Annotated in this window: 58 protein-coding genes; 31 read left to right on the top strand and 27 right to left on the bottom strand. The window is 73.4% G+C overall.

Features of this window, described 5'->3' with window-relative positions:
• Positions 1–310: 310 nt before the first annotated feature.
• Complete coding sequence (locus ABT095_RS29605) at positions 311–439, bottom strand: hypothetical protein (protein ID WP_350532618.1); 129 nt, start codon at positions 437–439, stop codon at positions 311–313.
• Positions 440–484: 45 nt separating this feature from the next.
• Between ABT095_RS29605 and ABT095_RS29600 the strand changes: the two genes are divergently transcribed.
• The 3 genes from ABT095_RS29600 (at position 485) to ABT095_RS29590 (ending at position 1,948) form a co-directional block, all read left to right on the top strand.
• Positions 485–751, top strand: a complete 267-nt coding sequence (locus tag ABT095_RS29600) for a hypothetical protein (protein ID WP_350532617.1) — start codon at positions 485–487, stop codon at positions 749–751.
• A 102-nt stretch (positions 752–853) separates the two neighbouring features.
• A complete protein-coding gene (locus ABT095_RS29595) occupies positions 854–1,267 on the top strand; it encodes a hypothetical protein (RefSeq protein ID WP_350532616.1) in 414 nt (137 codons plus the stop codon).
• Positions 1,268–1,303: 36 nt separating this feature from the next.
• The gene (locus ABT095_RS29590) at positions 1,304–1,948 is read left to right on the top strand and encodes a hypothetical protein (protein WP_350532615.1); all 645 of its coding nucleotides are present in this window, start codon (positions 1,304–1,306) and stop codon (positions 1,946–1,948) included.
• Between the two features lie 28 nt (positions 1,949–1,976).
• Here the strand turns inward: ABT095_RS29590 and msrA are convergent, their stop codons facing one another.
• Both msrA and katG read right to left on the bottom strand, forming a co-directional pair.
• Positions 1,977–2,480, bottom strand: coding sequence for a peptide-methionine (S)-S-oxide reductase MsrA (gene msrA / locus ABT095_RS29585; RefSeq protein ID WP_350532614.1), 504 nt, complete (start codon positions 2,478–2,480; stop codon positions 1,977–1,979).
• Between the two features lie 133 nt (positions 2,481–2,613).
• Positions 2,614–4,803: a catalase/peroxidase HPI gene (katG, locus tag ABT095_RS29580; protein WP_350532613.1), complete on the bottom strand. Its 2,190-nt coding sequence runs from the start codon at positions 4,801–4,803 to the stop codon at positions 2,614–2,616.
• 158 nt (positions 4,804–4,961) lie between these two features.
• Between katG and ABT095_RS29575 the strand changes: the two genes are divergently transcribed.
• Complete coding sequence (locus ABT095_RS29575) at positions 4,962–6,326, top strand: efflux RND transporter periplasmic adaptor subunit (protein WP_350532612.1); 1,365 nt, start codon at positions 4,962–4,964, stop codon at positions 6,324–6,326.
• 28 nt (positions 6,327–6,354) lie between these two features.
• Here ABT095_RS29575 and ABT095_RS29570 read toward each other — a convergent pair whose 3' ends face one another.
• The 5 genes from ABT095_RS29570 to ABT095_RS29550 all read right to left on the bottom strand — a co-directional run bounded on the left by ABT095_RS29570 (position 6,355) and on the right by ABT095_RS29550 (position 14,923).
• The gene (locus tag ABT095_RS29570; protein WP_350532611.1) at positions 6,355–6,600 is read right to left on the bottom strand and encodes a hypothetical protein; all 246 of its coding nucleotides are present in this window, start codon (positions 6,598–6,600) and stop codon (positions 6,355–6,357) included.
• Positions 6,601–6,683: 83 nt separating this feature from the next.
• Complete coding sequence (locus ABT095_RS29565; protein ID WP_350532610.1) at positions 6,684–7,058, bottom strand: hypothetical protein; 375 nt, start codon at positions 7,056–7,058, stop codon at positions 6,684–6,686.
• 148 nt (positions 7,059–7,206) lie between these two features.
• Positions 7,207–7,881 (bottom strand): hypothetical protein, encoded by a 675-nt coding sequence (locus ABT095_RS29560; protein ID WP_350532609.1) that lies wholly within the window; start codon positions 7,879–7,881, stop codon positions 7,207–7,209.
• A gap of 64 nt (positions 7,882–7,945) precedes the next feature.
• A complete protein-coding gene (locus ABT095_RS29555) occupies positions 7,946–8,419 on the bottom strand; it encodes a hypothetical protein (protein ID WP_350532608.1) in 474 nt (157 codons plus the stop codon).
• A 93-nt stretch (positions 8,420–8,512) separates the two neighbouring features.
• On the bottom strand, positions 8,513–14,923 hold the full coding sequence (locus ABT095_RS29550; protein ID WP_350532607.1) for an RHS repeat domain-containing protein: 6,411 nt from the start codon (positions 14,921–14,923) through the stop codon (positions 8,513–8,515).
• 460 nt (positions 14,924–15,383) lie between these two features.
• On the opposite strand from ABT095_RS29550, the gene ABT095_RS29545 reads away from it, so the two are divergent.
• Positions 15,384–15,794, top strand: a complete 411-nt coding sequence (locus ABT095_RS29545) for a PPOX class F420-dependent oxidoreductase (protein WP_350532606.1) — start codon at positions 15,384–15,386, stop codon at positions 15,792–15,794.
• A 46-nt stretch (positions 15,795–15,840) separates the two neighbouring features.
• Here ABT095_RS29545 and ABT095_RS29540 read toward each other — a convergent pair whose 3' ends face one another.
• Together ABT095_RS29540 and ABT095_RS29535 are read right to left on the bottom strand one after the other, a co-directional pair.
• Complete coding sequence (locus tag ABT095_RS29540) at positions 15,841–16,503, bottom strand: DUF6629 family protein (RefSeq protein WP_350532605.1); 663 nt, start codon at positions 16,501–16,503, stop codon at positions 15,841–15,843.
• Between the two features lie 91 nt (positions 16,504–16,594).
• Positions 16,595–17,107, bottom strand: coding sequence for a hypothetical protein (locus tag ABT095_RS29535; RefSeq protein WP_350532604.1), 513 nt, complete (start codon positions 17,105–17,107; stop codon positions 16,595–16,597).
• A gap of 224 nt (positions 17,108–17,331) precedes the next feature.
• Here ABT095_RS29535 and ABT095_RS29530 point away from each other — a divergent pair, with 224 nt between their 5' ends.
• Positions 17,332–18,102, top strand: coding sequence for a VOC family protein (locus tag ABT095_RS29530; protein ID WP_350532603.1), 771 nt, complete (start codon positions 17,332–17,334; stop codon positions 18,100–18,102).
• Positions 18,103–18,137: 35 nt separating this feature from the next.
• Here the strand turns inward: ABT095_RS29530 and ABT095_RS29525 are convergent, their stop codons facing one another.
• Positions 18,138–18,422, bottom strand: coding sequence for a hypothetical protein (locus ABT095_RS29525; RefSeq protein ID WP_350532602.1), 285 nt, complete (start codon positions 18,420–18,422; stop codon positions 18,138–18,140).
• A gap of 251 nt (positions 18,423–18,673) precedes the next feature.
• The gene (locus tag ABT095_RS29520; RefSeq protein ID WP_350532601.1) at positions 18,674–19,150 is read right to left on the bottom strand and encodes a flavodoxin family protein; all 477 of its coding nucleotides are present in this window, start codon (positions 19,148–19,150) and stop codon (positions 18,674–18,676) included.
• A gap of 166 nt (positions 19,151–19,316) precedes the next feature.
• Between ABT095_RS29520 and ABT095_RS29515 the strand changes: the two genes are divergently transcribed.
• Positions 19,317–19,919, top strand: coding sequence for a DUF309 domain-containing protein (locus tag ABT095_RS29515; RefSeq protein WP_350532600.1), 603 nt, complete (start codon positions 19,317–19,319; stop codon positions 19,917–19,919).
• A 138-nt stretch (positions 19,920–20,057) separates the two neighbouring features.
• The gene (locus ABT095_RS29510; protein ID WP_350532599.1) at positions 20,058–20,360 is read left to right on the top strand and encodes a hypothetical protein; all 303 of its coding nucleotides are present in this window, start codon (positions 20,058–20,060) and stop codon (positions 20,358–20,360) included.
• Positions 20,361–20,417: 57 nt separating this feature from the next.
• Here ABT095_RS29510 and ABT095_RS29505 read toward each other — a convergent pair whose 3' ends face one another.
• Positions 20,418–21,071, bottom strand: a complete 654-nt coding sequence (locus ABT095_RS29505) for a TetR/AcrR family transcriptional regulator (protein WP_350532598.1) — start codon at positions 21,069–21,071, stop codon at positions 20,418–20,420.
• A 139-nt stretch (positions 21,072–21,210) separates the two neighbouring features.
• Between ABT095_RS29505 and ABT095_RS29500 the strand changes: the two genes are divergently transcribed.
• On the top strand, positions 21,211–22,242 hold the full coding sequence (locus ABT095_RS29500; RefSeq protein WP_350532597.1) for a medium chain dehydrogenase/reductase family protein: 1,032 nt from the start codon (positions 21,211–21,213) through the stop codon (positions 22,240–22,242).
• Between the two features lie 90 nt (positions 22,243–22,332).
• On the top strand, positions 22,333–23,013 hold the full coding sequence (locus ABT095_RS29495; RefSeq protein ID WP_350532596.1) for a histidine phosphatase family protein: 681 nt from the start codon (positions 22,333–22,335) through the stop codon (positions 23,011–23,013).
• Between the two features lie 103 nt (positions 23,014–23,116).
• On the opposite strand, the gene ABT095_RS29490 is transcribed toward ABT095_RS29495, so the two are convergent.
• The 3 genes from ABT095_RS29490 to ABT095_RS29480 form a co-directional block, all read right to left on the bottom strand.
• Positions 23,117–24,919 (bottom strand): vWA domain-containing protein, encoded by a 1,803-nt coding sequence (locus ABT095_RS29490; protein ID WP_350532595.1) that lies wholly within the window; start codon positions 24,917–24,919, stop codon positions 23,117–23,119.
• Complete coding sequence (locus ABT095_RS29485) at positions 24,916–25,980, bottom strand: ATP-binding protein (protein ID WP_350532594.1); 1,065 nt, start codon at positions 25,978–25,980, stop codon at positions 24,916–24,918. Before ABT095_RS29485 ends, ABT095_RS29490 begins: the two co-directional genes overlap by 4 nt.
• Positions 25,981–26,267: 287 nt before the next feature.
• A complete protein-coding gene (locus ABT095_RS29480) occupies positions 26,268–26,942 on the bottom strand; it encodes a DUF1345 domain-containing protein (protein WP_350532593.1) in 675 nt (224 codons plus the stop codon).
• Positions 26,943–27,147: 205 nt separating this feature from the next.
• On the opposite strand from ABT095_RS29480, the gene ABT095_RS29475 reads away from it, so the two are divergent.
• The 3 genes from ABT095_RS29475 (at position 27,148) to ABT095_RS29465 (ending at position 30,060) form a co-directional block, all read left to right on the top strand.
• A complete protein-coding gene (locus ABT095_RS29475) occupies positions 27,148–28,092 on the top strand; it encodes a TIGR01777 family oxidoreductase (protein ID WP_350532592.1) in 945 nt (314 codons plus the stop codon).
• Between the two features lie 129 nt (positions 28,093–28,221).
• Positions 28,222–29,448 (top strand): hypothetical protein, encoded by a 1,227-nt coding sequence (locus ABT095_RS29470; RefSeq protein ID WP_350532591.1) that lies wholly within the window; start codon positions 28,222–28,224, stop codon positions 29,446–29,448.
• 54 nt (positions 29,449–29,502) lie between these two features.
• Complete coding sequence (locus ABT095_RS29465) at positions 29,503–30,060, top strand: GNAT family N-acetyltransferase (protein ID WP_350532590.1); 558 nt, start codon at positions 29,503–29,505, stop codon at positions 30,058–30,060.
• A 280-nt stretch (positions 30,061–30,340) separates the two neighbouring features.
• On the opposite strand, the gene ABT095_RS38905 is transcribed toward ABT095_RS29465, so the two are convergent.
• Positions 30,341–30,418 (bottom strand): hypothetical protein, encoded by a 78-nt coding sequence (locus ABT095_RS38905; protein ID WP_464336931.1) that lies wholly within the window; start codon positions 30,416–30,418, stop codon positions 30,341–30,343.
• Between the two features lie 368 nt (positions 30,419–30,786).
• Between ABT095_RS38905 and ABT095_RS29460 the strand changes: the two genes are divergently transcribed.
• Together ABT095_RS29460 and ABT095_RS29455 are read left to right on the top strand one after the other, a co-directional pair.
• On the top strand, positions 30,787–32,121 hold the full coding sequence (locus ABT095_RS29460; RefSeq protein WP_502885048.1) for a family 2 encapsulin nanocompartment cargo protein terpene cyclase: 1,335 nt from the start codon (positions 30,787–30,789) through the stop codon (positions 32,119–32,121).
• A 64-nt stretch (positions 32,122–32,185) separates the two neighbouring features.
• The gene (locus tag ABT095_RS29455; protein ID WP_350532589.1) at positions 32,186–32,815 is read left to right on the top strand and encodes a hypothetical protein; all 630 of its coding nucleotides are present in this window, start codon (positions 32,186–32,188) and stop codon (positions 32,813–32,815) included.
• A gap of 10 nt (positions 32,816–32,825) precedes the next feature.
• On the opposite strand, the gene ABT095_RS29450 is transcribed toward ABT095_RS29455, so the two are convergent.
• From ABT095_RS29450 to ABT095_RS29440, 3 genes are read right to left on the bottom strand one after another with little or no spacing between them, the layout of a single operon-like run.
• Positions 32,826–33,431 carry a hypothetical protein gene (locus tag ABT095_RS29450; RefSeq protein ID WP_350532588.1) on the bottom strand — a complete coding sequence of 202 codons (606 nt, stop codon included), beginning with the start codon at positions 33,429–33,431 and terminating at the stop codon, positions 32,826–32,828.
• Between the two features lie 11 nt (positions 33,432–33,442).
• Complete coding sequence (locus ABT095_RS29445; RefSeq protein ID WP_350532587.1) at positions 33,443–34,102, bottom strand: GNAT family N-acetyltransferase; 660 nt, start codon at positions 34,100–34,102, stop codon at positions 33,443–33,445.
• A 48-nt stretch (positions 34,103–34,150) separates the two neighbouring features.
• A complete protein-coding gene (locus ABT095_RS29440; protein WP_350532586.1) occupies positions 34,151–34,426 on the bottom strand; it encodes a hypothetical protein in 276 nt (91 codons plus the stop codon).
• 298 nt (positions 34,427–34,724) lie between these two features.
• Between ABT095_RS29440 and ABT095_RS29435 the strand changes: the two genes are divergently transcribed.
• On the top strand, positions 34,725–35,204 hold the full coding sequence (locus ABT095_RS29435; protein ID WP_350532585.1) for a DUF5709 domain-containing protein: 480 nt from the start codon (positions 34,725–34,727) through the stop codon (positions 35,202–35,204).
• Between the two features lie 162 nt (positions 35,205–35,366).
• Here the strand turns inward: ABT095_RS29435 and ABT095_RS29430 are convergent, their stop codons facing one another.
• Entirely contained in the window at positions 35,367–36,851 is a 1,485-nt protein-coding gene (locus ABT095_RS29430) for an MFS transporter (protein ID WP_502885047.1), read from the bottom strand.
• Between the two features lie 190 nt (positions 36,852–37,041).
• On the opposite strand from ABT095_RS29430, the gene ABT095_RS29425 reads away from it, so the two are divergent.
• Both ABT095_RS29425 and ABT095_RS29420 read left to right on the top strand, forming a co-directional pair.
• On the top strand, positions 37,042–37,347 hold the full coding sequence (locus ABT095_RS29425; RefSeq protein WP_350532584.1) for a phosphotransferase family protein: 306 nt from the start codon (positions 37,042–37,044) through the stop codon (positions 37,345–37,347).
• 24 nt (positions 37,348–37,371) lie between these two features.
• A complete protein-coding gene (locus ABT095_RS29420; protein ID WP_350532583.1) occupies positions 37,372–37,602 on the top strand; it encodes a hypothetical protein in 231 nt (76 codons plus the stop codon).
• Here ABT095_RS29420 and ABT095_RS29415 read toward each other — a convergent pair.
• Both ABT095_RS29415 and ABT095_RS29410 read right to left on the bottom strand, forming a co-directional pair.
• Positions 37,595–38,350: a metallophosphoesterase gene (locus tag ABT095_RS29415; protein WP_350532582.1), complete on the bottom strand. Its 756-nt coding sequence runs from the start codon at positions 38,348–38,350 to the stop codon at positions 37,595–37,597. The genes ABT095_RS29420 and ABT095_RS29415 overlap by 8 nt on opposite strands.
• A 3-nt stretch (positions 38,351–38,353) precedes the next feature.
• Positions 38,354–39,220, bottom strand: a complete 867-nt coding sequence (locus ABT095_RS29410; protein ID WP_350532581.1) for an NAD(P)-dependent oxidoreductase — start codon at positions 39,218–39,220, stop codon at positions 38,354–38,356.
• Positions 39,221–39,317: 97 nt separating this feature from the next.
• On the opposite strand from ABT095_RS29410, the gene pdxR reads away from it, so the two are divergent.
• Both pdxR and ABT095_RS29400 read left to right on the top strand, forming a co-directional pair.
• A complete protein-coding gene (gene pdxR / locus ABT095_RS29405) occupies positions 39,318–40,712 on the top strand; it encodes a MocR-like pyridoxine biosynthesis transcription factor PdxR (protein WP_350532580.1) in 1,395 nt (464 codons plus the stop codon).
• Positions 40,713–40,773: 61 nt separating this feature from the next.
• Positions 40,774–41,472 carry a hypothetical protein gene (locus ABT095_RS29400; RefSeq protein ID WP_350532579.1) on the top strand — a complete coding sequence of 233 codons (699 nt, stop codon included), beginning with the start codon at positions 40,774–40,776 and terminating at the stop codon, positions 41,470–41,472.
• Between the two features lie 28 nt (positions 41,473–41,500).
• Here the strand turns inward: ABT095_RS29400 and ABT095_RS29395 are convergent, their stop codons facing one another.
• A complete protein-coding gene (locus tag ABT095_RS29395) occupies positions 41,501–42,124 on the bottom strand; it encodes a DJ-1/PfpI family protein (RefSeq protein ID WP_350532578.1) in 624 nt (207 codons plus the stop codon).
• 89 nt (positions 42,125–42,213) lie between these two features.
• Here ABT095_RS29395 and ABT095_RS29390 point away from each other — a divergent pair, with 89 nt between their 5' ends.
• Positions 42,214–42,732 carry a GNAT family N-acetyltransferase gene (locus ABT095_RS29390; RefSeq protein ID WP_350532577.1) on the top strand — a complete coding sequence of 173 codons (519 nt, stop codon included), beginning with the start codon at positions 42,214–42,216 and terminating at the stop codon, positions 42,730–42,732.
• A gap of 12 nt (positions 42,733–42,744) precedes the next feature.
• Here ABT095_RS29390 and ABT095_RS29385 read toward each other — a convergent pair whose 3' ends face one another.
• Positions 42,745–43,239, bottom strand: coding sequence for a DUF4188 domain-containing protein (locus ABT095_RS29385; RefSeq protein WP_350532576.1), 495 nt, complete (start codon positions 43,237–43,239; stop codon positions 42,745–42,747).
• Positions 43,240–43,329: 90 nt separating this feature from the next.
• Between ABT095_RS29385 and ABT095_RS29380 the strand changes: the two genes are divergently transcribed.
• The 4 genes from ABT095_RS29380 to ABT095_RS29365 all read left to right on the top strand — a co-directional run bounded on the left by ABT095_RS29380 (position 43,330) and on the right by ABT095_RS29365 (position 47,223).
• Positions 43,330–44,004 carry a MerR family transcriptional regulator gene (locus tag ABT095_RS29380; protein ID WP_350532575.1) on the top strand — a complete coding sequence of 225 codons (675 nt, stop codon included), beginning with the start codon at positions 43,330–43,332 and terminating at the stop codon, positions 44,002–44,004.
• Between the two features lie 79 nt (positions 44,005–44,083).
• Positions 44,084–44,746: a ThuA domain-containing protein gene (locus ABT095_RS29375; RefSeq protein WP_350532574.1), complete on the top strand. Its 663-nt coding sequence runs from the start codon at positions 44,084–44,086 to the stop codon at positions 44,744–44,746.
• Positions 44,743–45,849 (top strand): Gfo/Idh/MocA family protein, encoded by a 1,107-nt coding sequence (locus ABT095_RS29370; protein ID WP_350532573.1) that lies wholly within the window; start codon positions 44,743–44,745, stop codon positions 45,847–45,849. Before ABT095_RS29375 ends, ABT095_RS29370 begins: the two co-directional genes overlap by 4 nt.
• Positions 45,850–45,975: 126 nt before the next feature.
• Positions 45,976–47,223 (top strand): cytochrome P450 family protein, encoded by a 1,248-nt coding sequence (locus tag ABT095_RS29365; protein WP_350532572.1) that lies wholly within the window; start codon positions 45,976–45,978, stop codon positions 47,221–47,223.
• A gap of 15 nt (positions 47,224–47,238) precedes the next feature.
• On the opposite strand, the gene ABT095_RS29360 is transcribed toward ABT095_RS29365, so the two are convergent.
• Positions 47,239–48,489, bottom strand: a complete 1,251-nt coding sequence (locus ABT095_RS29360) for a cytochrome P450 (RefSeq protein WP_350532571.1) — start codon at positions 48,487–48,489, stop codon at positions 47,239–47,241.
• Between the two features lie 520 nt (positions 48,490–49,009).
• On the opposite strand from ABT095_RS29360, the gene ABT095_RS29355 reads away from it, so the two are divergent.
• The 4 genes from ABT095_RS29355 to ABT095_RS29340 all read left to right on the top strand — a co-directional run bounded on the left by ABT095_RS29355 (position 49,010) and on the right by ABT095_RS29340 (position 52,335).
• Positions 49,010–50,395 carry a chloride channel protein gene (locus ABT095_RS29355; protein ID WP_350532570.1) on the top strand — a complete coding sequence of 462 codons (1,386 nt, stop codon included), beginning with the start codon at positions 49,010–49,012 and terminating at the stop codon, positions 50,393–50,395.
• Positions 50,392–51,096 carry a rhomboid-like protein gene (locus ABT095_RS29350; RefSeq protein ID WP_350532569.1) on the top strand — a complete coding sequence of 235 codons (705 nt, stop codon included), beginning with the start codon at positions 50,392–50,394 and terminating at the stop codon, positions 51,094–51,096. The genes ABT095_RS29355 and ABT095_RS29350 overlap by 4 nt, the downstream gene beginning before the upstream one ends.
• Positions 51,097–51,109: 13 nt before the next feature.
• Positions 51,110–51,898 carry an aminotransferase class IV gene (locus ABT095_RS29345; protein WP_350532568.1) on the top strand — a complete coding sequence of 263 codons (789 nt, stop codon included), beginning with the start codon at positions 51,110–51,112 and terminating at the stop codon, positions 51,896–51,898.
• A gap of 62 nt (positions 51,899–51,960) precedes the next feature.
• Complete coding sequence (locus tag ABT095_RS29340) at positions 51,961–52,335, top strand: hypothetical protein (RefSeq protein WP_350532567.1); 375 nt, start codon at positions 51,961–51,963, stop codon at positions 52,333–52,335.
• Between the two features lie 22 nt (positions 52,336–52,357).
• On the opposite strand, the gene ABT095_RS29335 is transcribed toward ABT095_RS29340, so the two are convergent.
• The gene (locus ABT095_RS29335) at positions 52,358–52,837 is read right to left on the bottom strand and encodes a peroxiredoxin (protein WP_350532566.1); all 480 of its coding nucleotides are present in this window, start codon (positions 52,835–52,837) and stop codon (positions 52,358–52,360) included.
• A gap of 211 nt (positions 52,838–53,048) precedes the next feature.
• On the opposite strand from ABT095_RS29335, the gene ABT095_RS29330 reads away from it, so the two are divergent.
• A complete protein-coding gene (locus tag ABT095_RS29330; protein ID WP_350532565.1) occupies positions 53,049–54,227 on the top strand; it encodes a cytochrome P450 in 1,179 nt (392 codons plus the stop codon).
• A 136-nt stretch (positions 54,228–54,363) separates the two neighbouring features.
• Complete coding sequence (locus ABT095_RS29325; protein ID WP_350532564.1) at positions 54,364–54,834, top strand: hypothetical protein; 471 nt, start codon at positions 54,364–54,366, stop codon at positions 54,832–54,834.
• Positions 54,835–54,919 lie beyond the last annotated feature (85 nt).

Raw genomic sequence — 54,919 nt, 5'->3', positions numbered from 1 at the left:
CCTCCGGAATCACGGAGTCAGAGCCGGACCTGATGGATGGTCTGCAGACGAACTGCAGCGGTTCTGATGCAATCAGGCGGCATCCGTGATTGGCAACGGTCGTCCGTCGCAAGGGTTGAACGCCCGGACGGGAGGACCGCCCACGAGACGCTGGACATCGGCGGACCCACTCCCCTGTGGCGCGGCTGCAGGACCTTCCGAATCCGTGGGACACCACCGCCGCCAGGCCTGCGACCAGGTCGGGCACAGCACTGGCGGGGGCCGTCATAGAGGTGGCCTCGGTGTCGTCGCTGCGGGAGCAGACCTCCGGTCAGGAGAGGTAGCCGGCCTGGGCGAAGGCCAGGACTGCACCGGGGCAGTGGCCGTTCTCGGTGTAGATCAGGGCCTGGACGGCCACGAGCCCCGATCTGGCCGCGACCGCCGTCAGGAGCGCCGCCACCTTCGAGGGGAAGGCATAGAGTGAAGCCCGGGAAGGGGGAGGAGGATGAACATCCTAGGTGTTTCGTCCGGTCAGGACTCGCCGCCGTCAGTAACCGGAGGCCTGATCGTCACTGTTGCCGGTTTTCTGGCGGTTGCACTCGGACGGTTCTTTTTCAAGGGCGTTGTTGTCCCTGGTGACGAGCGGCAGGAGAGGAGGGATGATCGGTTCATCCGCCGACTTGTCGGAGGGGGGTTCATGGTCGGTGGCACGATCTTCTTGGGGGCCGGGCTCCTTATCCTGGTCGAGGGTGTGGTTCGAGCGGTGAGCTGACGGCTGATCCGGAGCCGTGTCCGACCGGGGGTTTCGCGGCAGCGGGCTCTGACCGGGTGAGGGGGCGCGGGCGTGCTCGGTGGGGGCCGGTAGGTTGCGCGTATGGCTGATTTCACCAACTGCCGACCGATGGTGTCGGCGGATTCCCTCACTCCGGTCCAGGCTGAGCAGGTCGCACTGAGCGGCAGGTTGTACGACGGCGAGAGCTTGCCCGCCGGGCGGCGGCTGTCCGAGGACGACGGCGACGAGGCGGTGCTGAATTTCTGTGAGCTCTGGGACGTGGTGGACGACGACGGGGTGCTGCTGTACGAGGCCTGGTTCTACCAGGTGGACAGCGGTTCGATCTTCCTGGCCGGTACGACGGAGGTCGTCGCGGAGATCATCCAGTGCGGGCTGGAGTGCCCCGACCCCGAACGGCGGTCGGAACTCGGTGTGGCGATGGTCAGGGCCGGCCTGCTGCCCGCCTCGGACTCGGCGTACCAGGAGTTCCGGGCGGCGGCGGAGTCCGCTCCGTGAGTCACCGGTGTCGGCGGGGTGTGGGAGTCTGCGCGCATGGACGAGGACATGCACGGCGTGGCGTTGATGGACCGGGTGATCGAGCGGGTGCGGCAGGACGGCTGGCCGACTGCGGACGCGCCGGACCTGGCGGAGCCGCAGCCGTTGGCGCCGGAGGTGTTGGAGAGCCTGCGGCTGCCCGGCGGCCGGCCGTTGCCGCCGAGCCTGCGGAGGTGGCTGGAGTTCGACGGCTCGTGGCTGGCCGACCTGGAGTGGTACGAGGACGGGCAGGAGCCGGTGTTCGACGCCCGGGCGCTCGGCGAGACCGCCGAGCGGATGTACGGCTCGGACGGGGTGATGGTCGGGATGTTCGCCGAGTTCGAGCGGCTGCTGCCGTCGCCGTGCCTGCCGCTGGTGGGCGGCAGTGACTCGCGGCGCCTGCTCTACCTGGGCTCGCCCGATTCGACGGGCGAGTACCCGGTACTGGTGACGGACATCGACGACCTGCCGTACGTGGCGGTGATGTACCCGGGCCTGGACGTGTACCTGGCCGATCTGGCCGGCGTGATCGACCTGGACTTCGACACGTACACCGGGTTGAGCGAACACCCGGTGTACGGCGCCAGGATGCGCGAGCACGCGGAGAACACCGAGCTCGGGGCGGACGGCCTCGAGATTCAGGACCTCGACTGGCTCGACTGAACCCCGCCCACGACGAGCACCTCGAATGTCAGGGTGTGCGTCGCGGGAGCCTCCAGCCCGGGCGGGGGAAGTGGCAGGTGTAGCCGTTCGGGTAGTGCTCGAGGTAGTCCTGGTGCTCCGGCTCCGCCTCCCAGAACGGGCCTGCCGGGGAGACCTCGGTGACGACCTTGCCGGGCCACAGGCCGGAGGCGTCGACGTCGGCGATGGTGTCCTCCGCGACGCGCTTCTGGTCGTCGTCGAGGTAGAAGATCGCCGAGCGGTAGCTGGTGCCGATGTCGTTGCCCTGGCGGTTCGCGGTGCTCGGGTCGTGGATCTGGAAGAAGAACTCCAGGATCTCCCGGTAGTCGGTCACCGACGGGTCGAACTCGATCTCGATCGACTCGGCGTGCGTACCGTGGTTGCGGTAGGTCGCCTGGGGGACGTCGCCGCCGGTGTAGCCGACTCGGGTGTGCAGCACCCCCGGTCGGCGGCGGATCAGCTGCTGCATCCCCCAGAAGCAGCCTCCGGCGAGTACGGCCTTCTGTGCGGTCATGACCACGGCCCCTTCTTGATGGTCGATCGGTTCTCAAGGCCTCGAACACCGGGGGCGCTCCAGTCATTCCTGCGCGCGGCCGCACCGCGGCGTCCCGCCGGAGCGGGACGCCGCGGTGCGGCCGTTCGGCTGGTCAGCGGAGGTCGAAACGGTCCAGGTTCATGACCTTCGTCCACGCCGCCACGAAGTCACGGACGAACTTGTCGGCCGCGTCGTCGCAGGCGTAGACCTCGGCGAGGGCGCGCAGTTGGGCGTGGGAGCCGAGGACGAGGTCCACGGCGGTGGCCGTCCACCTCGGCTTGCCGGTGGCGCGGTCGTGTCCTTCGAAGACGTTCGCCTCCGTCTGCGAGGGCTTCCACTCCGTGCCCATGTCGAGCAGGTTGACGAAGAAGTCCGTGGTCAGCGCCTGCGGGCGCTCGGTGAGGACCCCGTGGGAGGTGCCCCGGAAGCCGGTGTCGAGTGCTCGCATGCCACCGAGCAGGACCGTCAGCTCGGGGGCGGTCAGCGTCAGCAGGTTGGCCCGCTCCAGCAGCAAGGCCTCCGGGGAGAGCTTCTCGCCGGGGCGGAGGTAGTTGCGGAACCCGTCGGCGCGCGGTTCGAGGACCGCGAACGACTCGACGTCGGTCTGCTCCTGGGTGGCGTCGGTGCGGCCCGGCGTGAACGGGACGGTGACGGTGCGGCCGCCGTTCCGGGCGGCCTGTTCGACCGCGGCGCAGCCGCCCAGGACGACGAGGTCGGCGAGGGAGATCTTCTTGGTGCCGCTCTGGGTGCTGTTGAAGTCCTGCTGGATCTGCTCGAGGGCCCGCAGCGTCCCGGTCACCTCGGGCAGGTCGTTGGCCTCCCAGCCGTTCTGCGGTGCCAGCCGGATCCGTGCGCCGTTGGCGCCGCCGCGCTTGTCGGTGCCGCGGAAGCTCGCGGCCGCGGCCCAGGCCGTGGTGACCAGCTGGGGGATGCTCAGGCCGGAGGCGAGGATCCGGCCCTTGAGGGCGGTGACGTCCTGGTCGGTGACCAGGTCGTGGTCGACCGCGGGCACCGGGTCCTGCCAGAGCTGGGGTTCGGGGACCCAGGGGCCGAGGTAGCGGGAGATCGGGCCCATGTCACGGTGGAGCAGCTTGTACCAGGCCTTGGCGAACGCCTCGGCGAGCTCGTCCGGGTGGGCGTGGAACCGTCGGCAGATCGGCTCGTAGACCGGGTCCTGGCGCAGTGCGAGGTCGGTGGTCAGCATCATGGGGGCGTGCCGCTTCGACGGGTCGTGCGCGTCGGGGACGGTGTCTCGCGCGGCGGGGTCGGTGGGCTTCCACTGGTGGGCGCCGGCGGGGCTGGTGGTCAGCTCCCAGTCGTAGCCGAACAGGTTGTCCAGGTAGCCGTTGTCCCAGGTCGTCGGCCTGTTGGTCCAGGCTCCTTCGAGCCCGCTGGTGAGCGCGTCGGCGCCCGCGCCGCTGCCGTAGGTGTTGCGCCAGCCCAGGCCCTGCTGCTCGAGGGGGGCGCCCTCGGGCTCCGGGCCGAGGTAGGCCGGGTCGACGGCGCCGTGGCACTTGCCGAAGGTGTGGCCGCCGATGATGAGCGCGGCGGTCTCCTCGTCGTTCATGGCCATCCGCGCGAAGGTCTCCCGGATGTCCCGGGCGGCGGCCAGCGGGTCCGGGTTGCTGTTGGGGCCCTCCGGGTTCACGTAGATCAGGCCCATCTGGACGGCGCCGAGCGGCCCGGCGAGCTGCCGGTCACCGCTGTAGCGCTCGTCGCCGAGCCAGGTGTCCTCGGGGCCCCAGAAGACCTCGTCGGGCTCCCAGACGTCCTCGCGTCCGAAGGCGAAGCCGAAGGTCCTGAACCCCATGGACTCCATGGCGCAGTTGCCGGCGAGCACCAGGAGGTCGGCCCAGGAGATCTTCTTGCCGTACTTCTGCTTGACCGGCCACAGCAGCCGTCGTGCCTTGTCCAGGCTGGCGTTGTCCGGCCAGCTGTTGAGCGGTGCGAAGCGCTGGGCGCCGCTGCCGGCGCCGCCCCGGCCGTCCGCGATGCGGTAGGTGCCGGCGGCGTGCCAGCTCATCCGGATGAGCAGCGGCCCGTAGTGGCCGTAGTCGGCGGGCCACCAGTCCTGCGAGTTCGTCATCAGGGCGATGACGTCCCGCTTGAGCGCGTCCACGTCGAGGGTGGCGAACTCGGCCGCGTAGTCGAAGCCGGCGTCCATCGGGTTGGCGCGGGACGAGTGCCGGTGCAGCACCTGGAGGTCCAGCTGGGCGGGCCACCAGTCACGGTTGGTCCTGGGGCGGTGCGCTGCGGGGGTCGGGGAGGGAACCGCGGGGTTTTCGCTCTCGCTGCCAGCCACGTCCGGTCTCTCTTTCTGGGGCAGATTTCCTACCTTTTCGCCCGTATGGTCCCGCACCAGGGGCCGTCCGGGGAGGAGAACACGCGGGGCGTGCCCCTCCACTTCCGGAGAATCCGCCGATGGCGTGTCCGGTCCTGTGCTTGATCGTTGAGCAGCGCGTGAGCAGCGTCCGGGTACGACCTCTGGTGAGATGGACGGCGCTGGGTTCGGCCGTCGCGGTCGCGGCGGCCGTCGCGCTGGTGACACGCTCCGAGGAGCGTCACCGGGACTTGTTCACCGTCGAGCCGACGACGGTCGCCCTGACGGCGGTGACGCGGGGCGTGCTGCAGCCGGACGCCCGGTACATGCTCTTCTTCGGCCGGGTCGTCCCCGTCCCCACGCGGGAGCCCCTCGCGGGGAACCCCTGTGACTGGTTCCCGGGGCTGGCCGATCCGGCCCGGCTGCTGGGGGCGGTCACCTCGTTGTCCGCTGTCGCGGGCGCCCATGTGGCGGCCGGTGCCGTCCTGGCGCGGGCCGATGCCGGCCCGGCCAAGAGCGAGCTCGAGGCGGCCACCCGGGCGCTGGCCGACGACCGGGCGCTGCTGGCGGCGGACCGGCGGCTGGCGGCCGACGTCGGCCGCCCGGCCTCGGTGGAGGCGCTGCCCGTCTCCGTGGCACCCGGCGCGGAGTCGGCGTCGCCGCCGTCGGTGGCGCCCGACCCGAGTCAGCAGCAGTTGGCCGCGAACGCCCAGGTGAGTGCGGACCAGCAGCGGACGGCGGCAGCGGAGAAGCGGCTCGCCGAGGCGCAGGGCGCCGTGGACGCCGCCTCGGTCACCGCGCCCGTCGAGGGGGTGGTCGACACCGTCGAGACCGCGCTGGGTGCGACGCCGTCCTGTCGGCTGCCCGTCGTGACGATGCACTCCGACCGCCTCGTCGTGCTGGCCGACGTTCCCGGCAGCCTGCTGCCGCGCCTGGTGGTGGGGCAGACGGTGACGGTCACGCCCGCCGACGCGCAGGGCACCCTGCGCACCACCCTGACCGCGCTGCCGCCCCAGGCACTGCCCAGTGCGGCAGCAGCCGACACCACGCCGGCCCCGGCGTTCCGCAGCCCGGCACCCGCCGCCTCGGGCGAGCCCGTCTATCCGCTGGCCCTGTCACTGCCCGGGGCTCCGGCGGGGCTGCGCCCGGGCATGCCGGCCCGGATGACCGTCGTCCTGCAGCAGCGGGCCAATGTCCTCGCCGTACCCACGAACGCCTTGCGCACCGAGGCGGGCGGTACCTTCGTGACCGTCGTGAGGTGCGCGAAGGACGACGGGGCGCAGTGCCGGGACGCGAGCGAGATCCCGACCCGGGTGGACACCGGGCTGGTCGGCGACTCACTCACCGAGATCACCGCGGGCCTTGCCCCGAACGACCGGATCCTGCTGCCGGGCCCTCCCCCGCCGCCGGCTCCGGTGCCGCCGTCACCGCCGTCACCGCCGGGTCCGGGGCCCGACCCCGCCGCGGCACAGGGCGGCAAGCCGGAGGCCGCGGCGTCGCCGTAGTTCTCGCCGCGGCCTCGCCGTGGTTCTTTCAGTGTGCGACCTGGCTGCGGTGCCGTCGGTCCTTCGCCCACCGGGCGAGGGCCCCGGACACGGCGACCAGGGTGGCGGCCCACACCACACTGAAGATGATCAACGCGAGCAGCGGCAGCGGCTGGGCGGTGATCAGCGCGGTGCCGATCGAGGTGGCCACCAACGCCACCAGCATGGTCCCCGAGACGTTCTGCAGTCCCGTGATCAGGCCCCTCAAGGTCGGCCTGTTGTCTTCGTACGCCACCTCGATCGCCTCCACACCCGAGGGTCGGCCGGAGGATTCCGGTCTCCCCCATTCTCCGACCGGGGCGCCGCGGCCGCCTGTGGTCAGGGCTGGTACGGCTGCTGGACCGGTGCGCCGTACCAGGCCGGCGGCATGGCGGGGTGCCGGGCGTGCCAGGCGTCGATCCGGCTCTGCTGCCACCCCAGGTCCGTCGCCCGTCGGCGGTTGACGGCATGGACGATCGCCGCAGCGGTCGCGGCGGCGACGGCGGACCAGGAGAGGAGGGCGCCCACGGCCATCACGGCGCCGTCCGGGACCAGCACCCACCACAGCGAACCGACCACCGCGAGGACCGCGGCGCCGAAGCGGGAGCGCCCGGGGCGCCGGTGGGTCAGTTCGACGGCGGCCCAGGCGGCGAAGAACGGCGCGACAACGGCTACAACCAGTGCCACCAGGAACAGCAGAAGCATGAGAAGCATGTGATCCCCTCCCGTGCCCTCCCGCGCTCACGGCGGCGGGAGAGCACAACGATCCGGCCGGCAGCCCGCGGCGTCGGCGCTGTCCCCCGGGCCGATGCGGGCCCGGGGTGTGCGGCACCATGGTGGCACATGTTTTGAACGTGTTCAATTAGGGCTGCGCGGGGACGACCTCCACCCCGGCGGCGAGCATCGCGGCGGTGACCTGACGGGCCACCGCCTCGTGGCAGATCATCAGCACGGTCTGCGGCTCGCCCCGGCGGCAGGGCAGGTGACCGCCGCCCGCTTCCAGCAGCTGCCACTGGTCGAGTTCGGTGGTCCACAGCGGCTCGAGTTCGGCCACGGCGCGGGCGGTCTCGGCCGCCTCCGCGGCTGCCCGGGCGCGGCGGCCGGCCGGGGCGGGCGGAGCGGTGGCGTGCAGGGTGACGCTCGTCAGGTGGCCGTGCCCGTCGGCGGGCCGGACCGCCAGCTCCGCGGGCCAGTGGCCGCCGAGGGCCTCCCGCACCTCGGCCGCCGGGTGGCCGAACAGGTCGATGCCCGCGAGGACGACGGGTGTGCCGCCCGCGGTGTCCGGCGCCGTCTTGCCGCGACTCAGCACGACGGAGCCCAACGGCGGCCGGCCGGCGCCGCCGGTGGCCCGGGCTGCGCGGACGGTCACTTCGACGTCGCCCCAGCGGGCGGTGTGGGCCCAGGCGGCTTCCGGTAGTGGCCGGGCCTGGGCGAGCCTTGCCAGGGCCTCGGCTGCCGTCCGCTCGCCCGTCCCGAAGCGGAGGGTGCCCGCGTGGCCGGGCAGGACGACCCCGGCTCCTGGCAGCAGCTCGAACACCGGCTGATCGTGCATCAGGGCCGGGCGGGGGCGCAAGCGCCGGCCCTCGGGCCGCGGCCGGGGGTCAGCTCTTGGTGCGGCGCAGCAGCTCGTCGGAGGAGCAGGTCTGGTCGGGGTCGATCACCATGCAGAGCGAGACGCCGTCGGAGTCCTTGTGGATGCCGGCCTGGATGCCGCAGGCGGCGGCGACCTCGCGGCTGCCGGGCGGGTCGAGGGTGAGCCAGGAGCTCTGCTGGACGGTGGCGTCGGGGCGGGAGTCGGCGGCGGCGGTGCCGGTGTTGAGGAAGCGCCACTTGCCGGCGCCGAGGACGTCCGCGCAGCCGCCGGGCAGGGGCAGGGCCTTGGTGACGCGCTGGGCCGTGAAGGTGCCGTCGGGATTGAACGAGAACTGGGCGCCGTTGGCGTTCTTCCAGATTCCCGTGATGTCGGACGCGCCCGCGGTGAATTCCGCTCCGCCGGCGGAGCAGGAACTCAGCAGGGCGACCGCGGCGGCAATTCCGGCCGTGATCGCGTACGACGTACTGCGGCGAACATGCATGGAGTCAACCTCGGTGATAAATGTCGTCGGAGCGGGTAACCCCTGCGGGGCCCGGCCGCGACCGGCCGGACCCCGCAGGATGCTAACACCGCCTTACTTGAGCACGGAGTCGTAGTTCACGCTGACATCGGTGGGCCAGACCTCGTCCCAGGAGAACCGTTCGTAGATCGGCTGTCCGGGAACGGGCACCTCGGACATCCAGCTGTCCCAGGACCGCGGGATCACATGGGTCGCGGAGAACCAGTCCGACGTGTTCTTCAGGTCGAAATGGATACGCACCGTGTTGGTGGACTTGTCGACCTGCTTGACCCACGCGGAGCCGGCGTACGAGCCGACGAAGGCCACCGCCATGTTCCGGGTGCCGATGCTGCCGTTGGACAGCACTCCGCCGGTGTCCGAGATGGCGCCGCGGACGTTGCCGATCTTGCCCGGGACGGGCGGGGCGTCGGTCCAGCCGGAGTTGTACCGGTCCGACATGGCATCGGCCCGGCCGGCCGCCACGTCGGCGACCATCTGGGCGCGGACCTTGGCGATGTTGTCGTGCTTGGCCAGCTCCTTGACCATCGCCGATCCGCCGGTGAAGGCCATCGTGCTGCCGCCGCTGCTGGTCAGCCAGGTGAAGAAGAGGCTCCGGCTGGTGCTGTCGTCCTTGCTGGTGGCCACGATCCCCCAGGCCGGACCGGGGGCCGGCTGCGGCGCCGGCTTGGGGTTCGGCTTGCGGCCGAAGTCCAGCGGCCAGTTGGAGGACTTGGACGAGGTGTTGTGGCAAGCCTTGCAGTAGAACGGCGAGTTGATGTAGTTGAGGTACTTCGTGTAGGACTTGTGCTGCTCGGCCTGGGCCTGCATGTTCTGCGAGACGACCTGGTCGTAGGTCGCGGCCTTGGCCACCGGGACGGTGCCGCCCTGGCAGACGTACATGCCGTTGCTGCACTCCTCGAAGTGCAGACCGCTCGGGTCGGAGAGGTTGACCGGGTTGTTGTTGCCGTAGGCGTAGCCGTTCCACTGCTGCGGGTCGGCCGCGTCGAGGAGCGCGTCGGGGTTGAGGAACCGGCCGTGGACCGGGTCGTACTCGCGCGCGCCGAGGTTGGTCAGCCCGGTGGCGTCGTCGCTGGTGCCGCCGACGAAGCCCTTGTCGCCGGACCAGACGCCGGCGCCCGGGCGGGTGCCGCGCAGGTTGCCGAAGGGGTCGGTGGGGCGGCGGGTGACGGTCTGGGCCGCGTCCGTGGTGATCTGCACGCTGTTGGTGCCGTGCGGGTCGGCGACCTGGTAGACGAGGCTGCCGCCGCCGGTGGCGGTGGTGATCCGGGTGATGGTGATCCCGCCGGGCGAGCCGTAGTAGCGCACGTCGGTCAGGGCGTGGGTGGTGCTGTCCAGCGTCAGCTCGTCGGCACCGAGGTTGAGCGTCGTCTTCCCCGGGTCACGGCGGATCAGCTGGTTGCCGGAGGCGTCGTACAGGTAGGAGGTGGTCGAACCCGGCTTGGCGACGGAGGCCAGCTTGCCCTCGCCGTCCCAGGTCAGGTTGGTGGCGCCGGTCGCGTCGGTGACCTTGGTGGTGTTGCCCATCGCGTCGTAGGTGTAGGTGGTGCCGGCCGTGCCGCTCGCGGACTTGGTCGAGGACGTGAGCAGCCCGTGCGGGCCGCCCGTGGTGCCCTGGCCGGGGTTGGCGCCGGTGCCGAAGGTCTGGGTCGTCGTGGCGTCGTTGGCGGTGTTGCCGGTGACGTCGTGCTGGACCATGGCGGTGCGGTTGCCGGTGGCGTCGTAGCTGTAGCTCTGCCAGTACGCGGCGGGGCCGCCGACGGTGGGCTTGGCCGGGGTGCCGGTCATCACCGGGCCGGTGGCGTTGGTGCAGCCGCCGATGGCGGGGACGGACGGGGCCGGCTGGGTGGTGGTGCCGGCGGTGTCGGTCCAGGCGGTCGTGAGCCGGCCGAGGTAGTCGTAGGTGAAGCACTGCAGGTCGGTCACCGAGGCGTTCTGCAGGTCCTTCACCGAGGTGATCCGGCCGGCCGGGTTGTAGGTGTAGCTGGTCTGGTCGACCGAGGTGGTGCCGGTCTGGCGGTCCACGAAGGAGCTGACCACGTGTCCGGTCGCCCAGTCGTACTGCTGGGTGGAGACGACCTGGGTGCCGTAGTCGCCCACGGTGGTCCGGGTGGCCCGGCCCAGCGCGTCGTACTGGACGTCGGTCACCAGGGTGCTGTTGCCACCGGAGGCCATCAGCAGACCGGTGGTGGAGTAGAGGTAGTCGACCTCCTCGGCGGGCAGGCCGCCGACGGCCGGCAGGTTGGTGTGGTCCAGCGAGCCCAGCACGGGGGTGTAGGTGTTGCTGGTGGTGTAGGTACCGGCCAGTGCGCCCTCGGCCGCCGGGATCGTGGTGCTGGTGCCGAGCGAGCGGTACATCGCGTCGTAGCCGGTGACGGCCTGGGTGTAGGCCGCGCCGGTGGCGCCGCCCACGTAGCGGGTCGAGGCGGTCGGCAGGCCCTTGGCGAGCGTGTCGTACGTCCAGCCCGCGACCTGGTTCGCCGGTGCGACGCTGCCGGTGTACATGCCGGTCTTACGGCCCAGCAGGTCGTAGGTGTAGGCCAGCGTGCTGTTCCGGGAGTCGGTGCTGGTGGCCACCCTCGAGTCGACGTCGTAGGTGGAGCTGGTGGTGCCGGTGTCCGGGTCGGTGACCGAGGTCTGACGCCCACGCAGGTCGTAGGCGTAGGACCAGGTGTTGCCCGAGGAGTCCTTCCGGGTCAGCGGCTTGCCGGTCGCCGTGTAGGTGTAGGAGGTGACGTCGGCGTCGGCCGGGTTGCCGGTCACCGATCCGCCCCGGTACTGCCACAGCTGGACGGTGCGGCCGCGCGCGTCACTGATCGTGGTGCTCGGCGTGGCGCCCTGGGCGGGGGTGGTGTCGGTGCGGTCGGCACCCGGGTAGGCGGTGGTGGTGACCCACTGCTGCTGGGCGTAGGACATGGACGCGCTGGAGACGGTGCGGCCGGAGCCGTCGTACGTCACCCAGGTCTGCGCGGGCACCTGCGAGTCCTGCACCGAGTACAGCGTCCCGCCGGGCTGGTTGGCGCTGTCGTAGTACTGGGCGGAGGTCTTGATCGGCCAGCCGTGCGAATCGTACGCGGTGTCGGCGACCAGCCGGCCCGCGCCGCCGGTGGGCAGGGTGGTCTGGGTCTGCCGGGAGCGGCCGAGACCGTCGTACAGCTCGGTCTTGGTCGAGTAGCTGCCGTCCTCCTGGACGGTCTGGGTGGTGAGCACCGAAGGGCCGGTGGTGCCGTTCACCGCGTAGGCGAACTTCTCGTTGGGAGACAGGGTCGTCGCGCGGTCCGGGTTCCACACCGAGGTGAGGCGGCCCAGGCCGTCGTACTGCTTGGTGATGACCCGTCCGTTGGCGTCGGTGGAGACCAGCGGCAGGCCGCGGCCGGGGTCGAGCGTCTGGGTGGTGGCCCAGGTGGCGCCCATCGGGCCGGTGAGCTTGACCTGGGTCGGCAGTGCGCCGGTGACCGGGGTCGGGTCGGTCCTGGAGACCAGGCCGTCCGCGCCGGCCGCCGTCGCCATCCGGCCGTAGGCGTCGAAGGTGGAGGTGGTGAGCGTGGTGTACTGCGCGTTGCCGCTGCCGTCGTAGGAGCTGATCGCCTGGGTGCTGGTCGCGTCGCCGACCGTGCCCAGCTGGCCGAACGGCAGGCCGTCGTAGAGCGTGCGGGTGTCGGAGCTGGTGTTGGCGGCCGTCGGGGTGGTCCCGCAGGGGCCGGTGATCTCACGCTTGCCGGAGGGCAGAGTCAGCATCATCGGGTTGCTGCCCGAGGCGTAGCTGGTGGTGGTGCACACCTCCGGGGCGGCCGCGGTGCCGTCGCCCTTGTCGTCGACCGAGACCGGGCGGTTGGCGTTCGCCGGGTCGGTGACCGCAACGGAGGTGCCGGTCCGCCAGGAACCGCTCGCGAGCTTGCTGTAGGAGCTCTCGGTGCTGGTGCTGCTGCCGTAGCGGGCCACCAGGTCCGGCATGCCGCCGGAGCGCTTGTGGGTCGAGGTCACCACCTCGCCCGAGGGCACGGTGGCCGAGGCCGTCAGCACGGCGCCGCCGGCCTGGTCGAAGCCCTGGCTGCCGAGCGTCGCGCCGGCCAGCCAGTTGTCGTCGGCACGGGTCACCGGCGTCGCGCCGGGGTACGGGGTGAAGGAGGCGGTGACGCTGCGGGTGGTGCCGTCGGCCTTGTAATCGCCGTTCATGCCGCGCAGGAACGTGGCGACGTGCTGGGTCTTCGGCGCCTCGCCGAGGTTGGCGTTACCGGTGGTGGTGGTCACCGTCTGGTAGCCGCGGAAGTCGTCCCAGCTGCGGGTCTTCGGGTCGATGAACTCGCTGTCGTTGCGGTGCCAGGCGGCCCCGCCGCCGTAGGTGTAGGAGGTCACCTTGGTCGGCGTCGTGCCGAGCACGCCGTCCTGCTCGGTGACCGAGGAGACCAGGGTCTTGTTGAACCAGTCGCTGACCGGGTCGGGCGAGCTGGAGCCCGGCAGGTACCACTTGACCGGCATGCAGGCCATGGTGTTGCCGTCCTCGGAGGACGGCATGTGGCTGTTGACCCGCGAGCACTCGGCCGGGGCGTAGTTCACATTGATCTGGCCACCGGTCTCGGTGGTGATCTGCTGGATCCGGGGGCGGTTGAAGGCCGGCTCGGCCGGCACCAGGCCGTCGACCCGGTTGGCCAGCTCACGCGCGGTGAACGAGACGGCCGGCAGCGAGACGGCCGCCTGGCCGTCGGTGCCCGTCCGCTGCACCGAGGAGAGCCAGAGCGAGGGCTTGGTGCCGTCGCCCGGGTCGGGGAAGGTGTGCTTGAGCGCGTAGGAGTCGACCGTGGTGTACGCGGTGCCCACCAGGACCTGGGTGCTGATCTGGGTCAGCATCAGCGGGGACCAGAAGGTCGGCGAGTACACGGTGCAGCTGCCGGTGGAGGCGCAGGCCTGGTCGAGGGGGCTGTCGGGCCAGTTCGTCTGGTTGGCGACCACGCGCTGGGCGGTGGTGCAGGTGATGCTGCCCGAGGCGGTGCACCGCTCGGCGGTGGTGAACAGCACCTTCGCCGCCGGCTTGTTCGCGCCGTGCGCGGCGACCTGCTCGGACAGCCGCTGGCCGTAGGCGATCTGGGTGACCTCGGTGGAGCGCACGTAGGCGGTCAGCACGCCGTTGCCGCTGTTCTGGCCACCGCCGCGGCTGTAGTAGTTGAGGTCCTGCTGGTAGCTGTAGGTGGTCAGGTTCTGGTGCGGGTCCACGACGTAGTCGAGGTTCCAGCGCCAGCCCTCCTGGCACCAGGAGCCCGTACCGGTGCCGGCGCTGTAGCAGTCGTCGCCGCTGTTCGGGGAGTAGACCGGCTCGTAGGCGACCGAGTTGGTCGCCGGGTCGCTGTGGTCGCCGCCCGGCAGGTGGTTCTGGCCGAAGTAGTACTGCACGCCGTCGGAGGTGGTGACCCGCCAGTACTCGCCGCCACGGGCCTCGTTGGCGGCGCCGGTCAGCTGCTCGACCTTCGAGCCGTCGTCACCCTGCAGGCGCCAGGCGCCGGTGGTGTCGTCGTGCACCAGCAGGCCGGAGTGGCCGCCCAGGTTGAGCGAGGCGTTCTGCCCGGCCCAGCAGCGGTCGGCGGAACCCGTGATGCCGGCCTTGTCGCAGCCCTTGTAGGAGCGCTCGATGAAGCCCGGCTTGTAGTCCCAGCCCTCGCCGACCCAGGAGGCCTGCGCGTTCTGCGCCGAGGTCTTGCCGTCGACGCCCGCCGAGCTGTACGAGAGCGACACCGACGGTGACTCGCCGCCCAGGCCGGGGGGCGTCAGGATCGGGTAGGAGTAGGTGAAGTTGCCGATGTTCGACCCGGCGTTCCAGGCGTTCGACGGCGAGAGGGGCGAGGCGGAGTAGCCGCCCATGGCACCGTCGGAGGACGGCGCGGCCGCGAGCACCATCGGCGCGGCGGCGCCCGCGGAGGCCTGCACGAAGCCGGCCGTCACGATGTGCGCACCGGAGTCGGCGGGCAGTGCCGCGCCGGAGGCCTTCGGCTTCGAGGGCGCGGCGTTCGACGCGGGTGCGGCCGGCAGGGTGACCTCGGCGGTCAGTACGCCGCTGCGCGGGTCCACGGCGGAGGCGACCGGGGTCTGCTTGCGGCACTGTGCCACGTCCGGCGTGGTGAGCGCGCAGGCCGGCAGTGCGACCAGGTGCGCCCGGTCCGCCCACCCGGCGGCCTTCAGGGCCTTGAGGTCCAGGGCCACCTTCACGTGGTTACCCTCGGTGCCCGCCGGGTCGGTCAGCGCGACGACCGGTCCGCTGACGCCGACGGCTCTGCCCTGGTCCGCCCCGGTGACGTCGACGCGCACCGACTGCGCGGAGTGGTCGCCGCCCTTGGCGACCTTGACGGGCAGCTGGCCGGCCTGCACGGCGTCGCCGGTCAGGCGGACGGTCTGCGAACCCGCGACCAGCGGGACGTCGGAGGGCGTCCAGTCCTTGGGGACCGGGAAAGCCGGCGCCTTCGGGCGAGTGGGAGTCACATCCCGGCCCTTGACCGATTTCTGACCCGCGTTCAGCGGAGTTTTCGGCGGGGTCCAGATCTTCCCGTGCGGCACGTGCGCCGCCGAACCTTCGGCGGTCGGAGCCGCCAAAAGCGATATCAGTACAGCTGCGATGCCGGTGACGCCCACCAGCCGCTTTCTGCCGCCTGACCTTGATCCAATATGCGCTTCGCTGCGCGGTGCCCTCACGGACAACTCCCGGATTTCTGATGCATTGCCATTCACGAGCACACAAGAGGTGCGATGATCGAGGTGACCCTAGAGTCGACCACCATTACCGCGCCAATCCGGAGGTGATCTGACGTCAATTCGTTATCTAACTGATCATCACAAACCGACGAAGGATCAATCGGGCAATACGGACAAGGCACCCAGGGGCCACCGGACCGAAAGGCGGGGCCTTGACTTCAAGGGAACTTGAGGTTTTATGGTCGAATGCATGATCTTCACCGAGAAGGAACGCGAGTACCTCGCCGCTCAGCCCCTGGCGCGCCTGGCCACCATCGGTCCTGACGGCTGCCCTCAGGTACGCCCGGTGGGCTTTCGGCTCAACGACGACGGCTCCATCGACATCGGCGGGCCAGACATGGCCCGCAGCCAGAAGTACCGCAACGCAAAGGCGCGGCCCGAGGTGTCCGTGCTGGTGGACGACCTCGCTCCGGCCGACGATCCGGTCGCGGGCGGCTGGGGTCGCGGGGTCGAGATCAGGGGGCGGGCCGAGGTGCTGACCGTCGAGGTTCCGCCGGTGGCGCCCGGTCACTTCAGCCGGGACATCGTCCGTGTACGCCCCCGGCGGATCGTCACCTGGAACCTGGGGGCACGGGGGTCCGCCGCACGCACCGTCGAGTGAGCCGGGCCGGGTCGCGCCGGTGCCGCTCCGGTCGCGGTCGGCGGGATCACCGCCGTGGCCGGCCTGGGTCAGGGGGCTCGTGCCGGCCGGCCCAGCACAGCAGGAGGAGGGCCGTGAGCGCGGCCAGGGCGCACCAGGTCGAGGCGAAGGCGAGCCGGTAGAGCGCGTAGCAGAGGGCCGCGCCGAGGCCCATGAGGAGGCCGAGGAGTCTCAGCAATCGGTGGTCGCCGAGGAGAAGGGCGCCGACGGTGGTGAGGAGGTAGGCGGCGGACAGGGCTCCGGCGGCCGTGGGGATGCCGATCGAGTACCGGAGTGTGTGGCCGTGGACTTCGGCGGTGACGGGGTGGGTCACCAGTACCGCGGCGAGCAGGGCCGCGACGGTGAGGCCGGTCAGCGCGGCGGCCGCGCGCCACCGTTGGGCGGTGCTGCCGAGGGCCGGTGGCCCCGCCGCGCACCAGACGCCGACCGGCACCAGGGCCGGCAGCACCGGGAGGGCGATCACGGCCCAGGCCGTCCGGGCCCAGCTCGCGGAGGCCGGGTGGTCCGCGCCCGACCAGACCGCCGCCTCGATCAGCTGGTGCAGGCCCAGGACCAGCGGGAGTGCGGCCAGCGGCAGGTCACGGGCCCGTCGCACCCGGGCCAGGCACCACACCCCGAGGCCCGTGACGACGGTGCCCGCCACCAGGTCCGCCTCGGCGCTCCAGCACACTCGGCCGATCCTGCGCCCGCCCGCCCGGCGGCTCGGTCGCCACGCCGACGGAGCGGCCGGGATTCAGCGGTTCGGGCCAGGCCGGCCGGGCTCAGCCGTGGAAGACCTGGAGTTCGCGGACGGCGTCGTTGAAGTCCGGGCCCAGGTAGCCGGCGGGCAGGCCGACGGTCTCGGTCTTGTCCAGCGGGGAGGTGAGGGTCGCCCTGTTGCAGTTGTTGTAGCCCTGCATCGAGGAGACGTTGAGCGCCACGTTGATGTAGTTGACGAGGTGGTAGCCGGTCGCGTCGCAGCCGCCGGCGTCGCCGTAGAAGGAGTAGAGGACGCCGCCGCCGAAGTTGGCGTCGGCGTACTCCTCGAGCAGCAGCGTCTGGTCGGCCGGGCTGTCGGGCCCGGCGGCGATCCGCTGCACCGCCTCGGCGGCGGAGCGGTCGGAGCAGGCCTGGCCGAGGGCGCGGGTCGGCGACACCAGGACGGCGCAGTGGCGGACGGTGGCGGGCTCGGCGGACGGCGCCGCGGCGGCCGGGACGGTGAGACCCGGGGTCAGCAGGGCGGGGAGGACGGCGGCGAGCGTGCGGGCGCGGGGCAGGAAGGGCGGGCGTCGCATGGGGGCTGACTCCTCGTGAGCAGGGGGACTGCCCTCAGTTGATCCTATGTGGGCGAACGGAATCCGGACGCCACACCCAGGCCGGGAGAAGCGGCATAAGTAGCACCGGTGGGCGGCGCGCGGGGTGCGCGAGCCTCCGGGCGTCCGGCCGCGGACCTGGCTAGCGTCGTTCCCGCTCGATACCGCTCGATCCTGCTCGATCCCGACGTAGAGAGGCTTCCACGGTGAAGGTGACCGAGATCGTCCCTGGTTCTCCGTGCTGGGCGCAGCTGAGCGCCGGTGACGTACCCGCGGCGACGGGTTTCTACGGGGGGCTTTTCGGCTGGGGTGCCGAGGCCGACCCTGATCCGCAGTACGGGGGCTACACGATCTTCTCGCACGACGGCGCCGCCGCGGCGGCCGTCGCCCCGCTGATGAACCCGCAGCAGCCGGTGATGTGGCTGCTGTCCTTCGCGACCACGGACATCGACGCGACCTGCGCCGCGGCCAAGGACGCCGGGGCCACGCTGTGGATGGGCCCGATGGAGGTCGGCGACCGGGGGCGGTGGGCGCTGCTCAACGATCCGACCGGGGCGCCGTTCGCACTCTGGCAGGCCGGGGCTTTCGCGGGCTTCGGCGTGGTGAACGAGCCGAACGCCTTCGGCTGGGTCGACCTGTCGACCCGCGACAAGGACGCCGCGACCGCGTTCTACGCGAATGTCTTCGGCTGGCGGGTCTGGCCGGACGAGCGGTACCCGATGGTCGGGCTGGGCGAGGACATGTTCGGCGGGGTGATGGCCATGGACGAGTCGATCCCGCCGGAGGTCCCGTCGCACTGGGCCCCGTTCTTCGTGGTGGCCGATGTGGACGCGGCCGCGGCGACCGCGCAGGGGCTCGGCGGCGCGGTCGTGCACGGGCCGGTGGACGTGGAGATGGAGAACGGGCCGCGGATCGCGGTGATCCGCGATCCGCAAGGTGCCACCTTCGGTGTCTTCGCCTCGCGCGACGGCGCCTGACCGGGGAGTTCGCCGGGTCGGTTCCGACCCGGCGGTCAGCCGGAGGCGTTGCGCAGGGCGGTGTCGCAGGTGGGGCAGATCCAGCCGCGCCAGCGGGGCGGCCAGCGCTCGCCCGGGGCGGTCGGCTGCCAGCCGGTGGTGAGCATGGCGGCGGTGTCCTCCCCGCACAGGGTGGTGCCGGTCGGGTCGGCGGGGGCGTCCGGATCGGCGGACGCGGCGTGGACGCGGTGGACGGCGGCCGGCTCCGGTTCCTCGCCGACGGCCTGGAGCAGCACGGTGTCGGTGGACTCGGTCAGCTCCAGCAGGATCACCAAGGGCATGACCACCACCCTGCGCCAGCCCGGGCCCGGCCGCACCCCGGCCGTGGCAGCCGGGACGTTCGTGGGGCGGGGAGTGTGGGGTCGTCAGCGGACTCCCCGGGCCGTGGCGAGGCGGGCTGCCTCGGGGCGGCCGCCCGGTTCACCCTGGCTGGCGTCGACGGACTCACGGGGCTGCCGCACACCCTGCCGGAGGGCACCGACTCCGCGCCGGCGGTCCGCGACCGCTTCCCCCGCTGACCGGTGCCTTGCTTTCAGTCGGCCGGGCCCTGCCCGGCCAGCAGGCGCCCGGCGAAAGCCCCGGCGGCGGACAGGTCCGCGTCGTCCGGGCGGTGGCGGTGGAGGCCGCCGACGAGCCTGAAGGGCGCCCAGGTGTCGTACGCCCGGCAGGTGAAGCTGCCCGTCACCTCGAAGCCCTTGGCGGCGAGCAGCTTGGACAGCGGGCGGGTGAAGGGGGCCGGCGGGAGCTCCGGGAGCCCACTGGTGGCGAACACGAAGGCGCGGCCGCGCGCCTGCGGCAGTGCCTTGGCGAAGCCGGTCAGCCGGGGGTGGAGCCGGCCGTGGAATACGCCGGAGCCGAAGCCCACCAGATCGGCCTCGGCGATCCGGGCCGGGTCGGCCTGTTCGGGAGCGAGGACCTCGGCTCCCAGCACCCGGGCCATGCGGTCGGCGATCCGGCGGGTGTTGCCGTGCGACACGGAGGTGCAGACGATGACGGTGTCCATGGTCATGGTCCCTTCTCGCGGTGGCGATGTCGTCGTTGTCGTAGTGAGGACAGGGCAGGGCGCCCGGGCGTGACGTCGTTCGACTGTGACGGCCGCCACACGGGCGGCGGCGGGCTGTCGGAGTCTCGGGCCAGGGGGCGGTCGAGGGCGGTCGGGGCGGGATAATCGGCGCATGGGGCAGGTGGAACACGAAGGCGGCGAGGCCGCGTGCTGGCTCGACCAGGTGTGCGCGCGGTGCGGGGGTCTGCGGACGGAGTGCGGGCACCGGCCGGAGGAATCGGCCGTGCCGCGCCGGGTGGCCGGGCGGCCCGGGCGGGATCGCGACCCGGAGGGCCGGGCCCGTAACGGGCGGCCCCGCGACGGTCTCGGCCGGCCACTGCCGTACGGGAGCAGCGGTGCGCCCCGCCAGCCGGAGGGCGTGCTGCGCTCCGCCGCGCAGACCTTGGCCGAGGCGCAACAACTCCTGGACGCCGGAATGCCGTTCCACGCGCACGAGGTGCTGGAGGACCGCTGGAAAAACTCCCCCGAGGAGGAGCGGGCGCTGTGGCGGGCGCTGGCACAGTACGCCGTCGGGCTGACCCACGCCGCCCGGGGCAACACCAAGGGCGCCGCCGCGCTGCTGGCCCGCGCGGCGCAGGGCTTGGCACCTTTCGAGGCGCACCCGCCCTTCGGGGTCGACGTCGCGGGGATCCGGCGGTGGGCGGGGCGGCCGGAGGCGGCCGTCACCACTGTGCCGTCGGCGGAGGTGCCCGTGCTGTGCGGACCGGCCCGATAGGGGCCGCCTGACGGGAACTGCTGGACAGGCCCTGAGGGCGGCGGAGCTGCGAGTCGGGGCGGGGCGGCGGAGGCTGGAAGGGAACAGTCCGACCCGTCGGCCATGGTCGGGCCGGAGCCGGGCCGAGGAGGCGCCGTTATGAAGTTCGTCCAGATCATCGAGTACCGGACCAGCCGGATCGACGAGTTCAACGCCCTGCTGGACAGCTGGGTCGAGAAGAACGCGGGCAACCGGCTGGCCACCCGCGCCCTGCAGACCCGGGACCGGGACGGCGAGAACGTCTACCTGAACATCGTCGAGTTCCCGTCGTACGAGCAGGCGATGACCAACTCGGACCGGCCCGAGACGGCGGAGTTCGCCGCGCAGGCCATGGCGCTGTGCGACGGGCCGCCGCTCTTCCGCAATCTGGACGTGTTGGACGAGCGCGACTTCTCGGACTGATCCGGGGGCCGGTCCGAAGGCCGGCCCGGGGCTGCGGCGTGTGGGGCGCCGGGCCGGTCAGCCGTGGGCGAGGGCCTGGACCTCGGCGGCGTAGAGCTCGGCGGGGTCCAGGCCCATGCCTGTGAAGTGGCCGGCGAGCTCGAGGGAGAGCAGACCGTGCAGGCGGGTCCAGGTGGCGAGGGCGCGGTGCAGTTCGGTGGGCGGGGCGGGGTGGTCGCCGGCCCAGGCACGGTGGTCGGCCAGGTGGGCGTCGAGGGGGGACGGCGGGAGCGGGGAGGGGGTGGGGGCGGCGGTGCAGGTGTCGAGCAGCACCGTCATGACCTCGGCGAGCGTCCGGGTGACGTCCTCGGGAGCGTGGTAGCCGGGCACGGGGGTGCCGAAGACCAGGAAGTAGCGCTGGGGGTCCGCCAGGGCCCAGCGGCGTAGCGTCAGGGCCAGGTCGGTCAGGTCGGTCCCGGCCGCAGCGCGGGCCTGGAAGGTGTCGGCGAGGCTGCGGAAGGCGTCCCGGATCAGCTCGGTGATCAACTCGTCCCGGTTGGCGAAGTAGCGGTAGAGGGCCGGGCCGCTCATGCCGATCTGCTTGGCCACCGCATTGAGGGAGAGGGCCGAGGCTCCAGCGGTGGTGATCTGCTCCCAGGCGTGCTTCTTGATCTCTTCGCGGACCTGGGCGCGGTAGCGCTCGCGGGGGGTCTTCGCTTCGGTCTCGGCCACGTGCGTCTCCGTCTGCCCGCTCTTGGTGCTGCCGATTCAGCAGTAGTTAGAGGTTATCACTCTTCTTCTTGACTCTCACCGATCGCGAGAGTTATAACTTCTAACGAACGAGATCAGCACTGTCGAAACGGAGAGCATCATGAACAACGGACAGCTTCTCGAGGTCGTCCTGCCGGGTGTCGTCGCGCCGGAGGGGCTCACGCTGCGCCACGGCACCGTCCCGGCCCCCGGCCCCCGGCAGGTGGTCGTCGCCATGGAGGCGACCGGTGTCTCCTTCGCCGAGCAGCAGATGCGGCGCGGGCGCTACTACGACCAGCCGCCGTTCCCCTTCGTCCCCGGCTACGACCTGGTGGGCCAGGTGCACAGCGTCGGCGGGGGCGTCGACCCCGCGCTGGTGGGGCGGCGGATGGCGGCCCTGCTGAAGACCGGTGGCTGGGCCAGCCACGTCCTGGTCGACGCCGCCGACCTGGTCCCGGTGCCCGACGGCGTCACCGCCGCCGAGGCCGAGACCGTGGTGGTCAACGGCATCACGGCCTGGCAGATGCTGCACCGCCTCGCCAAGGTGCGCTCGGGCCAGACCGTGCTGGTGCACGGTGCGAGCGGCGGCGTCGGCTCCGTCCTGGCCCAGCTGGCGCGTGCCGCCGGGGTGACGGTGATCGGCACCGCCTCCGCCCGGCACCACGACGCCCTGCGCCGGCTCGGCGTGCTGCCCGTGGACTACCGCGGCGCGGACGTCCCCGCCGAGGTCCGCAAGCTCGCCCCGGGCGGGGTGGACGCGGTCTTCGACCACCTCGGCGGCCGCAGCGTCATCGACTCCTGGCACCTGCTCGCCCCGCACGGCACCCTCGTCGCCTACGGCAGCGCCTCCACCCGGGACGACAGCGGCTCCAAGCAGTGGCCCGTACTGAAGATCCTCGGCCGCACCCTGCTCTGGAACACCCTGCCGAACGGCCGCCGCGCCCACTTCTACAACATCTGGGCCGGCCGGGCGCTCGCCCAGGGCAAGTTCCGGGCCCGCCTCGCCGAGGACCTCACCCGGGTGTTCGCCGCACTGCACCAGGGCGAGATCACCGCCCACATCGCGGCCGAGCTCCCGCTCAGCCGGGCCGCCGAGGCGCTGCGGCTCGCCGAGTCCGGCACCACCAGCGGCAAGATCGTCCTCACCCCGTGACCGTGCCCGGCCGGGATCCGGGCCTGCTGGGCCGCACCCGTGACCAGCTCTTGAACAGACTCTCATCCGCCCCCGCTAGCGTGCCGTGCCATGACGTCGAACCGCCCGCCGGCCTCCCCCACCCGCCGCGCCGCCCTCACCGCTCTGGCCGGCTCCGCGCTGCTGCTGGCCGGCTGCGGGCCGAGGCAGCGCCACGGCCACGGCACCGCGAACGGCACCGCGAACGACCCCGCCCCGGCCGCCACGGCCACGACGGGCGGCCTCACGGTGATGGTGATCCGGCACGGCGAGAAGCCCGCCGGGGGCAGCCAGGGCCGGGACGACGCCGGACGGGCCGACAACTCCTCGCTCACCGAACGGGGTTGGCAGCGGGCCGAGGCACTGCCGGGGCTGTTCACGCCGCAGCCGGCCGCCGGGCTGCGGACTCCGGCCAAGATCTACGCGGCCGCCGACAGCGGCCCGCACGCCGGAGCGCACCGGATGCGGCAGACGGTCACCCCGCTGGCCCGAAAGCTGGGCCTGAACGTCGACCTCGGCTATGCCGAGACGCAGGAGAGCGCGCTCGCCCGGGCGGTGGCGGCGCAGCGCGGCCCCGTACTGGTCTGCTGGGAGCACAGCCGGATACCCGCCTTCGCCAGGGCCCTCGCCCCGTCGGCCGGCGCACCGGCCGGCTGGCCGGACCGGTTCGACCTGGTGTGGGTGTTCACCCGCACCGGCGGCAACTGGAGCTTCAGGCAGCTGGACCAGCACCTGCTGCCGGGAGACGCCTGAGGGGTGAAGGGCGGGCAGGCGCCCTCCGGGACGGGAGGAGCACGCTCACAGCGGATCCTTGGCGCATCCGGCAGCTCGGCCGGCGCCTGCTCCCCGAGGGGGCTCAGCGCAGCCGGAAGACCGGGCCGCGCGGGGTGAAGGGCAGACAGGCGCCCTGCGGGACGAGGTAGGCGTGCTCGCGGCGGATGCGTAGTACGTCGCAGTCGCCGTCGGTGATGACCAGGACGGGTGCGGCCGACGGGAAGTCCTCGGCGCGTTCCAGGAGGTCGATGCCGGGCTGGAGGACGGTGCCGCCGCGGCCTCGGATGCGGACGCGGCCGGCGATGTCCTCGGGCGGGAGGTAGCCGGCGTCGTAGGGGGCGGCGTCGCAGTGGACGACGCGGGCGGCGGGGACGTCGCGGGCGGCCGCGTAGGAGGCGATCGCGCCGAGTGCGAGGCCGAGCAGGCGGCGGTCCATGGAGCCGGAGGTGTCGAGGACCACGCCGAAGGTGCAGCGGGCCTGCTCCTCGGGCGGGAAGTACCGGCCGGCGCGCGGGATGTCGGGGGTGGAGGCCTGGCGGCGGGACGGGCGGGCGTAGCTGCGCACGGCCACCGGGGAGGGTACGAACTCGTCGAACCAGCGGGCCAGTCGGGCGTCCCAGGGCACCGGCGGGTGGGCGAGCGCGCGGATCTCCTCCACCAACCCGGCGGGCAGCAGGCCGCGTTCGCGCTGGTGCAGGTCGAAGCCCTGCTGGAGGCCGCGGCGGTAGAAGTCGTCCAGGTCCACGTAGTCGCGGGTCGGGCCGAGGGGTTCGCCGAGCACGTCGGGGCGGCCCTTGCCGGCCATGGTGGCCAGGCGGCGGATCCGGCGCTGGTCGCGGACGATCCGGTCGTAGACCTCCTCGGCCGAGAGGCCCTTCAATTCCGGGTCGTGCAGCAGGCCTTCGGGCATCACGCCGACGCCCATCTCGAGCAGCCAGCCGTTGATGACGTAGTCGGCGGCGACGTTGAACAGGTACGGGTCGCGGCCGCCGCAGCGCTCGCCGTGGCGCAGCGCGGCGTGCAGCATCTCGTGAGCGAGGATGAACCGCCACTCCTCCTCGCTGTAGTGGCGCAGCGGGTTGAGGTAGATCTCGCCCGCCTCGGCGTTGACGGCGGCGATGGCGATGCCCTGGGCGCGGGCGAGTTCGGCGTCCGCGACCAGGGTGATGCCGGCGGCGAGGCCGCCGAGCAGCGGGTAGGAGGAGACGAACCAGTTGAGCGCGCGGGTCCACGGCCGCTCGGGGTGGCGGGCGCCGGTGAGTTCGTCGCGGCGCCCGCCGGCCAGGTCCATCGCGGCGGACATGGTGCGGGTGAGCGCGGCGGCGAAGGCGGTGGTCCAGTCCTCGGGCTGCCGGTCGGGCCAGGGGCGCAGGAACTGGTCCGGTGCGTGGCCGCCGGTGCCGCGCACTTCGGGCAGCCCGTCGCGGCGCCAGCGCTCGGCGAGCTCCTCCTCGTCCCCGCCGGCGTGGACGGGTGGGAGTTCGACGGGGGCTCGGCCCATCGGGAAGGTGGTCAGGAAGCGGTTGACCACGTGGCAGCGGGCGGCCAGCAGGTGGGCGTCGGGCTGGGTGCGCGGGCCGGTCTCGGCGGGCAGGTGGCCGAAGCCGAGGTGGAGCAGGCTGTGGGCCAGGACCCAGGCCCATTCGGCGGGTTCGGCCCGGCGCTTGATGTTGACGTGGACGGTGCCGTTGGAGTCGGTGACCGCCCAGCCGTTCGGGGCCGGCGGGTGGGCGCAGTCGGGGCCGCGGCAGATCGAGGCGGTGAAGGAGAGGGAGGCGAAGGCGGTGTTGCCGCGCAGCATGGCCAGGCCCTCGTTGAACGCCTCGGTCGCCAAGTCCGGCTTGGCCTGGGCCTTGCCGTTCTTCGTGCCGGTGGGCTTGCTCACCGGCGGGCCTCGACCAGGCGGGGCATGTCGCGGGCGGCCTCGATCAGGAACCAGGAGGGCAGCACCGGGTTCCCGTCCGCGCCGTCGGCGATCACGGTCTGTGCCACCTCGACGGAGATCTCGGCGAGTTGGACCAGCAGCGACTTGGCCCGGTAGGCGACCTTGCGCTGGCTGTCGGAGGCGTACTCCTTCCTGGCGGGCAGTTCCTTGACCAGGCGGCCGCGGAAGCTGTCGGCGAGGTAGTAGAGCAGGTCGCGGTCCTCGAGGCGGCCGGGCCAGCGGGCGTCGCCCTTGAGGATCGCGTCCAGGCCGAAGGAGTTGCGCACGATCTTGGCGTAGCCGCAGAACGCCACGGCGTGCTGCGGGGTGAGCAGGCCGTGGGCGAGCACCTTGAGGGTCTCCTCCTCCAGGGTCGGCCCGAAGGAGTGCAGCGCGTCGGAGAGCATGTGCCAGGCACGCGGGGTGGAGAACGGCTCCTCGGACTTGGGCGGGGCGGACCACAGGTGGTCGGGACGGTCCGTCAGGTAGTCCTGCACCCAGGGGTGGATGCCGCTGCCGGCGGCCCAGCCGAGCCAGTCGGCGGAGCTGGCCCGCAGGTGGACGTGGACCAGGCGGTTGACCAGTGCGGAGGCCATCGGGCGGGCCAGCGCGCCGTCGGTCGCCCGGTTGCCCGCGCCGATCACGATGCTGCCGGCGGGCAGTTCGTAGGAGCCGATCCGGCGGTCCAGGATGAGGCTGTAGAACGCCTTCTGCACGTCGGGGGTGGCGGCGTTGAGCTCGTCCAGGAACAGGCAGTACGGCTGGTCGCGGGCGATGCTCTCGGGCGGGCAGAACCGGGACCGGCCGTCGGGGGTGATCTGGGGGACGCCGACCAGGTCCTCCGGGGCGAGCTGGGTGCCGATCAGGCTCACGCACTCCAGGCCCAGCGAGTCGGCGAACGCCCTCACCAGCGAGGACTTGCCGATGCCGGGCGCGCCCCACAGGAAGACCGGCCGGACGGTGGCCAGGCCGAGCAGCAGCTCCGGGACTTGGGACGGGGAGACGGTGACGGCACCCTGCACGGGGCATCCTTCGCATTCGGGAGCGGGGTTCGCCGACCAGTCTGCGCAGCTGAGGGCCGGGGCGCATCAGGTTTTCCGGCGCTTTCGCTGATCCTGTGGAGCGCCGCGGTCCGTCCGCACTGCCGTAGCGAGTCGGGCCGCCTTCACGGCCGCTGTGCCACCCCGCTCGCCGGGTGGGTCCGGAGCGCGGTGCCGCCCGTGTCGCACGTGGGTGCCCGGCATGACACGGCGTTCTGAGCAGGCCGTTCACGGGGATCGGCGTCGGTGCGAGCGCCGTTGCGACGCCGTCAGAAGCTGGTGAGGGCGGAGACCAGGCTGGCCACCGTGATGGTGTTGAACACGAAGGCGATGACGGCGTTGGCCGTCACGGTGCGGCGCATCTCGCGGGAGCGGACGGTCACGTCGGTGGTGCCGAAGGTCGTCATCACGGCGAGCGCAAAATATACGTAGTCGCTCCAGGCCGGGCCTTCCTCGCCCGGGAACTCCAGGGCCTGCCCGCGTTCGAGCAGGTTGTCGGCCTGGTAGACCACCGCGAAGGACACCGCCACGCAGACCCAGCAGACCACCACCAGGGCCAGGGCGACGACGGCCCGGGCGACCGGGCCGAGTTCGGAGGCGAGGTAGCCCGGGCGCCAGGCCACCGCGACCACGAGCGCCGCTCCCGCCACGAAGATCGACGCCCCGGGGCCGGGCGCGCTGCCGGTGACGTAGCGCTGCAGCACCGTGCCGCGGTCCGGCCGCTCGGCGGCCCAGGCGTGGACCTGGGCGGGCGAGGCCGTGGTGAACACGTAGGTGGTGATCGTCAGGTAGGGGACGAGATAGGTGAGCAGCGCGAGGGCGAACACGTCGGCTGTGGTGGTGCGGACCAGGCCGCCGTCCAGGAACAGCAGGAACAGCGCCGTGGCGGTGGCGACCAGGGTGCTGACCGCCGAGCGCGGGCGTTCGGAGAGCAGGCGGTGCACGGCGGGGCTCCGGTGGGTCGCACGGGACTGGGGACCGACGCTAAGGCATCGCCGACCGGACGGGGACGCGGCACGACCGGCCGGGCGGCGCGTTCCGGCAGGTGGGCCCGCCACCGGTGCTCGGCGCGGACCTCCGAGCCATTTTGAACACGTTCACATTTTGGTTAGGCTCGTCCGCGAAGGAACGGAACGGGGAGGTCGGCGGATGAGGATCGTGCTGCCTGGTGGCACCGGGCACGTGGGGCAGTTGCTGGAGCGGGAGTGGACCGCGGCCGGGCACGAGGTGACCGTGCTGAGCAGGCGGGCGCAGGGCGGGCGGGTGCTGCCCTGGGACGGGCGGACGCTCGGGGCGTGGACCGAGGCGGTGGACGGCAGCGACCTGGTGGTCAACCTGGCCGGGCGGACGGTCAACTGCCGCTACACGGCGGGCAACCTCCGGGAGATGATGGACTCGCGGGTGCACTCCACCGAGGCCGTGGGGCGGGCCGTCGCGGCGGCGCCCCGGCCGCCGAAGCTCTGGCTGCAGATGAGCACCGCGACCGTCTACGCCCACCGCTTCGACGCCCCCAACGACGAGACCACCGGGGTGCTCGGCGGCGGCGAGCCGGACGCACCCGCCTACTGGGCGTACAGCGTCGAGATCGCCAAGGCCTGGGAGCGGGCCCAGGAGCAGGCCGACACCCCGCACACCCGCAAGGTCGCGCTGCGCACCTCGATGCTGATGAGCCCCGGCCGGGGCGGCGCCTTCGACGCGCTGCTGCGGCTGGCCCGGCTGGGGCTCGGCGGGCCGGTCGCGGGCGGCGGGCAGTACATGTCCTGGATCCACGGCCACGACCTGGTCCGGTCCCTCGACTTCCTGGTCGAGCGGGAGGACATCAGCGGGCCGGTGAACCTCGCGGCCCCGCACCCACTCCCCTACCGCGAGTTCATGCGGGGCCTGCGGGCCGCCGCCCGCGTGCCGGTGGGCCTGCCCGCCACCCGGTGGATGGCGGAGCTCGGGGCGTTCGCCATGCGGTCGGACACCGAACTGCTGCTCAAGAGCCGCTGGGTCACCCCCGGCCGGCTGCTGGCGGCCGGCTTCGAGTTCGAGCACCCGCGCTGGCCGGAGGCCGCCAGGGACCTGGTCCGGGAGACCCGCGCGCTGCGGTGAACGGCCCGGCCCGCCACGGTGCTGGTGCGGGTGCGGCGGCACACCTATCGTGGGGGCACGGGTGGCCGTCGCGGCGGGGAGCTGGGGGCAGGCATGGCGGCGCAGCACTTACCGGGGCCGGTGGTCCTCGTGCCCTTCAAGTACGACCTGGGCGGCACGGTGGTCGACACCGCGGGGCTGACCAGGGTGCTGGAGCGCAGGTACGGCGAGGTCTGCGTGGACACCGTGATGCTGCGCAGCTGGAACCTCTCGTACCTGGCCGGACACGCGCCGGTGGTCTCCTGCGCCCTGCCCGGCGGCGAGGCCGAACTGGGCGGCTGCGTCTGGGTGTTCGACTGCCGGCTGCGGGTCTTCCCGTGGCTCGGTGTGCTCTCGGTGGACTTCACCTTCACCCCCGGCCCGGGGCAGGAGGCGCCCGATCCGGAGCGGTTCTACGACGACCTGGTGGTGTGGAAGAACCAGGACTACGTGCCGTACCTGCGCCGGTGCGACGCGCTGAGCGACAGCCTGGACCTGCGGATACCGCCCGAGCAGCGGGCGCTGACCGAGGACCGGCACGGCGCGGCCGTCCGGGACCTGCGCGCGGCGGTGGCCGGCTTCGTCGAGCCCCGGCCGTTCTGCTACGCCTTCCACGACTTCCGCCTCTGCTTCCTCGGCACGCCCGAGGAGTTGCCCGACGCCGTGGCCGGCCGGCTGCTCTGGTTCGCCGGGCCCTCCCCCACCACCGGGGGTGGCATCGAGCCGCTGGGCCTCGGCGGGCTGGAGGTGGCGAGTTCGGGCTGGTCGACGGTGATCCGCGGCGCGCGGGAGTCGATCGGCACCGAGGCCGACTCGGTCACCATGCTGCTGAACCTGATCCACGCGCAGTGGTACGTCTGCCAGTTGTGGATCAATGCGCACAACCTCCGCGGCCAGGGCGGTGGTTCGGGCTGGCAGCTGGCCGATCCGCACGTGCTCTCGGCGAACCGGACGGCGCTGGCCCACGATCTGTCGGAGGTCGACAACCTCAACGTGATGCTCAAGGACCCGGGGCTGCTGCGGGTCGCCGAGTACCTGGAGACGAGCCTGAAGGTGCACCGGCACCGGGAGGCCGCGATGGCCCGGCTGCACGCCTTGGAGGACCACTCGCGCCAGCTCGCCGACCACCGGGCGGAGATCGAACTGCGGCGCTTCCAGGCCCTGTTCGCCATCTCGGCGGCCGCCGGGGTGGCCAGCCTGGTGCCCGCGCTCGCCCAGGTCGGCTTCACCGCCCTCCACGTGGTGACCACCGTCACACTCCTGCTTGGATTCCTGGCCCTGTTCGCGGTAGATTTCACCGTTGTGCGCCGGTGGTGGACACGGCGCCGACGCCCCTGAGCGCCGCCCGGAGCGGCAGGCGGCCAGGAGCGGCCGGTTCGGCGAAGGAGTGGCGTGGGCGGCATCAGCACCGAGCACTACCGGCCGGGGACCGTCCCGGCGGCGGAACTACGCGAGCTGACCGCGATGTTCGAGGAGGTCGCCGGGGAGTTCGTCCCCCCGCTCACCGAGCGCCGCGACACCACCCAGGCCGACCTGACCGGCGGCGCCGGCGGCGGCGGAGCCGGTGACTACCTGCAGGAGATGCTCCGGCAGGACCTCATCCTGTGCCGCAACGAAGGCCAGGCCGTCGGCTTCCTCTCCTACCGGGCCGACCACGTCGACCAGCGCTACCCCGAGCTGTGCCCCTGCCTGTACGTCAGCACCGTCGCCGTGCGTCACGAGCACCGGCGCTTCGGCATCGCGCGGGCGCTCTACCAGGCGCTCTTCGACCTCCCGCCCTCGGCCGCGCCGTGGGTGGTGCTGCGCACCTGGTCGACCAACACCGGCCACCTCAGACTGCTCGACAGCCTCGGGTTCCGCTCCGTCCTTCGCATCCCGGACGACCGGGAGCCCGGGGTGGACACCCTCTACCTGGCTACCGACCGCAGCAAGCAGCCCGCCGCCCGCTGATCCTGACGTGTCGTCAGCCACCCGCCGGGCGGGTGCGCGGCCGGTACGAACGGGCGGCGGCGGTCAGGGCGGGACCGCACGGGAGCGAGGTCGCGGCTCGGACCAGGGCTGGGGAGAGGCGCAGTCCAGAGGCGCCGGAGACGGCGGCCCACGGGGCGGGCGGGCGGGCGGCGCGGTGTGGGCATCGACCGGCCGGACGATCCGCCTCTCTCCAACCGGGGAAGCGGACCCGGGCGTGCCACCGCCCCGGGCCCGGTGGGGGCTCGGGGCGGTGGCGGATTCAGCACTGAGGGCGGCGGCCGTGGTTCGCGCCGCGCCTGGCGCGGGCCTTCTTCTTACGACGACGCTTCGATGACATCGGGGTCACTCCTCTCGTCCTGGGGGCTCGGCCCCGGTTCCACCGTTCCACACCGGGCCGCCCGCGGCAGCGCCGGGCGGACGGGACACCGCCAAGTGGTGCAATCGCCGGTCGGGGCCGGGCGTGCAGCCGAGGCAGGGGGAGCGCGAATCCGGTCGCGCGCTGGTGGCGCACTGCGTGCGCCCGTTCGCGCCCGGGTTTCGGGGTGTACGGCTGGGAAAGTTGTGTGCTCGTGGGCAGCCCGAGCAGGCCGCCCGCGCCTGGGGGGAAGCCGGGGGGAAGGGGGTCTGGACAGGGTCCACCGGATGCCGCCCGGTGCCGGAAGGCACCCTTCAGGACACGCCCCAGAACGCAGAAGGAGCAAGCTGATGCCCGCTACCGGGCCCTCCCCCGCCGCCCCGGCGCCGACCGTTCCGCCGCCCCCGCGCGGTGACGGCGTGGACGCCACCGCGATGGACCGCATCCTGCGTGGCCCCAGCGGCCTCGGCACCAGCGGCCTGCTCGGCCAGCGCCCGGCACCCGCCGCGGTCGCCCCGGCTGCAAACCCGGCGGCCCCGGCGGCCCCGGCGGCCCCGGCGGCCCCGGCGGCGGAGAAGCCGGCCGTCCCGGCCGTGAGCGTGCCCGTCGCGCCAGCCGCTCCCGCGGTGAACGCGCCCACCCTGCGGGTGCCCTTCCTGACCGGGCCCGCCGCCCTCACCCCGCCCGCGCCCGCCGCCCCCGAGGCCGGTCAGCCCGTCCCCGGCCTGTACTACCACCCCGTCCCCGAGCCCGACCCCGCCCGGGTCGCCGAGGTCGGGCGCCGGGTCAAGGACTGGGCGGTGGACGAGGTGCAGCTGTACCCGCCCGAGTGGGAGGACCAGTTCGACGGGTTCAGCCTGGGCAAGTACATGGTGGCCTGCCACCCCGACGCGCCGACCGTCGACCACCTCATGCTCGCCACCCGCCTGATGGCCGCCGAGAACGTGGTCGACGACTGCTACTGCGAGGACCACGGCGGCTCCCCCGTCGGCCTGGGCGGACGCCTGCTGCTCGCGCACACCACGCTCGACCCGGTGCACACCACCGACCAGTACCACCCGCACTGGCAGGACTCGCTGCAGGAGGACGCGCCCCGGCGAGCCTACCGCTCGGCGATGGACTACTTCACCCGCGCCGCCTCCCCTTCGCAGGCCGACCGGTTCCGCCACGACATGGCGCGGCTGCACCTGGGCTACCTCGCCGAGGCCGCCTGGTCCGAGACCGGGTACATCCCCGAGGTGTGGGAGTACCTGGCGATGCGGCAGTTCAACAACTTCCGCCCCTGCCCGACCATCACCGACACCGTCGGCGGCTACGAACTGCCCGCCGAGCTGCACGCGCTCCCGGCCATGCAGCGGGCCATCGCGCTGGGCTCCAACGCGACCACCATCGTCAACGACCTGTACTCCTACACCAAGGAGCTCAACAGCCCCGGCATCCACCTCAACCTGCCGGTGGTGCTGGCCGAGCGCGAGGGCCTGAGCGAGCGGGACGCCTACCTCAAGGCCATCGAGGTCCACAACGACCTGATGCACGCCTTCGAGTCCGCCGCCGCCGAGGTGGCCGCCGCCCACCCGCTCCCGAGTGTCTTCCGCTTCCTCAAGGGCGTGGCCGCCTGGATCGACGGCAACCACCACTGGCACTCCACCAACACCTACCGCTACACCCTCCCCGACTACTGGTAGACCGCCCAGGGGTGACCCCGGCCCCGGCATGGACAGACCTCTGACGTCCTGTCAGCCTGTTCCGGTGATCACCTTGATAACCGCCGCGGTCGGCGTGCTCAGCAGTCTCTCCGCCCTCTGGCTCAGCATCGCCGACCGCCGCTCCCGGGTCCGCAAGGACCGCCTGGAGGAGTCGGAGCGCGCCTGCCTGTCCGGACGGCAGGAGGCCCGCGACCGGGAGCGGGCCGAGACCGCGCTCGCGGGCGCCGTGGACGCCCGGCTGATGAGCCGGTCTCCGGGCGGCGCGGCGGGCTGGCTGGTGGCAGTGGCCAACGACGGTGCACTGGCGATCACCGACGTCCTGGTCCGGTACTCGGGCGCCGCCATGGCCGACCCGTTCGACCTGCAGGCCGGCAGTCGGGGCAAGGTCGAGGTCACCACGGCCGCGGCGCCGCCCCGCCTCGCCGAGCTGGCCGTGGAGTTCACCGATGCCGGCGGCCGCCGCTGGCAGCGCCGGCTGGCCGGCGGCCTGCACCTGGCGACGCTCTCGGCCGCCGGGGAGTACGAATGGGGCCCCGCGCGCCTGCCGGTCGCCCCGGAGCCGGGGGTCTGGGCGGCCCCGCCCATCGGCGGTCACGGACCACGGCTGAGGCTGCCCGCCGCGCTGGCCCTGCTCGCGGTGGCCTGCCTGGTGGTGCTGCTGGTGCGGCACTGATCACCACCGGTCAGACGGTCAGCGTGCCGAGGATCGCTGCCGCCGTCCGTTCGGGTGACTGCTCGGCCGGCGGCGCGAGCCGGGTGAGGCCGAGGGCGGTCACCTCGGCCAGCATCAGCTCCTGGTAGCGGACGGTACGGGCCAGGAACGCGTCCATCAGCGCCCGCTCGTCCTCGGTCGCCTCCGGGTAGCCGCCGCCCCGCCGGATCCGGGCGCGCAGCACGGCGGGCTCCGCGGTCAGCCAGAGCGCGGCCGTGCCCGGGGTGGTCAGGGCGGCCACCCGGGACGGCCACAGGGCCGAGCCCTCCAGGGCCAGGCCCGGGCCGTCGCCCTGCGCGTAGCCGGTGACCAGCTCCTCGATCATCGGCCACAGCCGTTCGTAGTGGCCGAGCACGGAGGCGGTCAACTCCTCGACCGGGAGCGAGCGGTAGTGCTCGGCGACGTGCGCCGGGACTTCGCGCCCCGGTGTCCGCCAGGGCCGCCCGGGGTGGCGGGCGAGGGTGTCCGTCGTCCGGCAGTCGAAGCCCAGCCGGTCGGCCAGCAGCCGGGCCACGGTCGATTTGCCGACATTCGAGGTGCCGCCGATCAGGACGACGCGCAGAGCGGTAGTGGTCACGGCGACCGACCCTACGCCGTGCCTTCGGCGGGCAGGCCGAACAGCTCCAGACAGGGGGTCAGTCCGGTGATGCTGACGGGCGGGTGGGGCAGCTCGGCCCAGCGCTCGCGGGGCAGCCGCAGCCGGCGCGAGGTGACCGGGCGGCCTCGGACCACGTACCGCTCGATGCCGTCGGGCTGGTAGCCGTGCTTGAGCGAGACGGCGTAGGAGGACTCGTTGTCCTCGAACGCGCCCGAGACGGCCTCCCGGGCGCCGAGCCCGGCGAAGGCCAGCTCCAGGACCGCGGCCCGCATCTCGGTGCCGATCCCGCGGCCCTGGTGGCGCAGGCCCAGCCAGGAGCCGCTGGTCACCTGCCGCAGCGTGCCGAAATCCCGCGCGGCCAGCGTCTGCAGACCCGCCACCTCGCCCTCGGCGAACACCACCAGGTTGAGCGCCCAGTCCTGGGGCGTCCAGGTGCCCCGGCGCAGCCAGTGGTGCTGGACCACGCCGCGCGCCCGCTCGGCCGGGGGCCGGTCCGTCCACGGCACGACGAAGGGCATCCGCTCCGGCTCGTGGACGCCCTCGGCCGCCAAGTCCGCGAGGGCGGCGAGCTCGGGTTCGCTGGGCAGGCGCAGTTCGAGCCGGGGTGTACGGAGGGTCAGGTTGAGCAAGGGCCAGTGGTCGCTGATCATGCCCGGCATTTTCGCTGGTGGGGACGGGTCGGGTCACCCGGTTTTCGGTCAGCCGGCCGTGTCGCCCGTCCAGTCCCAGCGGCGTGGGTCGGCGGGGCGGGGTGCGTAGCAGGCTCGGCCGCCCGCGCCGTAGCGGCCGATCTCGGTGGCCAGCGCGGCGCCGGTGGCCAGCTCCTCCGGCTCCCAGCCGGTGACGTCGAGCAGCAGGCCGTCGAGCGGTCCGGCCACCAGCTCGCGGTAGCTGCGGCCGGGGCGCGGGCCGGGGTCGGCGTCCTCGTGATCGGCTCCGTAGACCCGGCCTCGCATCAGCTGTTCCTCGCTCATGCCGTCAGCATCGCAGCCACCGCTGACAGGAGGCTTTCCCAGGCGTTGACGCGATGTCCGGCGTACGGACGGCTCCAGGTTTACGGCGGTGGCCTCGCTCTCCCGGATCACCCTGTGTTGCAGGGTGGCGGCGCAGTGCGAAACATGGGGCTGGCGTGCACCCCGGCGCGCGCGGCGCGCGACGCTCCGGGACTGCGCGGCCACCGAGGTCGCCCGTACGCTGGCCGTAGGTGCTCATGTGCACCTACGGCCGGTGTTCCGCGTGACCCCGCCCGATCCGCACCGGGAGGTGCTCCTCATGACCGACTGGGACGACCAGGTGGCCGAGGACGACGGCGTGTTGGAGCCGTCCGACTCGCTGCTGACCGACCGGCTCGACGACGACCCGCTGGACACCGGCGTGATCCCCGCCGACGGCTACCGGGGCGCCACCGCCTACGGCACCACGCCCGCGGAGGCCCACACGCGCGAGTCGCTGGAGCAGCTGCTCGCCGCGGAGGAGCCGGACACCGCCTCGGACGCCGTGGACGACCGCTGGCTCGACGGCCCCTCACCGCGGGCCGGGCGGCTGGTGCACGGGGACGGCACCGCCGGGTTCGACCTCGGCCCCGACGCCGGCGCGGCCAGCGCGGAGGAGGCCGCCGTGCACCTCACCGACCAGGACCAGGACGAGGCCGCCGTGTACGGCGACGCCACCGGGGACGAGTCGCTGCGCGAGGCGGTCGGCTTCAGCATCCTGGACGACACCGCCGACGCCGCCCACGACGACTACCGCTGAGGCGGACCGCCGGACCTCACCCGTCCGGCGGTACCGGACCGTCAGCAGGCCGGCCGCGCCGCGTACCTCCTCGAGGGGTACGCGGCGCGGGTGCCTCCGGGCGGTGGCTGTCCGTCACGAGGGCAGGCCGGCCCGCCCGGTGACGGTCGGCGGGGCGCGGGGTCACCGCTCGGGGCGGGTGGCGGGCTCGGCCCGGTCGCGGCCGCGGACGTCGGCCAGGGCGCAGACCAGGGAGCAGAGCTCGAAGCCGATCGCGACCAGGGTGCCGAGCTGGAAGGCGTTCGCCCAGCTGCCGCCGCCGGCCAGGTGCGCGAAGAAGACCGCGCCGACGCAGGCCACGCCGGTGGCGGTGCCCAGGCGCTGGGCGGTCTGCAGCACCCCGCCCGCCGTGCCGGCCCGCTGCACCGGCACCTCGGAGAGGGTCAGGCTCAGGTTGGGTGCGATGGTCAGGCCGGAGCCGATCCCGGCGAGCAGCAGCGGCGCGGCGGTGGCGTAGGCCGTGTGCTGCCCCGGCACCAGGTGGACGGCCAGGGTGGTGAGGCCCGTCCCGGCGATCACGGTGACCAGGCCGACGATGGTCACCACCCGGCCGTGCTCGCTGACCAGCCGCCCACCCAGGGCCGCGGAGACGGCGGAGCCGACGGCGAACGGGGTGATCGCCGCCCCGGCCTCCAGGGCGCTGTAGCCGAGCCCGCGCTGCAGGAAGAGCGTGAAGATGAAGAAGATCGTGGTGAAGCCCGCGAAGTAGAACATGCCGAGCGAGACGCCGTACCGGTAGGAGCGGGTGGCGAGCAGCGAGAGGTCGACCAGCGGGAGGGTGCGGCCGCGCTCCCAGCGCGCGAAGACCGCGAGCAGCAGCACGCCGAGCACCACCAGCCACCACTTGGCCGGGCTCTTCCACTGCTGCTCCTGCACCAGCGGCAGCAGGACGGCCAGCAGTCCGGCGCCGAGCAGCAGCACGCCGACGAAGTCGATCCGGGCGGTGATCCCGGCGCCGGGCTCCACGACGAGCCGGCGGCCGCTGCGCGGGATCAGGCGCAGGGCGAGGGCGAAGGCCACCAGGCCGATCGGCAGGTTGACGAAGAACACCCAGCGCCAGCCGCTCTCGCTCCCGGCCGCGTTGATCAGCAGGCCGCCCGCGAGCGGCCCGGCGGCGGTGGCCAGGCCGACCGTGGTGCCGAACCAGCCGAAGGCGCGGGCCCGGGCGGGGCCGGCGAACATCTCCTGGATCAGTCCGGAGATCTGCGGGCCGAGCAGGCCGCTGGCGGCGCCCTGCGCCAGCCGGGCGATCACCAGGGCGGTCGCGGTGGGTGCCAGGCCGCAGGCGGCGGAGGCGAGGGTGAACAGCAGCAGGCCGGTCAGGAAGGCGGTGCGCCTGCCCCACAGGTCGCCCAGCACCCCGGCGGGCACCAGGATCAGGCCGAAGGTGAGGGCGTAGCCGGAGACCACCCAGGCGAGGTCGGCCTCGCTGGCGCCGAGGCCGTGCTCGATCGAGGGCAGCGCGACGTTGACGATCGAGACGTCCAGCAGGCTCATGAAGCCCACCAGGAGGCAGACCGCGAGTGCGCGCAGCCGCCGCCGTTCCTCGGCCCGCTCGTGCCCGGCGCCCACGCTCGCGGCCGTGCAGCCGGCCGGGGCGCGGTTCACGGCGTGCCGCCGGGGCGGGGTGGCTGCTCACCACGGCGGCCACCGGCCGCTGGGCTCCCGTCCATGGCTGTTCCTCCGCTCCGCGCTGCGCGCTGTCAGCAGCAGGCAAACACGCCGCCCGGCCCTCGGCACATCGACCTGCCGGTAAACCGGGTGCGGCGAGGGCGGGGGACGGCGCAGGCTGGGCGGCATGGACGAGGACGTGGCGGGCCGGTTCGGCTCGGTGGACCTGGTGGCGGTGGCCCGGCTGGTCCGGGACTTCCACCAGGCCGTGGTGGGCTTCACCCCGCCGCCGGACGCTCGGTGGCAGCAGCTGATCCCGCCGGAGGGGGACGGGATCATCGCCCATCACGACCTGGCGCCTTGGAACCTGGTAGCGAACGGGGCTGGCAGCCTGGCTTTCATCGACTGGGACGGGGCGGGCCCGGGATCCCGGCTCTGGGACGTCGCGTACGCGCTGCACGGCTTCGTGCCGCTCTCCACCCATCCGGACTAGCAGCGCGAGGACGCGGCCGAGCGAGTGCGGCTGTTCGCCGACGCGTACGGGCTGGAGGAGGCCGAGCGGGCCGAGTTGGTGCCGATGCTGGCGCGGCGGGCCCTCTCGATGCACTACCTCCTGGCCCGGGAGGCCGGGCGCGGCACCCAGCCGTGGGCCCGGCTGTGGGCCGAGGGGCACGGCGCCGTGTGGCGGGCCGACGCGGAGTACACCGAGCGGCGGGAGGCCGAGTGGGCCCGGGTGCTGCTCAGCTGAGCGGGACGCTGCGGTAGTGGGTGGTCAGGCGGCCGTCCTCGGCGAGGACGTGGAAGGCCAGGGCCGGGGGCAGGTCGTGGTGGACGTGCGGGTCGCCGGTGGGGTGTTCCCAGGGCAGGCGGAGGGTGGAGACCACGCCGGGGGCGACCAGCAGGGGGCGGCCGGCGAAGGTGGTGGCGGCGGCGGTGTGGGCGTGGCCGCAGAGGAAGGCGCGCAGGTTGGGATGGCGCTCCGCGAGGGCCGCGAGGGCCTCGGGGTCGTTCAGCCGGATGCCGTCCACGTACGGGGTGTGCAGCGGCACGGGCGGGTGGTGGAAGGCGACCAGCACGGGCTGCTCGGCGGGGGTGTCGGCCAGGGCCGCCGCCAGCCAGGCCAGCGTGGGCTCGTCGAGCCGGCCGTCGTGGCGGCCGGGGATCGAGGAGTCGCAGACCGCGAGGGTGAAGCCCTCGCCCCGGTGCAGCCGGTTCACCGGCTCCGTCGAGGGCGCCTCGCCGAGCAGGTGCTCGCGCAGCGCCGCGCGCTCGTCGTGGTTGCCGGGACAGACCAGCACGGGGTGGCGCGAGGTGAGCAGGCGGCGGGCCTGGCGGTACTCCTCGGGGCTGCCGTGGTCGGCGATGTCGCCGGAGACCAGGACGGCGGCGAGGTCGTACGGGAGGCCGTCCAGGTGGCGCAGCACGGCCTCGGTGCGGGCGGCGGCCCGCTCGCCGCCGTCCAGGTGGGTGTCGCTGAGGTGGGCGATGACGATCACCGGTCAGGCCTCCGGGGTGTTGGCGGCGAGGATGTGGGCGAGGACGGCGGTGTAGTCCTGCCTGGTCCGGCCGGCCCGTTCGGCGGCGGTGAGCCAGCTGCGGGCGGCCTCGGTCAGCGGCAGGTCGAGCCCGGCGGCCGCCGCGGCCACCAGGTCGGCGTCCTTGCGGGCCAGCGGGAGGGCGAAGCGCGGCGGGTAGGCGTCGGCGGCGATCACCGGGCGGCGCTTGGCGGCCTGCTCGGCCAGCGGGGTCGCGCTCAGCACCCCGTGCAGCGCCGTCTCGGTCAGGCCGAGAGCGCTGCCGAGTGCGAGCGACTCCCCCAGCAGGGCGAGGACGCCGAACAGCGCGTTGTTGGCGACCAGCTTCGCCGCCGTGCCCGCGCCGAGCCCGCCGACGTGCAGCGGCGTGCCGAGCCGCACCAGCAGCTCGTGGCTGCGCGCGTATGCCCCCTCGGGGCCGCCGACCAGCAGGCGAAGATTGCCGGCCGCCGCCTCGGCGCCGCTGCCGAGCACCGGTACGTCCAGCAGCTCCACCCCCGGCGGCAGGAGGTCAGCCAGCCGGTGCACGGCTTCGGGCGAGACGGTCGAGAGCTGGACCACCACCGTGCCCGGTCTTGCTCCGGCCGCGACTCCCTGCTCGCCCTCCGTCACCTCCCGCAGCGACTGCGGGTCGGTGACCAGGAGCAGCACCGCCTCCGCTCCGGCGGCCGCGGCGGCCGGGCTGGCGGCCACGGTGGCCCCGGCTTCGGCCAAGGGGGCCGCGCGCTGCTCGGTGCGGTTCCAGACGGTGACCTGACAGCCCTGCGCCAGCAGGCGGTGGGCCACCGCCGTGCCCATCGCGCCGAGTCCGACGACGGCGATCCGCTGCATTCCTGGGTGTCCTATCGAGAGTGCCGGGGGGCTGGCCTGGTGTACCGCCCGGATACGAACTTAGTGGGCGGCCGGACCAGGATTAAGATCCGGTTCCATGCCGGAAAAATGGTCCAGTTCCCGTCTCGACCTGCACCTGGAGCTCGCGGGCGGTGGCCGCCGGGCCGCCCTGGAGGCCGCGCTGCGGGCCGCGATCCGCCAGGGGCGGCTGGCCGCCGGCGCCTCGCTGCCCTCCACCCGGGGGCTGGCCCAGGAGCTGGGGCTCTCCCGGGGCACGGTGACCGCCGCCTACGGGCAGCTGGCCGAGGAGGGGTACCTGAACCTGCGGCCGGGGGCGGGCGCGACGGTGGTGGCGGTGCCGACGCCTACGGCGGACGAGCCGGCCGGGCCGGGGCAGGTGGCACCCCGTCACGACCTGCGGCCCGGGCTGCCCGACGTGAGCGCCTTCCCCGTCCGGGCCTGGCTCGCCGCCACCCGGCGGGTGCTCTCGCAGGCCCGGCCGGAGGTGTTCGGCGTCGGCGACCCGCAGGGCCGGATCGAGCTGCGGACGGCACTCGCCGACTACCTGGGGCGCACCCGAGGGGTGCTCACCACGCCGGGACGGATCGTCATCACCTCCGGCTACTACCAGGGTCTCGGGCTGCTCTGCCAGGCGCTGGCGGCCCGTGGCGCGCGGACGGCCGCCGTGGAGGACCCGGGGCACCGGGACTTCCACGCGGTCGTGCTGCGGGCCGGGTTCGAGGCCCTGCCGCTGCCGGTGGACGGGCGCGGCGCCGCCGTCGAGGCGCTCACGGCCGGCGCGGACGCGGCCTTCCTGACGCCCGCGCACCAGTACCCGACCGGGGTGCCGCTGCACCCCTCCCGGCGGCAGGCGCTGTGCGGCTGGGCCCGCTCGGTGGGCGGGGTGGTCGTGGAGGACGACTACGACGGCGAGTACCGCTACGACCGCCAGCCGGTCGGCGCGCTGCAGGGCGTCGCCCCCGACCACGTGGTGTACTGCGGCACCTCCTCCAAGACGCTGGGCCCGGCGCTGCGGCTGGCCTGGCTGGTGCTGCCGCCGGAGCTGGTGGCCCCGGTCGTCCGGGCCAAGCAGGAGTCGGACCTCTACACCGAGACCCTGGGCCAGCTCGTCCTGGCCGACCTGCTCACCACCCACGCCTACGACCGCCACGTAAGGGCCGCCCGGCTGCGCTACCGGCGCCGCCGCGAACTCCTCCTCGACCGGCTGGCCGCCGTCCCCCGCCTCACCCCGCACGGCGTCCCCGCCGGCCTGCACACCCTGGTGACCCTCCCGCCCTCCGGCGGCCCCTCGGAGCCGCAGCTGCTGGCCGCCTGCGCCGGACGCGGCCTGGCCCTGCGCGGCCTGAGCGAGCTCCACCTCTCCCCCGCCAGCCGGCCCGAAGGCCTCCTGATCGGCTTCGGCGCGCCCTCCGACCGGGCCTACCCGGCCGCACTGGACACCCTGATGGAGGCGCTGACCCCGCTCTGCTGACTCGCCGCGGCCCCCGTGGAACTCCGTCGCGGCGCGGCGGCCGGTCCGGCATGATCGCCGGGTGACCAGTTTCCTGACCTCGCGGGCACAGGTGCTCGACACCGGCCTGCCCGCCCACCGGCGGCACCGGGCGCTGCGCTCCTGCCTCACCGCCTTCGCGCCGTACGGATTCCGGGCGACGTACCACCATCTGACGGTCAGTGCCCGGATACCCCGGCGGCTGGAGGCGGATCCGGAGGCACTGGTGCGGGCGGTGGCGGAGCTGCAGGAGGCGCGGGTGCTGTGGCTCGCGCGGGAGCGGGAGTTCGCGGCGCGGCGCCGTGCGGAGAAGTGGGCCGGGCGGCGGGCTGTGCCGAACCCCCGGCCGTGGTGGCTGCGCCGCCCGTGGGAGGGGCTGGACAGCGCCTGGTACGACGACCCGTTCCGCCATCCGGCACTGCGCCTGGCCGACTACGTCCGGCGCCGGAACGCGCTGCTGGACGGCGCCGAGCTGCCCGGCTGCCCGGCCTGCGGTCACCAGGAGCCGCTGGAGCCGTACTCGACCGGGCACGGGCGGGTCGAGCTGTGCGGCGGATGCGGGTGGGCGCCGAGGCCCTGCCCCTGCGGGCAGCGGCACCCTCTCGTACCGGTGACGCCGAACGGCTGGAGCGGGATATCCCGGCGGGCGCACATGACCGACCAGGGCTCGGCCAACCCGTACTGGCCCGGCGCCCCGGAGCCCGAAGCGGGCGCGCAGCCGGCGGAGGGCGGCGCCGGTTGAGGACTCCGCCGTGGTCGGTGACCGCAGGCTAGCCGCCCAGGGTGCGGGCGCGGGCGCGGACTGCTGCCGGGGCCTTGGCCAGGGAGCCGGTGTCGAACGGGGGTTGGGGGTCGTACTCAGTGTGGAGCTGGATCGCCTGGGCGGTCACCTCGTCGGTGAGCAGGGCGGCCAGTCGGAGGGCCATGTCGATGCCGGAGGAGACTCCGGCGGAGGTGATCACCCGCCCCTGGCGGACCACCCGCTCGGGGGTGTAGACGGCGCCGTAGGACTCCAGGTCGGCGGCCGCCGCCCAGTGGGTGGTGGCGGTGAGACCGGCGAGCAGGCCGGCGGCGCCGAGCACCAGGGCGCCGGTGCAGACGGAGGTGGTGAAGCGGGCGCCGCTGTGCATCCGCCGCACCCAGTCGAGGAACTCGGGGTCGGCCGACATCGCCTGGAAGCTGCCGCCGCCGGGGATCAGCAGGACGTCGCAGCGCTCCACCCCGGCGTAGCCGGTCGCCACGTGCACCGGCATCGCGCCCAGCACGTCCCGCACCAGGCCGGGTTCGGCGGTGACGAAGCGGACGGTGGCACCGGGTACGTACGCGAGGATCTCGTACGGCCCGATCGCGTCGAGCGGCTCGAAGTCGTCGAAGAGGGGGATCACGATGTCCATGCCGCGCAGCATAGCCACAGCGGTCTAGACCTGGTGACGCCCCGCACCCCTTGGCGGGCCGTCAGGAGCGGCATCTTAGGGTGAGGGGCATGACTCAGGAAGCGACTGTCGTGGTGACGACCGAGCGGCTGCGGCTGCGCCCGCTGGGCCCGGCCGACGTCGACTGGTGGGTGGCGCTGCACGCGGACCCGGAGGTCAGCCGGTTCGTCGGTGCGTACTCGGCCGAGCAGGCCGGGGTACGGCTGCGGGGGATCGCCGGCCAGTGGGCCGAGCGCGGGCACGGGCTCTGCGCGGTGGAGCTGGCCGGGACGGGCGAGGCGATCGGGCGGTGCGGGCTCAACTGGTGGCCGGAGTACGGCGAGACCGAGATCGGCTGGACCTTCGGGCGGGCGCACTGGGGTCGCGGGTACGCGACCGAGGCGGCGACGGCGGTGCTCGACTGGGGCTTCGGCGTGCTCGGGCTGGAGCAGATCACCGCGATGATCCACCACGGCAACCAGGGCTCCGTCGCCGTCGCCGAGCGGCTCGGCTTCACCATCCTGCGCGAGGACGAGGTGCTCGGGCGGCCCTGCACCGTCTACGCCCTGGCCCGCGCGGACCGCAGGTGACCGCTTGACGGGTCAGGCGGCCGGCCGGGCGCGGTCGAGGCGGTCGGCGGCGCTCTCGCCTCGTCTGCCGACCGGCAGGGATCCCGTGGCGGCGGCCAGGCCGTACGCCGGCATGCCGTAGTAGATCGTCTCGAAGCTGTCCGCCGGGACGACGTAGGTCTCGTGGAAGACGCCGACCTGCCCGCCGGCCTGCCGGGCCCGGCGGTTGAAGGCCGCCCAGGCGGGGCGGTGCTCCTGCTCCGGGGCGCTCGCGTAGGCCAGCAGCTTCTCGCGCGACTCCCAGTACTGCACCACCTCGAGGCTGCGCGGTCCGGTCAGCGCGCCGCGGAAGCCCAGCAGGCCCGAGGCGGGGTTGCGGGTCAGCTCCCTGAGCATCCGGGGCATCGCCAGGAGGACCGGCCACCAGCTGCGCACGGCACGGTAGTTGTTGATCCGCATCCCGATCAGGAACACCACTATCTCGCCGTCGTGGGCGGCGGTGGTGCGTCCGGGCAAAGGTGTGGCCATGATTCGCTCCCCCTGGAAGTGCGGCAGGCTCCCCGCCCGCCGCCCGGCATCAGTAAGATAGTGACGCTATCCAATGAAAGGCGCAAGAGCGTGCGACTGGCCGAACTGAGCGAGCGCAGCGGGGTCTCCCCCGCCACGATCAAGTACTACCTGCGGGAGCAACTCCTGCCGCCGGGCGAGCTGGTGACCACCCGTCGGGCCGAGTACGGCGAGGAGCACCTGCGCAGGCTGCGCCTGGTCCGGGCCCTGATCCAGATCGGCCGGATGCCGGTGGCCACCGCCCGCGAGGTGCTGGTCGCACTCCAGGGCGAGGGGCTCGACCAGAACAGCCGGCTCGGCCTGGCGATGGGCGCCCTGCCACCCGGCGCGGAGCCGGATCCGGAGCCGGACGACCCGGCGACCGAACTCGCCCGGCAGCAAGTAGCCATAATGGCAGAAGAGTTGGGCTGGAATCCGAAGGAGCTTCCGGTTGCCGCCCATCGCACGCTGGTCGCCGCCCTCGCCACCCTCGCCCGGCTCGGCTACCCCTACGACGCCGCCCACCTGAGGCCGTACGCCCGGGCCGCGGTCCGGATCGCCGAGAGCGACCTGGATCTGCTGGACGAGTACGACACGGCCCTGGAGAAGATCGAGACGGCCGTCGCACTGACGGTGCTGTACGAGCCGGTACTGCTCAGCCTGCGCCGTCTCGCCCAGGCCCAGGAGTCCCACCGCCGCCAGCACGGGAGGCTTCGGCCGGGCAACTCCGGCGAAGGTGCTGTGTGACATTGCATCAACTGCTACCGTCGTAGCCGCACACGCGCGGCGCCCCCGCCGCGCGTGTGCCCGACGGTGGGAGGCGTGGATGGCGACGGGCCCGAAGGCGCTGATCGTGCGCGGCGGTTGGGAGGGGCACTCCCCCGCCGCCACCGGCCAGTGGTGCGCACAGCTGCTGGGCGAGGCGGGGTACCAGGTCACCGTCTCCGGCAGCCTCGACAGCTACCTGGACGCCGGACTGCTGGCCGCCACCGACCTGGTGGTGCAGTGCTGGACCATGGGCCGGCTCTCGGCCGGGCAGTCCGCCGGGCTGCGCACCGCCGTCCGGGCCGGCACCGGCTTCGCGGGCTGGCACGGCGGCATCGTGGACGCCTTCCGCGAGGACACCGACTACCAGCTGCTGACCGGTGGCCAATTCGTCTACCACCCGCAGGAGTTCGTCAGCTACCAGGTCACCCCGACCGCTGCCGGGGCGAGCCACCCGGCGCTGGCCGGCATCGGGCTGTACCGGGTGACCACCGAGCAGTACTACGTGCACACCGCGCCGGGCGTGGAGGTGCTGGCCGTCACCGAGTTCGCCGAGGACCAGGACCAGCCGCAGCTCGCGGGCACCGTGGTGCCGGTGACCTGGGCGCAGCGCTGGGGTGCGGGGCGGGTGTTCGTCACCACCGTCGGCCACCGCCTGGCCGACCTGACCGTGCCCGAGGTGACCGCCACGATCCGTCAGGGGATGGTGTGGGCGACCAGGTGAGCCCGACTCCCCTGCGGACAGCGGTGGTCGGCGCCGGGAAGATCAGCGGGGCCTACCTGCGGACGTTGCGCGGGCGCCCGGAGGTCACCGTGGTGGCGGTGGCCGACCTCGACCCCGCGCGGGCCCGGCTCGCCGCCGGGTCGGTGCCGGGCGCCCGCGCCGTGAGCGTGGCCGAGGCCTGCGCGGCCGAGGACGTCGACCTGGTGCTGAACCTGACCGTCCCCGCCGCTCACGCCGAGGTGGCGCTCGCCGCGATCGCGGGCGGCAAGCACGTCTACGGCGAGAAGCCGCTGGCCGCGACCACCGGCGAGGCCCGGGAGGTGCTCACCGCCGCCGCGGCGGCCGGCGTCCGGGTCGGCTGCGCGCCGGACACCGTGCTCGGCACCGGGCTGCAGACGGCCCGGGCCGTGCTGGACGGCGGCGGGATCGGGCGGCCGGTCGCCGCGACCGCCTTCATGGTCTGCCCCGGCCACGAACTCTGGCACCCCGACCCGGAGTTCTACTACCGGCCGGGCGGCGGCCCGCTGCTCGACATGGGCCCGTACCACCTGACCGCCCTGGTCACCCTGCTCGGCCCCGTCCGCCGGGTCACCGGGCTCACCGCCCGGCCGGGCGAGCGGCGGACGATCGCCGCCGGCCCCCGGGCCGGGGAGGTCTTCCCCGTCGAGGTGGCCACCCATGTCACCGGCGTGCTGGAGCACGCGGGCGGCGCGCTGACCACGCTGGTGATGAGCTTCGACGTGTGGCAGGCCCGGCTGCCGCACCTGGAGGTGTACGGCAGCGCGGGCTCCCTCTCGGTGCCCGACCCGAACGAGTTCGCCGGGCCGGTCGCCCTGCACCGGGCCGGCGGGCCCGGCTGGGAGCAGGTCCCGGTCCTGGCCGGCCACCCGGACACCGGCCGGGGCTGCGGAGTCGTGGACCTGGCGTGGGCGTTGGCCGACGGCACGCCCCACCGGGCCGACGGCGAGCTGGCCTTCCACGTGCTCGAGGTGATGGAGGCCCTGCTGGCCTCGGCCGAGGCCGGCCGGGCGGTCGAGGTGACGAGCAGTTGCGGGCGCCCGGCGGCCGTTCCCACCATCCGGACCCGGGGCGACCTGACATAGTGCGCGTTCTCGGTCCGTGGGCAGTACGAAAGGTGGCGAAGTCGTGTACTGACCGTCTACCGTCGTCGTCACGACGGGCCGTGAGCGCCGCACGCCCCGTCCGGAACGTCACGCACAGGGGGTTACTTGAACACGTCGACCGCGACCGGCTGCCCTTACCGACTCGACCCCGAGGCCACCGATCTGCACGGTGAGTCCGTCCGGCTGCGCGCCCTGGGCGCCGCCTGCCAGGTCGAACTGCCGGGCGGCGTGATCGCCTGGAGCGTCACCGACGCCGCGCTGCTCAAGCGGCTGCTCACCGACCCCCGGGTCTCCAAGGACGCCCACCGGCACTGGCCCGCCTACATCGCGCAGGAGGTACCGGCCGGCTGGCCGCTGCGGATCTGGGTGGACGTGCGCAACGCCCTGACCGCCTACGGCGCCGAGCACACCCGGCTGCGCCGCCTGATCGCGGCCGCGTTCAGCGCCCGCCGGGTCCGCGCGCTGGTACCGGGCATCGAGCTGCTGGTCACCGAGCTGCTCGACGAACTCGACGCGCAGGAGGGCGAGGTGCTGGACCTGCGGGCCCACTTCGCCTGGCGGCTGCCGCTGCTGGTGGTCAACCGGCTGCTCGGCGTGCCCGAGTCGATGCACGACTCCTTCCGGGACACCATCGGCAACCTCTTCGCGACCGGGCTCTCCGAGGAGGAGGCCGCCGCGAGCGCCGCCGCCGTCTACCAACTGCTCGGCGCGCTGGTGGCGTTCAAGCGGGCCGACCCCGGGGACGACGTCACCACCGGCCTGATCGACGCCCACGACGACGAGACCGGCTCGCGGCTGAGCGAACGCGAGCTGCTCGACAGCATCATGCTGCTGATCGGCGCCGGTCACGAGACCACCGTCAACCTGATCGACCACGCCGTGGTCAACCTGCTCGGCGAGCCCGACTGGCTGGCCCGGGTGCGCGGCGGCGGGCTCGGCTGGGGCGACGTCGTCGAGGAGACGCTGCGCCACCAGGCCCCGGTGGCCAACCTCCCGCTGCGCTTCGCCGTCGAGCGGATCGAGGACGGGCCCTCCGGCGTCACCTTCGAGCAGGGCGACGCGATCCTGGTGAACTTCGCCGCCGCCGGGCGCGACCCCGAGGTGCACGGCCCGGACGCCGAGCGCTTCGACCCGCTGCGCCCGACCCGCGCCGAGCACGTCTCCTTCGGTCACGGCACCCACTTCTGCCTCGGCGCCGAACTGGCCCGGATCGAGGCCCGGGCCGCCCTGGAGGCGCTCTTCACCCGCTTCCCCGACCTGAGCCTGGCCGTACCGGCCGCCGAGCTGCTGCCGATCGCCTCGTTCATCGCCAACGGCCACCGGACGGTGCCGGTGCGGCTGCGCAGGCCGTAGCCGTCGGCGGGGCGCTCACCGCGGTGTGAAGCGGACCAGGAGCTCGGTCGGCGTTAGCACGCTCTCGAAGGTCGGGGTCAGGTCGGCGCGCTCGACGGTGAGCGTGTGCAGCCCGGCCAGCAACCGGGCGGCCAGGGTGAGCTGGCGCAGGCCCAGCCGGTACCCGGGGCAGATCCGGGCACCGCTGCCGAACGGCAGATAGGCGTGCCGGGTGGTGGGGCCGCCTTCGGCCGCGTCCAGCCACCGCTCGGGCCGGAAGGCCTCGGGTTTGCGCCACCAGCGCGGGTCGCGCTGCAGCAGGTACGGGCTGAACGCCAGGCTCTGGCCCGCCGTCAGGGTGTGGCCGCCGAGCTCGAAGGGTGCGGCCACCTCCCGCGCCCCGAGCCAGACCGGCGGGTACAGCCGCAGCACCTCCTGCGCCACTGCGGTGGCGTACGTGTCGTCCGCCGCCGCCCTGATCCGCTCCGCCACCTCGGGCCGCGCCGCGAGCTCGGCCACCAGCCAGCACAGCGCCGCGCCCGGCACCACGTGCGTGCCCGCGAGGATCACCTGCAGGGTGGCCCGGGCCTGCACCGGGTCGGTGAAGCCGTACGCCGCGAGGGTCGCGGGCAGATCGGGATCGGCGGCACGGGCCGGGCACCCGCCCTGGGCGGCCAGGTAGCCGTCGAGGGCGGCGGCCAGGTCACGGGCGGCGGCGCGGGCGCGGCGGGCCGCCGTGCCGGGGAGCCAGGCGGGCAGCGGCACCGGGGCGTCCATCACCTCGGTGAAGGTCTCGGCGGAGCGGGCCACACCCCGCTGGACCTCGGGCGGGACGGCGCCCGCGAAGCAGTGGGCGAGGGCGGACCGGGAGCAGATCCCGGCGGCCACCGCGGGCACGTCCACCACGCCGGTCAGCCCGGCGAGGTCCGCGCGCAGTTGTTCGGTCATCCGCCGTTCGCCCTCCGGCGAGGCGCCGAGTCCGGGGGTGCCGGCCCGACGGCCCTCCAGCCAGCGGGCGGTGTGCTCCTCGCTGACCTTGCGGAATCCGTTCAGCGGATCGTGGCCGGCGTGCACCTGACGGCCGGTGCGGGTCAGCACGGTGTGCACCAGCTCGGGCGAGCCGACGTACAGCTGGGCGGCCGCGAAGTGGAAGAGGTCCCCGTGCCGCTGCGCGGCCCGGGCCAGATAGCCGAGCGGGTCGGCCTCGTACGCCGCGGCGTCGGCGCCGCGGCGGCCGGTGAGCGCCGTGGGGATGCCGGACGGCCCGGCCTCGGTGTGGGCCGTCACGGCCGCTCCTCCCGGCCGGGGCGCACGCCCCGGCAACGACGACGGGGTGGAGCCGGTCCCAGCCGGCCCCACCCCTCGGTGCTCCGTCGGTCGGTCAGCCCGCGTAGGGGTACGTGCGGTAGAACCCGCGCGCCTGACCGAGCTTGTGGCGGAGCATCGCAGAGAGACGAGCCATGACAGCCTCCTTCGTGGAAGGGATGGAAGGGCAGGAGCAGGCCGACAAAGGCTGATTGACTTCCCCCGTCAATCTCCTGCCGCGGCCCATCCTGACTCGGTCTCCCGCCGGACACAATCATGTCCGCGAAACTCTCCGGATTGTCCGAAGCAGGCGTGTTGTTCGTCATCGTCCGGTCTGCGGCGGCTTGCGAACCGCCGTGTCCGGGGGCGGTCGTTGCGCCGCTCGGGTGAGGCGGGCGGGCGCCGCCGTGCGGGGGGCCGACGCTCGGTCAAGACTCGGTCAGGAGGCCCGTCGGGGGTCTTTTCCGCAGGTCCGGGTCGACTACGGGGCGAGGACGTGGGCATGGTGCAACGGCAGGCGGGCAGCCCGGAGGCGGCCGAGGACCAGGCGGGGCGGCTGCGCGAGGTGCTGGCCAGCCGTGGGTACCTGGGCCTGCTGGCCGTCTCCGCGCTGGTCGGCGTGCCGGTCTCGCTCGCGGCCTTCGGCTTCGTCGGTCTCGAGCACGAGCTGCAGCACTGGGTCTGGGAGTCGCTGCCGGACGCCGCCGGCTACGACCGGGCGCCCTGGTGGTGGCCGCTGCCCGCGCTGCTGCTGGCGGGGCTGCTGCTCGCCCCGATCGTCACCCGGCTGCCCGGGCACGGCGGCCACACCCCGGTCAACGGGCTCGGCGGACCGCCGACGCCGCCGCTGGAGGTGCCCGGGGTGGTGCTGGCCGCCCTCGCCTGCCTGCCGTTGGGCACCGTCCTCGGCCCCGAGGCCCCGCTGATGGCCATGGGCAGTGGCCTGGCCCTGCTGGCGGTCCGCTCGGCGCGGCGGCGGGCGCAGCCGAAACTGGGGGTGGTCATCGGCATGGCGGGCTCGGCGGCGGCGATCTCGACCATCTTCGGCAGTCCGGTCGTGGCGGCCGTGATGATGATCGAGGCGGCCGGGCTGGCGGGCCCTCAGCTGGCCGTCCTGCTGCTGCCCTGTCTGCTGGCCAGCGGGGTGGGCGCTCTGGTCTTCACCGGGTTCGGCCACTGGACCGGCCTGTCGATCGGAGCGCTGGCCCTGCCCCGGCAGCCGGTGAGCGGGGTGCCGGACCCCGGGGACTTCCTGTGGGGCGTGCCGGTGGCGATGCTGGTCTCGGTCGTGGTCGTGACGGGCCAGCAGCTCGGCCACCGGGTGGCGGCCTTCACCACGGCGCGGGCCACGGCCGGGCGGACCCTCCTGTGTGCGGTGGTCATGGGGGCGTGCATCGCGGCGTACGCACTGGTCACGGGGCGCTCGCCGGAGGAGGCGGCGCTCTCCGGACAGGCCACGCTGGGAGCGCTCGCAGCCGATCCGCGCGCCTGGTCGGTCGGTGCGCTGGTCGCCCTGGTGGCCTTCAAGGGCCTGGCCTGGTCGGTGGCGCTCGGCAGCTTCCGGGGCGGCCCGATCTTCCCCGCGATCCTGCTCGGCGCCGCCGTCGGCATCGCGTGCGGCGCCCTGCCGGGCTTCGGTATCCAGCCGGGCCTGGCCGCCGGACTGGCCGCCGCGGGCTCCGCCGTCACCGGACTCCCCGTCACCAGCACCGTGCTGGCCGCCATGCTGCTCGGCGACCAGGCCGGCAACTCCATGCCGCTGCTGATCGTCTCCGCCGTGGCGGCCTTCGTCTGCGGCCATCTCCTGCGCGGGCGTATGCTGCAGCTCGGCCGGCCGGGCCGGGCGGCCCCGGCGCCGCCGCGCGCGGACGAGGAGGCGGTGGCGTGAGCACCACGGACGGGCGGGGGCGGCGGGCGGCCGCGCGGGCCTGGTGCTACGTCCGGCAGGCGCCGGGCACGTTCGCCTGGCTGGCGATCCTCTTCGTCACCACCCAGATCATCCGGCACGTCTCGCCCGAGTTCGCCGACGGCCTCCTTCAGAAGCGCTCGACCAACATCGAGTACCTCAGCCAGGACCCGGTCCGGGTGCTGATCACCAGCGCGCTGTGGATCGCGGGCGGCGGCTGGTTCCTCTACTTCCTGCTCTACAACCTCTTCCACGTGCCGGCCGAGCGCTGGCTCGGCACCCGGCGCTGGCTGCTGGTGCTGGCGATCGCGCACGTCGGCGCGACCTACCTCAGCGAGGGGGTGCTGCTCTGGGCGATCGACCACGGGCACGCCCCGGAGTCCGCCCGGTACACGCTGGACTACGGCGTCAGCTACGCGCTCGCCGGGATCGAGGCCGTGCTGACCTACCTGATCGTGAAGCCCTGGCGGTACGTCTACCTCGCCGGGGTGCTGCTGTTCTACGGCTCCGCCCTGATCACCGGCCGGACCTTCACCGACGTCGGCCACTTCACCGCCGCCCTGCTCGGCCTCGCCTGCTACCCCCTCACCCGCGGCCGCACCCTCGCCGCCGTCGGCGGCGGCCCCTTCGACCCGGTGGCCACCGCCCGGCGCCTCCTGCACCGGCTCCGGCGCCCGCTGTGACAGCATGGCGCGGGTGCTGAACATAGAGATCAACGGCCGGCCCGCCGAGGTGGACGACGTGCACCGGGTGGCCACGTGGAACTACGGCCACTTCACCTCGATGCAGGTCCGCGACGGTGCGGTACGGGGCCTGTCGCTGCACCTGCGCCGCCTCGCGGACGCCTCGCTCGAACTCTTCGGGGAGGCCGCCCGGGTGGACGACGACCGGATCCGTGCGCTGGTCCGGCACGGTCTCGGGGGCCTGTCGGCCGCCTCGGTCCGGGTCAGCATCGTCCCTTCGGCCGACTCGATCTCGAAGACCGACGTCATGGTGTCGGTCTCCGACCCCGTCGCCGACACTCCCCGGCCGGCGCTGCGGGTCCGCACGGCGACGTACGAGCGGGAGCTGCCGCACCTCAAGCACGCGGCGACCATGGGCCTGACCCACCAGTTCCTCGAAGCCCGGAAGGCGGGATTCGACGACGTCCTGTTCGTCGGCCGGGACGGGTTCGTGCGGGAGGGCTCGGTGTGGAACGCCGCGTTCTGGGACGGGGAGCAGGTCCTGTGGCCCGAGGCGCCCGTACTGCCCGGCATCACCATGCAGCTGCTGCAGTCCGCCCTGATCCGCATCGGTGTGCCGTGGTCGGCCCGCCGGCTGACCGCCGGCGACCTCTCCGCTCTGCGGGCCGCTGCGGCGACCAACTCGCACTGCCCCGCACAGCCGCTGGCGGCGGTCGACCGGACCGTCTTCCCCGCCGAGGACGCCCGGCTGGCCGAGGTGCTCGGCGCTGCCTGGGCGCAGGTGCCCTGGGACCGCGTCTGACCGGCGCCGGGCCCGAGGATAATGGGCGCGTTCGCAACGGTGGTCGAAGAGGTGGAGGACGGATGATCCTGGAGGCGGGCCGACGTGTCAGGTTGGCCGAGGACTTGGCGATCGGCGACGCGGTGGCCGGCGACCCCGGGGCCGTCGTCGGGTTCCTCTCCCTCCCCGCCGGGCTGGAGGGCACCGTCGAACGGGTCGACGGCGAACTCCCCGAGAGCCCGGAGTCCCTGGAGTACCAGCGCCTCAGCGCCCTCGCCGAGGACTACGGCCACACCATGCCCGAGGCCAGCCGCACCCGCCTGCAGGACCAACTCGCCGAACTGGCCCCCCACTGGGCCGCCCACCGGGAACGCGGCAGCCGCCTGACCCTCCGCGTCCGCCTCGACAACGGCTTCGTCCTCGACGGCGCGCACCAGGACATCCTCACGCCCCTGTGACGTGCGGTGGGGCTCGCGGAGTTCAGGCGAGGGCGGCGAGCTGCTTCACCAGGGCGTCCGTGCTGCGGAAGGTGACGCCGGCGAGTGCGACGTGGCGCCAGCGGATGACGCCTGTGCCGTCCACCACGAACACGGAGCGACGCAGGCCCAGGCCCGGGAGGGTGATTCCGCATGCCTCGGCCAGCGCCTCGCCCTGGTCGGTCAGCAGGGGGATGCGCAGCTGGTGCTTGCGGGCGAACCGCTCGTGGCTGTCGAGGTCCTGGGGGCTGATGCCCCAGACTTCGGCGCCGAGCTCGGTGAAGCGCTCGAGGCCGGAGGTGTAGGAGCAGAGCTGTCTGGTGCAGACGAGGGTGTCGTCCCCGGGGTAGAAAGCCAGCACCACCGGCCTGGAGCCGGCGTCGCCGAGCCGGTAGTCGCGGCGGTGGGCGGCGTCCGGGCCGAGCAGCAGGCCGGGGAGCTTGAAGTCGGGGAATGCTGCCCCCACCGCGAGCGGCTTGGCCATCGTGACGGGTCCTTCCGAGCGGGGCAGCGGGCAGAGGGCAGAGCAAGGAGGGCGGTTCGCTACTCATCGTAGTCGAGCATGCGCCGCCGCCCCGGCCGCCGATCGGATGAATCTCCGTCTGCCGCACGAGCCATGGCGCGTGCTGACCCATCGTCCGGCCACGGCCCGTGATCAGCTACGGCTGCCCGCCCGCCCCTCACCAGGAGTTGCCATGGCCGTCCACGATTCGACCCTGCTCCCGCTGCACCGGCGCAAGGACGCCGACCCCGGTCCGCCCTGCCCGACCGAGCTGCCGAACGGCGCGCCGGCCTGGCTGGTGACGCGCTACCACGACGTCCGGCAGGTGTTGACCGACGAGCGGTTCAGCCGGGTGGACCTGTTCCCGGCGGACGGGCCGTCCTTCGACGGCACGGCGAACCTGGTGCGGGATGCGGATCTGCTGTTCAACCAGGACGGCGCGGACCACCGCCGGGTGCGGCGGGTCATGCAAAGCGCGTTCACGCTCAGGGCGATCGGCCGGTGGGAGTCCTGGGTCGGGTCCGTGGTGGAGCGGCTGGTGGACCGGCTGGTCGAGCACGGTCCGGGGGTGGACGTGGTCGCCGAGTTCGCGCTGCCGCTGCCGGTGGCGGTGATGAGCCGCCTGCTGGGCCTGCACGGCCTGGACCACGACCGGCTTCGGCGCTGGACGGACTGCATGTTCGCCGACGGGAGCAATCCGCCGGCGGAGGTCGAGGCCGGCCTGGCGGAGTTCCGCGCCTACGGTGCCGGGTTGGTCGCCGAGCGGCGGCGCCGGCCGGGCAGCGATCTGGTCAGCAGTCTGGTCCGGGCGGCCGACGAGGAGGGCAGCCTCTCCGAGACGCAGCTGGTGACTTCGGTGTGCGGCCTGATCGGGGGCGGCAACGACAGCACGATGACCGTGATCAGCAACGCGCTGGTGTACCTGCTGGGCGAGCAGCTCGAGAGCTGGCCGAGACTGGCGGCCGAGGAGGCGGCACGGACGGCCTGCGAGCGGCTGCTGCACACCATCCCGCTCGGCGACGACGAGGGCAGCCCGCGCCGGACCACCGAGGACGTCGAGATCGGTGGTGTCACCATCCCCGCCGGTTCGGTCGTGCTCGCCGACTGCATGCGGGCCAACCGCGATCCCGAGGTCTTCCCCCGGGGCTCGGCGGACCAGCTGTTCACCCCGCTCGAGGGCCCCACGCTGGCCTTCGGCGCCGGGCCGCACTACTGCCTGGGGTCCTGGCTCGCCCGGATGCAGCTCCGGCTGGCCCTCCAGGGGCTGGCGGCCCGGCTGCCCGGCCTGCGGCTCGCCGAGCCGGTGGCGGCCATCGAGTGGCGCCGGGGTTCGAGCACCCGCAGCCCGAAGTACCTGCGGGTGCTGTGGTGACGACACACCGCGGGAGGACGCCGGCCGGGTGAACTCGTACCCTGCGCACATTTGGTTCGTAGCCAAACCGTCACGCGGCGTGATCAGGTGTGCGCAGATCCGGACGAGATACGTCCCATCCGTTCAAGGAGTACTGATGTCCCGAGCCTTCCTCATGCGTACCGTCGCCGGCACCGTCGCCGCGCTCGCGCTCGTCACCGCCGTCCCGTCCCTCGCCACCGCCCAGCACCGGAGTGCGCCGGGCGAGGTGACCCTCGACTTCACGGCCCACCTTCCGCAGAGCACCACGGGCAAGGACTTCGGCGGTCTTGCCGAGGCCAAGGACGGCGCCGGCAACCACATCGGTGGCGCGGTGGTCAACTGCGAGGACGTTCCGGGCGCGCTCGGCGACGTGTTCTACTGCACCGGCGCCATCTCCCTCGACAACCGCGGCGACATCGCCTTCCAGGCGGGTTCGCTGACCTCGAGGACCAGCGGGCCGGAGCACGAGGCGGACGGGATCATCACCGGCGGCACCAACGAGTTCGAGGGCATCGCCGGCGAGCTCAAGGTGACCCGCCAGAGCCGCGCCGTGTACACGGTGAGCTTCAACACCAACATGGGCTGACCCGGCCGCACCACCGAGGGCCGCCGACCGTGGGTGACCGTCCGGAACCGGATCTGGATGGCGCCGATGTGCATGTACTCGGCCC

The organism is Kitasatospora sp. NPDC002227 (assembly GCF_040296285.1).
Taxonomy (GTDB): domain Bacteria; phylum Actinomycetota; class Actinomycetes; order Streptomycetales; family Streptomycetaceae; genus Kitasatospora.
Note: the sequence above shows the minus strand (reverse complement) of the source record. Positions and strands in the feature narration are given on the sequence as shown.

Coding starts and splice junctions, on each gene's coding strand:
- ABT095_RS29395 (WP_350532578.1), bottom strand. CDS start 42,124: ATGGACATCGTGATCCCCCTCTTCGACGACTTCGAGCCGCTCGACGCG.
- ABT095_RS29325 (WP_350532564.1), top strand. CDS start 54,364: ATGTCCCGAGCCTTCCTCATGCGTACCGTCGCCGGCACCGTCGCCGCG.
- ABT095_RS29375 (WP_350532574.1), top strand. CDS start 44,084: ATGGCGACGGGCCCGAAGGCGCTGATCGTGCGCGGCGGTTGGGAGGGG.
- ABT095_RS29390 (WP_350532577.1), top strand. CDS start 42,214: ATGACTCAGGAAGCGACTGTCGTGGTGACGACCGAGCGGCTGCGGCTG.
- ABT095_RS29535 (WP_350532604.1), bottom strand. CDS start 17,107: ATGCGACGCCCGCCCTTCCTGCCCCGCGCCCGCACGCTCGCCGCCGTC.
- ABT095_RS29595 (WP_350532616.1), top strand. CDS start 854: ATGGCTGATTTCACCAACTGCCGACCGATGGTGTCGGCGGATTCCCTC.
- ABT095_RS29335 (WP_350532566.1), bottom strand. CDS start 52,837: ATGGCCAAGCCGCTCGCGGTGGGGGCAGCATTCCCCGACTTCAAGCTC.
- ABT095_RS29445 (WP_350532587.1), bottom strand. CDS start 34,102: ATGATCAGCGACCACTGGCCCTTGCTCAACCTGACCCTCCGTACACCC.
- ABT095_RS29475 (WP_350532592.1), top strand. CDS start 27,148: ATGAGGATCGTGCTGCCTGGTGGCACCGGGCACGTGGGGCAGTTGCTG.
- ABT095_RS29565 (WP_350532610.1), bottom strand. CDS start 7,058: ATGCTTCTCATGCTTCTGCTGTTCCTGGTGGCACTGGTTGTAGCCGTT.
- ABT095_RS29600 (WP_350532617.1), top strand. CDS start 485: ATGAACATCCTAGGTGTTTCGTCCGGTCAGGACTCGCCGCCGTCAGTA.
- ABT095_RS29385 (WP_350532576.1), bottom strand. CDS start 43,239: ATGGCCACACCTTTGCCCGGACGCACCACCGCCGCCCACGACGGCGAG.
- ABT095_RS29520 (WP_350532601.1), bottom strand. CDS start 19,150: ATGACCATGGACACCGTCATCGTCTGCACCTCCGTGTCGCACGGCAAC.
- ABT095_RS29525 (WP_350532602.1), bottom strand. CDS start 18,422: ATGCCCTTGGTGATCCTGCTGGAGCTGACCGAGTCCACCGACACCGTG.
- ABT095_RS29555 (WP_350532608.1), bottom strand. CDS start 8,419: ATGCATGTTCGCCGCAGTACGTCGTACGCGATCACGGCCGGAATTGCC.
- ABT095_RS29355 (WP_350532570.1), top strand. CDS start 49,010: ATGGTGCAACGGCAGGCGGGCAGCCCGGAGGCGGCCGAGGACCAGGCG.
- ABT095_RS29495 (WP_350532596.1), top strand. CDS start 22,333: ATGACGTCGAACCGCCCGCCGGCCTCCCCCACCCGCCGCGCCGCCCTC.
- ABT095_RS38905 (WP_464336931.1), bottom strand. CDS start 30,418: ATGTCATCGAAGCGTCGTCGTAAGAAGAAGGCCCGCGCCAGGCGCGGC.
- pdxR (WP_350532580.1), top strand. CDS start 39,318: ATGCCGGAAAAATGGTCCAGTTCCCGTCTCGACCTGCACCTGGAGCTC.
- msrA (WP_350532614.1), bottom strand. CDS start 2,480: ATGACCGCACAGAAGGCCGTACTCGCCGGAGGCTGCTTCTGGGGGATG.
- ABT095_RS29410 (WP_350532581.1), bottom strand. CDS start 39,220: ATGCAGCGGATCGCCGTCGTCGGACTCGGCGCGATGGGCACGGCGGTG.
- ABT095_RS29590 (WP_350532615.1), top strand. CDS start 1,304: ATGGACGAGGACATGCACGGCGTGGCGTTGATGGACCGGGTGATCGAG.
- ABT095_RS29460 (WP_502885048.1), top strand. CDS start 30,787: ATGCCCGCTACCGGGCCCTCCCCCGCCGCCCCGGCGCCGACCGTTCCG.
- ABT095_RS29500 (WP_350532597.1), top strand. CDS start 21,211: ATGAACAACGGACAGCTTCTCGAGGTCGTCCTGCCGGGTGTCGTCGCG.
- ABT095_RS29515 (WP_350532600.1), top strand. CDS start 19,317: ATGGGGCAGGTGGAACACGAAGGCGGCGAGGCCGCGTGCTGGCTCGAC.
- ABT095_RS29545 (WP_350532606.1), top strand. CDS start 15,384: ATGATCTTCACCGAGAAGGAACGCGAGTACCTCGCCGCTCAGCCCCTG.
- ABT095_RS29440 (WP_350532586.1), bottom strand. CDS start 34,426: ATGAGCGAGGAACAGCTGATGCGAGGCCGGGTCTACGGAGCCGATCAC.
- ABT095_RS29340 (WP_350532567.1), top strand. CDS start 51,961: ATGATCCTGGAGGCGGGCCGACGTGTCAGGTTGGCCGAGGACTTGGCG.
- ABT095_RS29510 (WP_350532599.1), top strand. CDS start 20,058: ATGAAGTTCGTCCAGATCATCGAGTACCGGACCAGCCGGATCGACGAG.
- ABT095_RS29435 (WP_350532585.1), top strand. CDS start 34,725: ATGACCGACTGGGACGACCAGGTGGCCGAGGACGACGGCGTGTTGGAG.
- ABT095_RS29425 (WP_350532584.1), top strand. CDS start 37,042: ATGGACGAGGACGTGGCGGGCCGGTTCGGCTCGGTGGACCTGGTGGCG.
- ABT095_RS29330 (WP_350532565.1), top strand. CDS start 53,049: ATGGCCGTCCACGATTCGACCCTGCTCCCGCTGCACCGGCGCAAGGAC.